At 71.8% G+C, this 56,384-nt stretch carries 53 protein-coding genes and 1 pseudogene (1 of these 54 running past the window's edge); 27 read left to right on the top strand and 27 right to left on the bottom strand.

Going from position 1 to position 56,384, the window contains the following annotated elements; translation table 11 throughout:
* Positions 1-266: the 5' portion of a hypothetical protein gene (locus tag ABFX46_RS30445; protein ID WP_346047363.1), read on the bottom strand. Its footprint begins 7 nt before the window's first position; 266 of the gene's 273 nt are visible here — the first part of the coding sequence; its start codon is at positions 264-266; the stop codon falls past the left edge of the window.
* A 175-nt stretch (positions 267-441) separates the two neighbouring features.
* On the opposite strand from ABFX46_RS30445, the gene ABFX46_RS30440 reads away from it, so the two are divergent.
* Positions 442-696 carry a GntR family transcriptional regulator gene (locus ABFX46_RS30440; protein WP_346047362.1) on the top strand — a complete coding sequence of 85 codons (255 nt, stop codon included), beginning with the start codon at positions 442-444 and terminating at the stop codon, positions 694-696.
* Between the two features lie 163 nt (positions 697-859).
* On the opposite strand, the gene ABFX46_RS30435 is transcribed toward ABFX46_RS30440, so the two are convergent.
* From ABFX46_RS30435 to ABFX46_RS30425, 3 genes are read right to left on the bottom strand one after another with little or no spacing between them, the layout of a single operon-like run.
* Positions 860-1,402, bottom strand: coding sequence for a YdeI/OmpD-associated family protein (locus tag ABFX46_RS30435; RefSeq protein WP_346047361.1), 543 nt, complete (start codon positions 1,400-1,402; stop codon positions 860-862).
* A gap of 44 nt (positions 1,403-1,446) precedes the next feature.
* Positions 1,447-2,202, bottom strand: a complete 756-nt coding sequence (locus tag ABFX46_RS30430; protein ID WP_346047360.1) for a class I SAM-dependent methyltransferase — start codon at positions 2,200-2,202, stop codon at positions 1,447-1,449.
* Positions 2,202-2,849 (bottom strand): GNAT family N-acetyltransferase, encoded by a 648-nt coding sequence (locus ABFX46_RS30425; RefSeq protein ID WP_346047359.1) that lies wholly within the window; start codon positions 2,847-2,849, stop codon positions 2,202-2,204. The genes ABFX46_RS30430 and ABFX46_RS30425 overlap by 1 nt, the downstream gene beginning before the upstream one ends.
* 84 nt (positions 2,850-2,933) lie before the next feature.
* Here ABFX46_RS30425 and ABFX46_RS30420 point away from each other — a divergent pair, with 84 nt between their 5' ends.
* Positions 2,934-3,761, top strand: a complete 828-nt coding sequence (locus ABFX46_RS30420) for an alpha/beta fold hydrolase (RefSeq protein ID WP_346047358.1) — start codon at positions 2,934-2,936, stop codon at positions 3,759-3,761.
* Here the strand turns inward: ABFX46_RS30420 and ABFX46_RS30415 are convergent.
* Entirely contained in the window at positions 3,748-3,945 is a 198-nt protein-coding gene (locus tag ABFX46_RS30415) for a hypothetical protein (protein WP_163060197.1), read from the bottom strand. The genes ABFX46_RS30420 and ABFX46_RS30415 overlap by 14 nt on opposite strands.
* Positions 3,946-4,062: 117 nt before the next feature.
* On the opposite strand from ABFX46_RS30415, the gene ABFX46_RS30410 reads away from it, so the two are divergent.
* Positions 4,063-5,280, top strand: a complete 1,218-nt coding sequence (locus ABFX46_RS30410; RefSeq protein ID WP_346047357.1) for an ROK family transcriptional regulator — start codon at positions 4,063-4,065, stop codon at positions 5,278-5,280.
* A 15-nt stretch (positions 5,281-5,295) separates the two neighbouring features.
* Here the strand turns inward: ABFX46_RS30410 and ABFX46_RS30405 are convergent, their stop codons facing one another.
* A complete protein-coding gene (locus ABFX46_RS30405; protein WP_346047356.1) occupies positions 5,296-5,475 on the bottom strand; it encodes a hypothetical protein in 180 nt (59 codons plus the stop codon).
* A gap of 21 nt (positions 5,476-5,496) precedes the next feature.
* On the opposite strand from ABFX46_RS30405, the gene ABFX46_RS30400 reads away from it, so the two are divergent.
* Entirely contained in the window at positions 5,497-5,946 is a 450-nt protein-coding gene (locus ABFX46_RS30400) for a carboxymuconolactone decarboxylase family protein (protein WP_346047355.1), read from the top strand.
* On the opposite strand, the gene ABFX46_RS30395 is transcribed toward ABFX46_RS30400, so the two are convergent.
* From ABFX46_RS30395 to ABFX46_RS30375, 5 genes are read right to left on the bottom strand one after another with little or no spacing between them, the layout of a single operon-like run.
* On the bottom strand, positions 5,933-6,658 hold the full coding sequence (locus ABFX46_RS30395; RefSeq protein ID WP_346047354.1) for a hypothetical protein: 726 nt from the start codon (positions 6,656-6,658) through the stop codon (positions 5,933-5,935). The two genes, ABFX46_RS30400 and ABFX46_RS30395, sit on opposite strands and share 14 nt — an antisense overlap.
* On the bottom strand, positions 6,642-6,926 hold the full coding sequence (locus ABFX46_RS30390) for a chorismate mutase (protein WP_131938748.1): 285 nt from the start codon (positions 6,924-6,926) through the stop codon (positions 6,642-6,644). The genes ABFX46_RS30395 and ABFX46_RS30390 overlap by 17 nt, the downstream gene beginning before the upstream one ends.
* A 24-nt stretch (positions 6,927-6,950) precedes the next feature.
* Positions 6,951-8,717, bottom strand: a complete 1,767-nt coding sequence (locus ABFX46_RS30385; RefSeq protein WP_346047353.1) for a protein kinase domain-containing protein — start codon at positions 8,715-8,717, stop codon at positions 6,951-6,953.
* 42 nt (positions 8,718-8,759) lie between these two features.
* Entirely contained in the window at positions 8,760-9,182 is a 423-nt protein-coding gene (locus tag ABFX46_RS30380; protein WP_346047352.1) for a MarR family winged helix-turn-helix transcriptional regulator, read from the bottom strand.
* Positions 9,183-9,202: 20 nt separating this feature from the next.
* Positions 9,203-10,498: a GH1 family beta-glucosidase gene (locus tag ABFX46_RS30375; protein ID WP_346047351.1), complete on the bottom strand. Its 1,296-nt coding sequence runs from the start codon at positions 10,496-10,498 to the stop codon at positions 9,203-9,205.
* Between the two features lie 152 nt (positions 10,499-10,650).
* Between ABFX46_RS30375 and ABFX46_RS30370 the strand changes: the two genes are divergently transcribed.
* The 5 genes from ABFX46_RS30370 to ABFX46_RS30350 all read left to right on the top strand — a co-directional run bounded on the left by ABFX46_RS30370 (position 10,651) and on the right by ABFX46_RS30350 (position 15,688).
* On the top strand, positions 10,651-11,274 hold the full coding sequence (locus ABFX46_RS30370) for a TetR/AcrR family transcriptional regulator (RefSeq protein WP_131938744.1): 624 nt from the start codon (positions 10,651-10,653) through the stop codon (positions 11,272-11,274).
* A 121-nt stretch (positions 11,275-11,395) separates the two neighbouring features.
* Positions 11,396-12,004 (top strand): LURP-one-related family protein, encoded by a 609-nt coding sequence (locus ABFX46_RS30365; protein ID WP_346047350.1) that lies wholly within the window; start codon positions 11,396-11,398, stop codon positions 12,002-12,004.
* Positions 12,005-12,201: 197 nt separating this feature from the next.
* A complete protein-coding gene (locus ABFX46_RS30360; protein WP_346047349.1) occupies positions 12,202-13,308 on the top strand; it encodes a ferritin-like domain-containing protein in 1,107 nt (368 codons plus the stop codon).
* 310 nt (positions 13,309-13,618) lie between these two features.
* Positions 13,619-14,593 (top strand): hypothetical protein, encoded by a 975-nt coding sequence (locus tag ABFX46_RS30355; protein WP_346047348.1) that lies wholly within the window; start codon positions 13,619-13,621, stop codon positions 14,591-14,593.
* A 471-nt stretch (positions 14,594-15,064) separates the two neighbouring features.
* The gene (locus ABFX46_RS30350) at positions 15,065-15,688 is read left to right on the top strand and encodes a septal ring lytic transglycosylase RlpA family protein (protein WP_346047347.1); all 624 of its coding nucleotides are present in this window, start codon (positions 15,065-15,067) and stop codon (positions 15,686-15,688) included.
* 67 nt (positions 15,689-15,755) lie between these two features.
* Here the strand turns inward: ABFX46_RS30350 and ABFX46_RS30345 are convergent, their stop codons facing one another.
* The gene (locus ABFX46_RS30345; RefSeq protein ID WP_346047346.1) at positions 15,756-16,709 is read right to left on the bottom strand and encodes an alpha/beta hydrolase family protein; all 954 of its coding nucleotides are present in this window, start codon (positions 16,707-16,709) and stop codon (positions 15,756-15,758) included.
* A 251-nt stretch (positions 16,710-16,960) separates the two neighbouring features.
* On the opposite strand from ABFX46_RS30345, the gene ABFX46_RS30340 reads away from it, so the two are divergent.
* The gene (locus ABFX46_RS30340) at positions 16,961-17,323 is read left to right on the top strand and encodes a YkvA family protein (protein ID WP_346047345.1); all 363 of its coding nucleotides are present in this window, start codon (positions 16,961-16,963) and stop codon (positions 17,321-17,323) included.
* A 290-nt stretch (positions 17,324-17,613) separates the two neighbouring features.
* Here the strand turns inward: ABFX46_RS30340 and ABFX46_RS30335 are convergent, their stop codons facing one another.
* Positions 17,614-18,363 (bottom strand): IclR family transcriptional regulator, encoded by a 750-nt coding sequence (locus ABFX46_RS30335; RefSeq protein WP_346047344.1) that lies wholly within the window; start codon positions 18,361-18,363, stop codon positions 17,614-17,616.
* 1,452 nt (positions 18,364-19,815) lie between these two features.
* Here ABFX46_RS30335 and ABFX46_RS30330 point away from each other — a divergent pair.
* From ABFX46_RS30330 to ABFX46_RS30315, 4 genes are all read left to right on the top strand, one after another.
* Entirely contained in the window at positions 19,816-20,136 is a 321-nt protein-coding gene (locus tag ABFX46_RS30330; RefSeq protein WP_346047343.1) for a hypothetical protein, read from the top strand.
* 171 nt (positions 20,137-20,307) lie between these two features.
* Positions 20,308-20,541 (top strand): zf-TFIIB domain-containing protein, encoded by a 234-nt coding sequence (locus ABFX46_RS30325; protein ID WP_203596329.1) that lies wholly within the window; start codon positions 20,308-20,310, stop codon positions 20,539-20,541.
* 269 nt (positions 20,542-20,810) lie between these two features.
* Positions 20,811-22,595 (top strand): fatty acyl-AMP ligase, encoded by a 1,785-nt coding sequence (locus ABFX46_RS30320; RefSeq protein WP_346047342.1) that lies wholly within the window; start codon positions 20,811-20,813, stop codon positions 22,593-22,595.
* A gap of 55 nt (positions 22,596-22,650) precedes the next feature.
* Entirely contained in the window at positions 22,651-25,317 is a 2,667-nt protein-coding gene (locus tag ABFX46_RS30315; RefSeq protein WP_346047341.1) for an MMPL family transporter, read from the top strand.
* Between the two features lie 16 nt (positions 25,318-25,333).
* On the opposite strand, the gene ABFX46_RS30310 is transcribed toward ABFX46_RS30315, so the two are convergent.
* Positions 25,334-26,578: a glycosyltransferase gene (locus ABFX46_RS30310; RefSeq protein ID WP_346047340.1), complete on the bottom strand. Its 1,245-nt coding sequence runs from the start codon at positions 26,576-26,578 to the stop codon at positions 25,334-25,336.
* Between the two features lie 8 nt (positions 26,579-26,586).
* Positions 26,587-28,866 (bottom strand): DHA2 family efflux MFS transporter permease subunit, encoded by a 2,280-nt coding sequence (locus ABFX46_RS30305; protein ID WP_346047339.1) that lies wholly within the window; start codon positions 28,864-28,866, stop codon positions 26,587-26,589.
* A gap of 292 nt (positions 28,867-29,158) precedes the next feature.
* Between ABFX46_RS30305 and ABFX46_RS30300 the strand changes: the two genes are divergently transcribed.
* Positions 29,159-35,635 (top strand): SDR family NAD(P)-dependent oxidoreductase, encoded by a 6,477-nt coding sequence (locus tag ABFX46_RS30300; protein WP_346047338.1) that lies wholly within the window; start codon positions 29,159-29,161, stop codon positions 35,633-35,635.
* Between the two features lie 39 nt (positions 35,636-35,674).
* Positions 35,675-37,009: a crotonyl-CoA carboxylase/reductase gene (gene ccrA, locus ABFX46_RS30295; RefSeq protein WP_346047337.1), complete on the top strand. Its 1,335-nt coding sequence runs from the start codon at positions 35,675-35,677 to the stop codon at positions 37,007-37,009.
* 64 nt (positions 37,010-37,073) lie between these two features.
* Here ccrA and ABFX46_RS30290 read toward each other — a convergent pair whose 3' ends face one another.
* On the bottom strand, positions 37,074-37,520 hold the full coding sequence (locus ABFX46_RS30290; RefSeq protein WP_346047336.1) for a MarR family winged helix-turn-helix transcriptional regulator: 447 nt from the start codon (positions 37,518-37,520) through the stop codon (positions 37,074-37,076).
* Positions 37,521-37,612: 92 nt separating this feature from the next.
* Between ABFX46_RS30290 and ABFX46_RS30285 the strand changes: the two genes are divergently transcribed.
* Complete coding sequence (locus ABFX46_RS30285; RefSeq protein ID WP_346047335.1) at positions 37,613-38,296, top strand: SgcJ/EcaC family oxidoreductase; 684 nt, start codon at positions 37,613-37,615, stop codon at positions 38,294-38,296.
* Between the two features lie 88 nt (positions 38,297-38,384).
* Here the strand turns inward: ABFX46_RS30285 and ABFX46_RS30280 are convergent, their stop codons facing one another.
* Positions 38,385-38,894, bottom strand: coding sequence for a MarR family winged helix-turn-helix transcriptional regulator (locus tag ABFX46_RS30280; protein ID WP_346047334.1), 510 nt, complete (start codon positions 38,892-38,894; stop codon positions 38,385-38,387).
* Between the two features lie 100 nt (positions 38,895-38,994).
* Here ABFX46_RS30280 and ABFX46_RS30275 point away from each other — a divergent pair, with 100 nt between their 5' ends.
* Positions 38,995-39,384, top strand: a complete 390-nt coding sequence (locus ABFX46_RS30275) for a VOC family protein (RefSeq protein WP_346047333.1) — start codon at positions 38,995-38,997, stop codon at positions 39,382-39,384.
* Positions 39,381-40,595 carry an MFS transporter gene (locus ABFX46_RS30270; protein WP_346047332.1) on the top strand — a complete coding sequence of 405 codons (1,215 nt, stop codon included), beginning with the start codon at positions 39,381-39,383 and terminating at the stop codon, positions 40,593-40,595. The genes ABFX46_RS30275 and ABFX46_RS30270 overlap by 4 nt, the downstream gene beginning before the upstream one ends.
* Positions 40,596-40,679: 84 nt before the next feature.
* Here the strand turns inward: ABFX46_RS30270 and ABFX46_RS30265 are convergent, their stop codons facing one another.
* A complete protein-coding gene (locus tag ABFX46_RS30265; RefSeq protein WP_346047331.1) occupies positions 40,680-41,636 on the bottom strand; it encodes a hypothetical protein in 957 nt (318 codons plus the stop codon).
* 293 nt (positions 41,637-41,929) lie between these two features.
* Here ABFX46_RS30265 and ABFX46_RS30260 point away from each other — a divergent pair, with 293 nt between their 5' ends.
* The gene (locus tag ABFX46_RS30260) at positions 41,930-42,271 is read left to right on the top strand and encodes a hypothetical protein (RefSeq protein WP_346047330.1); all 342 of its coding nucleotides are present in this window, start codon (positions 41,930-41,932) and stop codon (positions 42,269-42,271) included.
* A 476-nt stretch (positions 42,272-42,747) separates the two neighbouring features.
* Here ABFX46_RS30260 and ABFX46_RS30255 read toward each other — a convergent pair whose 3' ends face one another.
* The 3 genes from ABFX46_RS30255 to ABFX46_RS30245 form a co-directional block, all read right to left on the bottom strand.
* Positions 42,748-43,398 (bottom strand): class F sortase, encoded by a 651-nt coding sequence (locus tag ABFX46_RS30255; protein ID WP_346047329.1) that lies wholly within the window; start codon positions 43,396-43,398, stop codon positions 42,748-42,750.
* A gap of 2 nt (positions 43,399-43,400) precedes the next feature.
* Entirely contained in the window at positions 43,401-44,165 is a 765-nt protein-coding gene (locus ABFX46_RS30250; RefSeq protein WP_346047328.1) for a hypothetical protein, read from the bottom strand.
* A gap of 539 nt (positions 44,166-44,704) precedes the next feature.
* Positions 44,705-45,157, bottom strand: coding sequence for an Lrp/AsnC family transcriptional regulator (locus ABFX46_RS30245; RefSeq protein WP_346047327.1), 453 nt, complete (start codon positions 45,155-45,157; stop codon positions 44,705-44,707).
* Between the two features lie 110 nt (positions 45,158-45,267).
* Between ABFX46_RS30245 and ABFX46_RS30240 the strand changes: the two genes are divergently transcribed.
* Entirely contained in the window at positions 45,268-45,879 is a 612-nt protein-coding gene (locus tag ABFX46_RS30240) for a LysE family translocator (RefSeq protein WP_346047326.1), read from the top strand.
* Here the strand turns inward: ABFX46_RS30240 and ABFX46_RS30235 are convergent, their stop codons facing one another.
* Complete coding sequence (locus ABFX46_RS30235) at positions 45,880-46,497, bottom strand: TetR/AcrR family transcriptional regulator (protein ID WP_346047325.1); 618 nt, start codon at positions 46,495-46,497, stop codon at positions 45,880-45,882.
* 111 nt (positions 46,498-46,608) lie between these two features.
* Here ABFX46_RS30235 and ABFX46_RS30230 point away from each other — a divergent pair, with 111 nt between their 5' ends.
* Complete coding sequence (locus ABFX46_RS30230; protein ID WP_346047324.1) at positions 46,609-47,514, top strand: NAD(P)-dependent oxidoreductase; 906 nt, start codon at positions 46,609-46,611, stop codon at positions 47,512-47,514.
* A gap of 187 nt (positions 47,515-47,701) precedes the next feature.
* Here the strand turns inward: ABFX46_RS30230 and ABFX46_RS30225 are convergent, their stop codons facing one another.
* The 3 genes from ABFX46_RS30225 to ABFX46_RS30215 form a co-directional block, all read right to left on the bottom strand.
* A complete protein-coding gene (locus ABFX46_RS30225; protein WP_346047370.1) occupies positions 47,702-48,715 on the bottom strand; it encodes an ABC transporter permease in 1,014 nt (337 codons plus the stop codon).
* 118 nt (positions 48,716-48,833) lie between these two features.
* Positions 48,834-49,142: a winged helix-turn-helix domain-containing protein gene (locus ABFX46_RS30220; RefSeq protein WP_346047323.1), complete on the bottom strand. Its 309-nt coding sequence runs from the start codon at positions 49,140-49,142 to the stop codon at positions 48,834-48,836.
* Positions 49,139-49,600, bottom strand: a complete 462-nt coding sequence (locus tag ABFX46_RS30215) for a hypothetical protein (RefSeq protein ID WP_346047322.1) — start codon at positions 49,598-49,600, stop codon at positions 49,139-49,141. Before ABFX46_RS30215 ends, ABFX46_RS30220 begins: the two co-directional genes overlap by 4 nt.
* A gap of 29 nt (positions 49,601-49,629) precedes the next feature.
* Here ABFX46_RS30215 and ABFX46_RS30210 point away from each other — a divergent pair.
* From ABFX46_RS30210 to ABFX46_RS30200, 3 genes and pseudogenes are all read left to right on the top strand, one after another.
* Positions 49,630-50,379: pseudogene (locus tag ABFX46_RS30210) on the top strand (CocE/NonD family hydrolase); the annotation flags it as partial.
* Between the two features lie 140 nt (positions 50,380-50,519).
* Entirely contained in the window at positions 50,520-50,912 is a 393-nt protein-coding gene (locus tag ABFX46_RS30205) for a hypothetical protein (protein ID WP_346047371.1), read from the top strand.
* Positions 50,913-51,488: 576 nt separating this feature from the next.
* Positions 51,489-52,763, top strand: a complete 1,275-nt coding sequence (locus ABFX46_RS30200; protein ID WP_346047321.1) for a PucR-like N-terminal domain-containing protein — start codon at positions 51,489-51,491, stop codon at positions 52,761-52,763.
* A 71-nt stretch (positions 52,764-52,834) separates the two neighbouring features.
* Here the strand turns inward: ABFX46_RS30200 and ABFX46_RS30195 are convergent, their stop codons facing one another.
* Positions 52,835-53,059 (bottom strand): hypothetical protein, encoded by a 225-nt coding sequence (locus ABFX46_RS30195; RefSeq protein WP_163055224.1) that lies wholly within the window; start codon positions 53,057-53,059, stop codon positions 52,835-52,837.
* 153 nt (positions 53,060-53,212) lie between these two features.
* Between ABFX46_RS30195 and ABFX46_RS30190 the strand changes: the two genes are divergently transcribed.
* Entirely contained in the window at positions 53,213-53,962 is a 750-nt protein-coding gene (locus ABFX46_RS30190; RefSeq protein ID WP_346047320.1) for a GntR family transcriptional regulator, read from the top strand.
* A gap of 5 nt (positions 53,963-53,967) precedes the next feature.
* The gene (locus ABFX46_RS30185) at positions 53,968-54,516 is read left to right on the top strand and encodes an NUDIX domain-containing protein (RefSeq protein ID WP_346047319.1); all 549 of its coding nucleotides are present in this window, start codon (positions 53,968-53,970) and stop codon (positions 54,514-54,516) included.
* Here ABFX46_RS30185 and ABFX46_RS30180 read toward each other — a convergent pair.
* A complete protein-coding gene (locus ABFX46_RS30180) occupies positions 54,497-55,870 on the bottom strand; it encodes a DUF4153 domain-containing protein (protein ID WP_346047318.1) in 1,374 nt (457 codons plus the stop codon). The genes ABFX46_RS30185 and ABFX46_RS30180 overlap by 20 nt on opposite strands.
* Positions 55,871-56,384: the final 514 nt, after the last annotated feature.

Raw genomic sequence — 56,384 nt, 5'->3', positions numbered from 1 at the left:
GCGCCTCCCGCCAGGTAATGCAGCCGCCTGCGCGCCGCGTCGCGGTCCTGCGTCCGCAGCGGGAACTCAGCCCACAGCCGGTCTTGCCGGACGGTCTCCCTGACGCACGCGTCCGCGTCCGGCCCGTACACGGCCGACTCCAGCCCCGCCGCAACTTCTCGGGCCGAGAGCCGCAGCGCCAAGCGGGCCGTCCAGTGTTTGCCGTCCGCGTTGAATTCCAACGCTTCCCACCGCCGCGACGCGCGCGCCGTAGGCTCGGTGTCCATCGGGCATCGACTCCTTCGAAGTCGGTCTCCGTAGGCCCGTCCGGCGGTGCAACGCCGGGCGGGCTGCTGTGCTCCTTGGACTACTTACTGTAACCCCGAGTGTCCCTTAGTGTCTTTAGCTGTCCCTAACAATCCTCTGTCCTGCCATGTTCTGTGCAGTCATAGCGTGTCTTGCGTGGGAGAGATCGACCTTGACGGGCCGGAACCGCTCTTTGAGCAGGTAGCGGGCGTTCTTCGCGGGCGCATCGCGGCCGGGGCGTACCCTGTCGGGCGCCGCATTCCAAGCGTTCGGGACATCGCAGATGAATTCCGGGTGTCGCAGACGACGGCGGAGGCGGCCGTCCGCGTCCTCCGGCGCGAAGGGCTTACGCGCGCGACGCGGGGACGCGGCACCTTCGTCATCGCGGTACCGCCCGCCGGCAACGCGTAGTTGTCGACGGCTGCCCGTGCCTGGTACGGAACGACCGGCGTGGCGAGCAGTGCCTCACACGCGAGCAACCGCAAGAAGACGCGCCGCCTTGTGAGTAACTCGACGTCCGGCGTGTACGTCACGGCGTAGCGCCCGTCGGCGACGCGGGCGCGTGGTGGGTGGGTCAGGGGGTCAGGAGGGTGGCTATTGCCTTGTCTAGGCGGGCCTTGCGGGTGGTGGGGGTGTGGGCCTTCAGGAGCGGGAGGATGAGCAGGTAGCGGTCGGTCTTGCCTAGGGCCTCGAAGCGGGCGGCGGCCTCTGGGTGGGCGGACAGGGCGGCGGCCAGGTCGGGTGGGATGGCGGCGTCGCGCTGGCCGGCGTAGGCGGCGGCCCAGCGGCCGTCCGCGCGGGCGGCGTCGATCTCCGCCATGCCGGACGGACGCATCCGGCCCGCGGCGATCAGCGCCTCCGCGCGCTCGACGTTGATCCGCGACCAGGGCCTGCCCTTGCGGCGCCGCGAGTAGCGCTGCAGGTAGAAGTGCTCGTCGAGGCCCTTGCGCTGGCTGTCGATCCAGCCGTGGCACAGCGCCACCTCGCCCGCGTCGCGGATGGTGATGCACGCGACAGGCGCGCCCTTCTTGGCGATCTTCAGCCAGGCGTCGTCCTCGGTGTCATGGTGCGCGGCCAGCCACGCGTCCCACTCGGCGGCATCCTGGAAGTGCAGCATCAACGGCCCCAATGTTCGGTGAACAAGGCAAGCGTCGCATGGCCTCAGGTCGGTTTGCGGGCCTCGATCAGGGTGCGGGTCGAGTGGGCTAGGAAGGGGCCCTCGTGCTGGATCTGGTCGTGTAGGGCGCGGAGGCGGGCGAGGTACTTCTCGACGGTGAAGTCTGGGACGATCCAGACCACTTTGCGTAGGAAGTAGATGACCGCGCCTATGTCGCGGAACTCCATGCGCAGGCGTTCTGGGCGGAGGTCGGTGATCTGGAGGCCGGCCTTGCGGGCTTCGGCGCTTTCCAGGTCGGGGTGGCGGTGGCGGCGGGCTTCTGGCTGCGGGCCCAGGAAGTACTCCGTCAGCTCGAAGACGCTCGCGGGGCCGACGTGCTGGGCGAGGTAGGTCCCGCCGGGGGCCAGGACGCGGGCGATCTCCGTCCAGCGGACGGTTGCGGGGTGCCGGCTGACCACCAGGTCGAACGCCTCGGAGGCGAAGGGGAGTTCGCCGCCGGTGTCGGCTACCACGACCACGCCTCGGGGGTGGAGCAGGCGTGTGGCTTTTGCGAGGTTCGGTGGCCAGGATTCGGTGGCGGCCATGGTGGGCGGGAATGCCGGGGCGCCCGCCAGTACTTCGCCGCCGCCGGTCTCGATGTCGAGCGCCGCGTCGGCCTTCGCCAGCCGGTCGCTCATCAGGCGTTGGTAGCCCCAGGACGGGCGCTGCTCGGTCGCGCGGCCGTCCAGCCAGGAGAAGTCCCAGCCGTCGACGGATGCGGATTCGGCCTCGTCCACCAGGGACTCGAAGGTGCGTTCCATTAGGTGCTCAATCCGAACATGGGTAGGCATGGGGCCAGACCCTCGATGGTGACCGGTGTGGTGGCGTGCTTCTCCCAGTCGGCGCGGGTGAGGCGCATCCGGCGCTCGACGGTCATGGCGCCTCGGACGACCTGGCGTGCGGTGCCGTTGTCGCGGTATCCGAGCTTGCGCGATACCGCGAGCGAGGCATGGCTGTCGGAGAACGCACGGGAAATGGCCTCGTCGGCGCCGAGGCCGGTGAACGCCAAGTGCAGGACGGCGGCTCTCATCTCGGTGCCGATGCCCTTCCCGTGGTGGCGCCGGCCGAGCCATGAACCCGTCCCCACCTGGCGGAGGACGGCGAGGTCGCGGGCACGAAGGTCCTGCTGGCCGACCACTTCACCGGCGTGGAACACGGTGAAGTTCAGTTGCCAGTCGTCCGGCGTCCATTGGCCGAGTGTCAGCCAGTGGTGCTGGACGACTTCCCGGGCGATCTCGGCGGGCGGGCGGTCCGTCCACGGGACCATGAAGGGCATTGTGTCGGGTGCGTGGACGCCTTGCGCCGCCACGTTCGCCAGAGCGCCGAGTTCGTCGGGTGACGGCAGCCGCAACTCGAGGCGCGGGGTCCGAAGCCGCAGCCCGAGCAGCGGAAAGTGTTCGGTCGGCATTCCCTCAGACTGCCGTGTCGCTCCCTGCCCTGGCATCCCGTTTTCGCGTTGCCGGGAGCGTGTCATGGCCGCGAGGATTCCCCCATGCCTTCGTTCGCCGCCGTTGACGGGACCGAACTCGCCTACCGCGTCGTGGGGGAGGGGGAGCCGCTGATCTGCATCCCGGGCGGGCCGATGCGCGCCTCGTCCTACCTCGGTGACCTCGGCGGGCTGTCGGAGACGCGCCGGCTCGTCCTGCTGGACCTGCGGGGGACGGGCCGTTCCGCCGTGCCGGACGACCCGGCGACCTACCGCTGCGACCGGCAGGTCGCCGACATCGAGGCGCTGCGGGAGCACCTTGGGCTGGAGCGTGCCGACGTCCTCGCGCATTCGGCGGGCGGGGACATCGCTCTGATGTACGCGGCGAGGTTTCCCCAGCGGGTGCGGAGCCTTGTTCTCGTTACGGCTCGTGCTCGCGCGCTGGGGATCGACTTCACCGTGGAGCAACGCTTGGAGGCTGCCGAGCTGAGGCGAGGTGAGCCGTGGTTCAAAGCCGGATTCGACGCCTTCAAGGCCATCTTGGCGGGCACGGCGACCGACGCTGACTGGGATGCCGCCGCGCCCTTCTTCTACGGACGGTGGGACGACGCCGCCCGCGAGCATGCCGCCTCCGAGGTGGAGCAGACGAATGAGGAGGCCGCCGAGTTGTACGCGTCCAGTGGCGCCTTTGAGCCGGTGGCCGCGGCCGATACGCCCGCCTTGATCCTCGCGGGCGAGTTGGACGGTGGGCCGCTCCCGCGCGTGGCCGCCAACATCGCCGGGCTCTTCGCGCATGCCGAACTGGTCGTCCAGCCGGGGGCCGGTCACTACCCGTGGCTCGACGACCCCGACCGCTTCGTCCGGACGGTGGCGGGCTTCCTCAGAAACCGATGATGAGGAAGATGAGCCCCCCGACGACGTGCGCGACGACCGTGATGACCAGGACGGCGATGAAGACGTTCTTCGCCGTCGGATGATCGAAATGCGATCCGGGCCGGCCGCGCTGCGTGGAGCGGGCCTCGGCCTGCCGCTCGAGGTCGTCCAGCGACGGCAGGAAGGACGGTCGTCGCAAGGCCATCGGTCTACATCCGTCCTGGTCGATAGAGGGTTTCATCCTTCTCAACGCCGCAGGAGCGCGGCTGTAATCCGGTCGGCGGCCTCGGCCGGACGACCCCTCTTGGGTAGCTTGGGGACCATGGCGTCCTCTCTCGTCTCCGGCCCTGCGCGGCAGGTTTCGCCGTCGACGCGGCGGCGCAACCTCGGGGCCGTGCTGCGGGAGGTGCACCGGGACGGGGCGGTGCTGCGCACCGAGCTCGCCGACCGGATGGGCGTCAACCGGAGCACGATCCTCACGCTGATCGCCAAGCTCGCCGCAGCGGGGCTGGTCCGGGAGGAGCCGTCGGCCGGGACGGGACGGGCGGGCCGCCCGTCGCTGGTCGTCCGCGCCGAGGGCGGCCGGGTGTACGTGCTGGCGTTCGACGTCGCGGTGGACCGGGTCGCCGCCGCCAGGGTCGGGCTCGGCGGCCGGATCCTGGAGCGCAGGGAGACGACGCGCCGGAGGGGCCGGGACGACCTGGACGAAGTGGTCGACGTCCTCGCCGGGTTCGGCGCCGACCTCGTCGCCGCCGCGCCGCCGGAGGCGCAGTGCGTGGGCGTCGGCGTGTCGTACTGCGGGATGATCAGGGCCGCCGACGGGAAGGTGCGGCTGGCGCCCACCCTGGGCTGGACCGACCTCGACGTCGGGCCGGAGCTCGGCCGGCGGCTCGGCCTGGGCCTGCCCGTGGCCGTCGGCAACGAGGCCCACCTGGGCGCGCTCGCCGAGCACATGCGCGGGGCGGGCGCCGGCAGCCGGAACCTCATCTACCTGCACGGGGACGTCGGAGTCGGCGGCGGCATCATCGTCGGCGGCCGGCTGCTGGACGGCGACGAGGGCTACGCCGCCGAACTCGGCCACATGATCGTCAACCCGTACGACGGGCGTCCCTGCAACTGCGGCTCGCGCGGCTGCCTGGAGGCGGAGGTCGGCGAACCGGCCCTGCTGGAGGCGGCCGGACGCGCCGGCGGCCCGCTCGGACGGGACGGCGTCCGCGCGGTCGTCGCGGCGGCGGAGAGCGGGGACGAGGCCGCCCGCAGGGCCCTGGACCGCGTCGGCGGCTGGCTCGGCCTCGGCGTCGTCAACCTGATCAACCTGTTCAACCCGGGCGTCGTCGTCTTCGGCGGCATGCTGAGCGAGATCTACCGGGGCGCGGCGCCGCAGGTCCGCGAGCGGGTGACGACCAGCGGCCTGCCGGTGTCCCGGGAGCGGGTCGCGCTCCGCACCGCCGCGCTCGGCTACGACGCGACGCTGGCGGGCGCCGCCGAACTCGGCTTCGCCGCGCTGCTCGCCGACCCCGTCGGCGTCCTCGCCGCGTAGCGGGCGCGCGGCGGGTCAGGCGTTGCCGCCCCAGTACGGGCCGCCGTACCGCATGAGCACGCCCTCGATCTCCTTGCGGGAGCCCCGGAGCCGGTGGACGGGCACGACGACGATCCAGCCCGTCTTCCGCTCGAAGCGGCACGCGATGTCACATCGGTTCGGCCGGCCGCGTCTTCCGTGCGTCGGAACGATCACGGGAGAGCCATGGAAGCGCGGATGACCAACCCCGCCTACGTCCTGCCCAGCGCGATGGAGGGCGTCGGCGGGCTGCTCCAGGCCGTCAACGAGGGCGGCCTCGCGCACGAGCTGCAGGAGCTGGTCGCGCTGCGCGCCAGCCAGATCAACGGGTGCGGGGTCGGGGTGCACGGCCACGTCCACAACCTGGCCAGGGCGGGTGAGAGCGCCGAGCGGATCTCGGCCGTCGCGGCCTGGCGGGACGCGCCCTTCTTCACGGCCGCCGAACGCGCCGCGCTCGATCTGACCGAGCACGTCACCCGGCTCGCCGACCGGTCCGCGCCGTCGGTTCCGGACGCGCTGTGGGACGAGGTCGCCGCCCGTTTCGACGAGCGGCGGCTGGCGGCCCTCATCCTCGTGATCTCGCTGGAGAACCTGTTCAACCGCATGAGCACGACCGTCCGGGAGCCCGCCGGGCTCACCCCGGACTGATCAGCGAGTCGATCTCCGCGAGGAGCCGCAGCGCCGCCTCGTCGTCCGTCCGGGCGAAGGCGGCGCCCACCGCGGCGGCGGCCGGCCCGCCGGTCAGCCAGTCGACGACCTGCCGGTACGAGCCCGTCGAGGCGTCCAGGAACGCGTTGCGCAAGCGCGGACGGCCGCGGCGCCACATCAGCTCGCGGGCGGCGAAATCATGCAGATGCCCGATGCATCGCACGGTCTTCAGGCGGCCCCATTCGTCCAGGTACGGGGCCATGTCGGCGCCCGTGACGACGAGTGCGGCGAGGGGCGTCTCCACGGTGAGGGGACGGGCCAGCGCCCGCGTCCAGTAGGCGCCCAGGAACGCGGTGATGGCGTCGCGCTGCGGCCAGTCGCACCATCCGGCCTGGGCGAGCTTGCCGAAGACGATCTCGGGGTCGGGGAACAGGAAGGCGTCGTCGGCGGACAGGTCCAGCAGGCGCGGCGCGAAGTACCGGAACTCCTCCGGGCCGGCCCACGTGTTCAGCGCCTTGGCCGCGTACAGGTGCAGGTCGTCGGGTTCGAGATCGCGCAGCGGGCGCCGGAGCAGCGGCCGTCCCTCGTCCGGGAGGACGCAGCAGGGGCAGCCGGGCAGGTCGGCCGGGCGCGGGACGTCCGCGAACGCCGCGTAGAGGTCCTCGACCGCCCGCGCGAACGCCCGTTCCGCCGCGTCAGGAGGGGCGTCCACCCGCGTGCTCCGCCAGTTCCAGGTCGATGAAGGCGGCGATCATCGACCGCCACACGGCCTCGGCGACCTCGGGCGCCAGGCCGGCGTCCGCCGCGCGCCGGCGCGCCAGCGCGACGACCCGCTCCACCCGGTCCGGGGCGCGGACGGCCTGCTCGTCGGCCTTGAACGCGGCCGCGGCGCGGACCAGCGCCTGCCGCTCGGCGAGCAGCCGGACGAGCTCGCCGTCGATGCGGTCGATCCCGGCGCGTACCTCGTCCAGCGATTCCATGCGTAGATCATCCCACGATGGGAGTCATGCCGCCGAGGTGCTGAACCGGGTGATCGTGATCCGCTGCTTCGGCGGGCCGTCGTCGGCCCCGCCCTCCGTGCCGCCCTTGGCGACCTTGTCGATGATCTCCATACCGGACGTGATCTTCCCGAACACCGGATAGTCGGCCGGGAGCTGCGGTGCGTCCTCGTAGAGGATGAAGAACTGGCTGCCGTTGGTGTTCGGCCCCGCGTTGGCCATCGCCACCGTGCCCCTGGTGTAGGACGCACCGGACGTGTTCTCGTTGGCGAACACGTAGGACGGGCCGCCCTGCCCGGTGCCGGTCGGGTCACCGCATTGCAGCACCTTCAAGGTGGGGTTCGTCGTCAGGCGGTGGCAGGACGTGCCGTCGTAGAAGTCCTTGCTCACGAGGAAGGCCAGCGAGTTCACCGTGCAGGGCGCCGCCGCGGGGTCCAGCGTCAGCTCCAGCGTGCCCAGGTTGGTCTTGATGGCCGCCGTGGTCGGCTGCGCGCCCGATACGCGGGTCGGCGGCGTCCCGACGAACTTGACGTCCTTGCTCGACGCGGGCGGATAGTTGCACGTCGCCGCTGCGGCCTGGGTCCGCGCGACCGGCGTGCGGGCCTTCTCCTCACCGCCGCCGTTCTTCAGCAGGACGGCGGTGGCGAGCCCGCCCACGACCAGCAGGACCCCGGCCGCCGCGGCGGCCACCAGCAGCGGACGGCCGCTCCGCCCGGCCGGTGGGGTGCTCCCCGCATACGGGAACCCGGGAGGCGGCGGCAGCGGCCCACCCGCGGACGCGCCGGCGCCGGGCAGCGTCCCCGCGCCGAACGGCCCGCCTCCGCCGGGCGCCGTCCCGCCACCGGACGGCGTGTCGGCGGCAGGCGAGGCCCAGGGCACGGGTGGAGGCGGCGCCGCGGACGGCTGCGGCGCCGGGGAAGGCTGCGCGGCGGCGGAGGTGCCTTCGGCGAGGAGGTTCGCGTCCGGGCCGATGCCGAGGAGGCGCTGGAGCACCTGCGTGGCGGTCAGGCGGGCCGCCGGGTCCTTGGCCAGGCAGGACGCCACCAGGTCGCGCAGCCGCTCGGTCAGCGCGCCGAGCTCCGGCTCCCCGTACAGGATGCGCTGCATGATCGCAGGGACGGAGTCGTTCCCGAACGGCGGCACCCCGTTGGCGGCGTACGCCATCGTGCAGGCCCAGGCGAACATGTCGACCGGCGCGCCGCCTGGCGTCCCGGCGACCTGCTCGGGCGCCATGTAGGCGGGCGTGCCGACCGCGCCGGTCATGGTGGCGGAGGTGGCGTCGAGCGGCCGGGCGATGCCGAAGTCGATGACCTTCGGGCCGTCCGGGCCGAGCAGCACGTTGGCCGGTTTGAAGTCGCGGTGGACGACGCCCGCCTCGTGGATCGCCGCGAGCGCGGTGGCGGTGCCGATCGCGAGCCTGACCTGCTCGTCGGGGGACGCGGTGCCGTGCTCGGCGATCAGGTCGCGCAGCGACGGCCCGTCGACGTACTCGGTGACGATGTGCGGCAGGTCGTCGTCGGCGGTGGCGGCGAGGATGCGCGCGGTGCAGAACGGCGCCACGCGCTGGGCCGCGGCCAGCTCCCGCTCGAAGGCGGTGCGCGCCCGCGGGTCACGTCCGAAGTCGGCGTGCAGGAGCTTCACCGCGACGCGCCGCCCGGCGTCCGATTCGCCCAGGAAGACGGTGCCCTGGGCGCCTTCGCCGATGCGGGCCGTCAGCCGGAACCCGGCCACCTCGCGCGGATCACTGGCCCGCAGCGGACGAGTCTCCGGCATTCACGACCTCCCCGACGAAACGGAGAGAGAAGACTATCGGGGTCAGCCCGGCCGGCCGATGCGGAGCAGCAGGTCGAGCAGGGTGGCCCGCTCCTCCTCCGGGAGCGGCGCGAAGATCTCGGCGAGGACGTCGTCGGCGACGGCGTGCCCGGCCGCGAGGATCTTCTCGCCGGCGGGCGTGAGGTGGTGCTCGATGCTGCGGCCGCGGCCGGGGCGCCGGTCGATCAGGTTCTGGGCGGCCAGGCGCCCGGCGAGCGTCCCGAACGCCTGCTCGCTCTGGTACGTCTCCGCGGCCAGCGCCCGCGCGGACGCCCCGGGCGAGCGGCTGATCGCCCGCAGCGCGTCCCACTGCGCCAGCGTGGTGCCCACACCGGCGAGCCTGCTGTCGAGCATCCGGTGCTTGCGGTGCTGGGCCTGCTTGACGGCTCTTCCGAGGACTTGGAGATCGACGACATCGACGGGCATGACTCCAGCCTAGAACCGGGCTAGGACGACGCTATGAGGTCCCTGTACCAGTCGTACGACTTCTTGGGCGTGCGCTTCTGCGTCTCGTAGTCGACGTGGACGAGCCCGAAGCGCGGGTGGTAGCCCTCCGCCCACTCGAAGTTGTCCAGGAGCGACCACGCGAAGTAGCCGCGGACGTCGACGCCCTCGTCGATGGCCGTCCGCACGGCCTTGATGTGGGCGTCCATGAACTCGATGCGGGACGAGTCGTCCACCGTGCCGTCGGGGCCGATCTCGTCCGGGAAGGAGCATCCGTTCTCGGTGATGTAGAGCGGCGGCAGGTCGTATCTGGTGTCGAGCGTACGGAGCAGTGACAGGAAGGCGTCCGGGACGATCGGCCAGCCCATCCCGGTGGTCGGGTACTCGGTGATGTCGGCGATGTCGAAGGGCAGCGGCCCCTCGGACGGCGTCGTCAGCCGCGTCGGGTGGTAGTAGTTCACTCCCAGGAAGTCGATGGGCGACGCGATGACCGACATGTCCGCGGAGCGGATGTACGGCGCGTCCCCCATCAACTCGGGGTAGCGGCCGAGCAGCACCGGGTCGGTGAACAGCCGGTTCATGAACGCGTCGAAGGCGTCGGCGGCGGGCCGGTCCGCCGGCGTCGCGGCCCAGGCCGGGGAGTAGTGGTTCGTCAGCCCGACGGCGCGGGCGTTGCGGCTGCGGAGCGCGTTGACGGCGAGGCCGTGGCCGAGGAGCTGGTGGTGCGCGGTGGGGAGCGCGTCCAGCATGAGGGTCCGGCCGGGCGCGTAGACGCCGAACGCGTAGCCGTAGGCCGTGACGACCACGGGCTCGTTCAGGGTTATCCACATGTCGACGCGGTCGGCGAGCCGCTCGGCCGCCAGGTAGGAGAATTCGGCGAACCGGTAGGCGGTGTCGCGTTCCAACCAGCCGCCTGCGTCTTCGAGCGGCTGCGGGAGGTCCCAGTGGTAGAGCGTGGCGGCGGGCGCGATGCCGGCGGCGAGCAGCCCGTCGACGAGCCGGTCGTAGAAGTCCAGGCCCTTGGCGTTGACGGGCCCGCTCCCGGACGGCTGGACGCGCGGCCACGCGATCGAGAACCGGTAGGCGTCCACGCCGAGGCCCGACATCAGCGCGACGTCCTCCGGCCACCGGTGGTAGTGGTCGCAGGCGACGTCGCCGGTGTGCCCGTCCCGGACGCGTCCGGGCGTGTGCGCGAAGGTGTCCCAGGTGGACGGGCCCCGCCCGTCCTCGTCCACCGCGCCCTCGATCTGGTAGGCGGCGGTGGCGACGCCCCATCGGAAGCCCTCTGGAAACCCCATCGCCGTTCCCTTCCCCGCGTGCCCGGCCGAAATGCGAATAGCCTTCGGATATTAGTGCCGGGGTGGTGCGGGCGGAAGACTCAGGTGGCCCCGGGGTGCGCAACGGCAGGCCGCGCATGCCGGGCACCCCCGCGGTCGGGGACAATGGCGGGGTGACCGAGATCCGGACCCCGCTCCGCCGCCGCCCCGCCCAGCGCCGCAGCGCCGAACGCGTCCAGCGGATGCTCGACGCCTGCGCGGACATCCTCGACGAGGACGGCTACGACGGCCTCACCACGACGCGCATCGCGCAGCGCGCCGAGGTGGCGATCGGCTCGGTGTACCAGTTCTTCCCCGACAAGCGCGCGGTCGCGCAGGCGCTCGCGCTGCGCAACCTGGAGGAGTTCGGCGACCGCATCTCGGCGCGGCTCGTCGAGGGCGGCTTCGACGACTGGTCCGACACGGTCGGCGCGATCATCGAGATCTTCGTGGAGATGCACCGCACCGTCCCCGGCTTCCGGGTGCTGCGGTTCGGCGACGTCGCCGACGTCAACCTGCTCGACTCCGACGCCGACAACAACGCGGTCGTCGCCGACCGGCTGCGCACGCTGATCGTCAGCACGTTCGGCGTCCAGGACAGCCCCGGCCTCGCCACCGCGCTCGCCATCGCGGTCGAGGCCGGCGACGCCGTGCTGAAGATGGCGTTCCGCCGCGACCCGGCCGGCGACCCCGAGATCGTCGCCGAGGCCGAGCGCCTCATCCACGGCTACCTCGCGTCCCACATCCGGAAGTCCTGACCCCGCCCGCCGGAGGCCGCGGCCGCGTCGCGACCGGCATCTCGTCCCGCCTTGTCCTGAAAAACAGGGGATGAAAGGGACGTGCTATGGCAGACTCCACCCGCACAACGCGACAGAACGGGTGAGTCCGCTGGACGAAGAGAGACTCCAGGCGCAGAGCAGGCTGCTGATCCGGCAGCGGGTGCGCCTGATGGTGAACCAGTACGAGGTGCACGCCGAGGCGCCCGGCGGCGGGGAGGGCGAGCTGCTCGCCTTCGCGCAGCAGAAGCGGCTCGCGTTCAAGGAGCAGGTCACCCTGTACTCGGACGACTCCAAGACGCGTCCGATCCTCGGCTTCAAGGCGCGCAAGCGCATCGACCTGGCCTCCGCGTACGACATCACGGACGCGCACGGCCAGCCCATCGGGGTCTTCCGCAAGGACTTCAAGAAGTCGCTGCTGGCCTCGACCTGGCATCTGGAGCAGCCGGGCCTCGGGGTGACCACGGGCAGCGAGCGCAACAAGTTCGTGGCGGTGCTCCGCCGCGTCTGGCAGATCATCCCCTACGTGGACAGCCTGCCGTTCGCCTGGCCGTACCACTTCGACTTCTACGCCGGCGACGAGGTCGTCTTCTCGGTGGAGAAGAAGTTCGGCTTCCGCGACCGGTACACCGTCGACATCAAGGACCCGCGCCTCGACCGCCGCCTGGTGATCGCGCAGGCCGTCGGCCTGGACGCCCTCCAGTCCCGCTGACCCGCGCACGCGCCCGCGTCGCCCGCGTCCCCGCCCGGGGGTGCGGGCGACGGCCTTTCCGGGGGCTTTTCCACCGGTTGGTTCTCCCGTGACGCTGGCTTCCCCGCGCTTTACATGTTACGAAGGTATGTAAAGCCGTGGGCGGTGCAACCGGCGTCGCGAAGGCGCGGCGCAACGCCTGGAGGAGGATCCCCCCCGTGAGTTCCTTTGACCTCTACTCCACCCCGGTCCCGACCGAGACGTGGAACGTCCCCATGGCGGGAGACACCCGCTTCACCTGGGAGTACGACGACGGACGCGACCGGCTGCTGAACCTGTACCAGAAGGGCAAGGACAAGCAGTGGGACGCGCAGAAGCGCATCGACTGGGACCTCGAGGTCGACCCGCTGAACGTCGCCGGCCTGCCGGAGAACTTCAACCCCCTCTTCGGGTCCGACATCTGGGAGAAGATGTCGCAGAAGGAGCGGGACGAGTTCGGCCGCCACCAGGGCTCCTGGCTGTTCAGCCAGTTCCTGCACGGCGAGCAGGGCGCGCTGAACGTGTCGGCGCGGATCGTCCAGTCCGTCCCCGACCTGGACTCGAAGTTCTACGCCGCCACCCAGACCATGGACGAGGCGCGGCACGTCGAGCTGTACACGAAGTTCGTGCACGAGAAGATCGGGATGTACTACCCGATCAACCAGGACCTCGCGAAGCTGCTCGCCGAGTCGCTGGAGGACAGCCGCTGGGACCTGCCCTACCTCGGCATGCAGGTCCTCATCGAGGGCCTCGCGCTCGCCGCGTTCGGGCTGTACCGCGACATGTCGACGAACCCGCTGGTCAAGCAGCTGCTCGCGTACGTCATGCAGGACGAGGCGCGGCACGTCGCGTTCGGCCGGCTCGCGCTCAAGGACTACTACGCCGAGCTCACCAGCAAGGAGCGGGCCGAGCGCGAGGAGTTCGTGGTCGAGGGCTGCTACCTCATGCGCGACCGGTTCAAGGGGCGCGAGATCTTCGAGCAGCTCGACATGCCCGTCGACAAATGCATGGAGTTCGTCGACAACTCCGACATGTACACCCTCTATCAGTCGCTGCTGTTCAGCCGGATCGTCCCGTGCGTCCGGGACGTCGGCCTGTGGGGCGACAAGGTGCAGGCCGCCTACCAGGACATGGGCGTGCTCGACAACGCCAAGGCCGACCTCGAGGCGCTGATGAAGCAGGACGAGGAGATCGCCGAGAAGGTCGACGAGGAGAAGTACGCGGCCGAGCTCGCGGCGCGCAAGGACGAGGTCGACCAGGCCATCTCCCTCGGCTCGGCCGAATAGTCCGGCCAGTCCGGCCCGGCCCGGGCGGGCCGATACGGGCATCCGGTCGGAGCGGGGGCGTCCTTTGCCGGGACGCCCCCGCTCCGCCCTTTTTCGGCCCTTGTCGCATTTTGCCGTCCCGGCCGATCTCCCAGCCGATTTCATGGTCGGCTGCGGAGATCTTTCTGCTGTTTACCAAGTGATTCTCGAATTCGCCGTGCGGGCCCCCGGGCTGTACTAATGTCCCCGCTCGACGGTGCGCCGCTCTCACAGCCGCACGGGCGCACACCACACACGTGCAGGGTCATACCGAAAACCCCGGGGGAAAGAAATGAACCGAACAGCCAGGAGCCTGCTGGGCGCCGCCGTCCTCGCTCCGCTGGCCGCGGCGCTCGCCGTCGCGTCCGCGCCCGCGAACGCCGCACCCGGCGCGGAGGCCCGCGCCGACGCCGCGCCCGGCCCGTCCACCGCCCTCCTCTACAACGCGGCCGCCGCGGCCTACCCGGTCACCGAGAAGGTCCCCGACCCCGTCCTGCAGACCGCCGGCCGGACCGCCGAGACGGTGACCGGCACCGTCGACCGCACGCTCGGCGCCGCGCCCACCACGTCCGGGCTCCGCGCCGGAACCGCCCGCTGCAAGCTGAACCCGGGCAAGACCGTCAACAACGAGACCGGGGCCGGCCTCCCGGAGACGCCGCTGCCCGGCGTCGGCGCGGCCGCGCTCGACGGCCTGCCCAAGGGCGACTGCCTGGGCAAGCGCGGCGACGTCCTGCGGACGGGCGCGCTGCCCGGCCCGGACGAGGCCGCCGGGACGCTGCTGCGGGGCGCCGACAAGGTCGGCGGCACGCTGAGCGACGGCGAGCTCGGCCGGCTCGCCGGCGCGCCGCCCGCGCTCCCGGCCGCCCGCCGCGCCGAGATGCCGGTGAGCATGGCGCTGCCCGCCGCCGTGCCGGCCGCCGTGCCCGCCGCTGTGCCGGCCGCCGTGCCCGCCGACCTGCCGAGCGTGCCCGGCGCGCTCGGCTTCGCGCAGACCGGCGACCTGCCGGTCAGCTCGATGCTCTTCCCGGCGCGCGAGCGGCGCGCCACGCCGGTGCCGTCCGACGACGTCCTCGGCCAGGCGAACGACACCGTGAACAAGGCCGGCGCGAACCTCGACCGGACGGAGGAGGGCGTCGGCCAGGTCGTGGACGTCCTGAAGGCGAAGGACCCGGCCGCGCGCCCGGCCGACGGGCCGCTGTCGAACGGTCCGCTGTCGATGCCCGACGCGTCCTCGCTCGGGCTTCCCGCGCTGCCCGGCATCGGGTGATACATCCCTTCCCATCCCACGCTCACGGGGCGTTCCGCAGGTGCAGCCGGCACCCGCGGAACGCCCCGTTTCGTTGCCGAGCAAGCGATTGTTATATGACCGAGATCACATGACCAAGGCCGAGTAAAGACGATCTACAAACGCAGTTACCGCGCGGAGTTGATCGACTTCTCAGCGCAAAGATCAGGGTGACAAACCCCACAAATTAAGGTCCTGCGTCTTGATTCACGCGGGACGCAACGTACGGTCAAGGACTTGTGCGGCGCTTTAGAGATCAAAAGTAAAGATGCTTTCCCAGCCGCACTTACCGGACGCCGGACCGCGAGGACGCGGAGCGCCTGAGAGAGCGGCGCTGGAGGCGGGCGAGCGAGCCCGCGTCGGCGGGGGACCCGGGGACGAGCGAGAGCGCCCGGGCACGCCGTGAGTTGAGCCGGACGTCCGGGGCCCTGTCCCCTAACAAAGGACTCCTCTGTGGGTAGCCCTGTCCGGCGTCTTCTTCGAGCACGCCTGCGCACCGTCCTGATCATCTCCGGAGCCGCCGTCGCCGTCCTGGCGGCGGGCGCGTTCGCCCTCGTCAACGGCGACGGGTCCGCGCGATCCGCACGCGCCGCGCAGGCCGGGCCGCCGGGCGACCCGCTCGCCGGCCGGCCGAACGCCGACGCGCCGCGGGCGAGCCGCGGCGGGACGCGCGCTCCGGAACCGTCGCCGACGACATCCCAGAAGAAGAAGCGGCCCAAGTCCGACACCGAAGCCGCGCACCTGGCGAAACCGAAGAAGAAGACCGACACGAAGGACCGCAAGGTGCTCTCGTCGGGCTCCTGCGAAGCCTCGTACTACTGGCAGGGCCAGATGACCGCGAGCGGTGAGGCGTTCGACCCGAGCGAGCTGACGGCCGCGCACAAGACGCTGCCGATGGGCTCCAAGGTCCGGGTGACGAACAAGAACAACGGCCGCTCGGTCGTCGTCCGCATCAACGACCGGGGCCCGTACGCGGGCGGCCGCTGCCTGGACCTGTCCAGGGCGGCGATGAAGAAGGTCGGCGGCACCGGCGCGGGCGTCATCCCCGTCCGCTACGAGGTCCTGTCGCGCGGCTGACCCGCACGTTCATCGATGATCCACCCGCCCGGCGGGCGCTCGACCGCGCCCGCCGGGCGGGCGTCGCTCACCGACGGTGCCCGGCCACGGCGCCGGGCAGCCCTTCCGAATCGTCGTGCCCGGCCGCTGACCAGGCCCCGTGCCGCCCGTCCTCCGAGGACGCCGCGCCGGCCGCCTGCGACTCCGACTCGGCGGGGTCGGCGAGATGGTCGCGGAACCAGTCGGTGAGGGCGGTGTCCACCTGGACGGCCTCGGTGATCGGCGGGCGCGGCTCGGTGCCGGGTTCGGCGGCCAGCGCGTGCCCCATGCGGAACGTGGTGGACTCGACCGGCCCCTCGCCGTGCCGGCGCAGCAGGTCGCGCAGGGACGCGACCTCCCGCGCGGGGACGACGCGGTCCCTGGCGCCGCCGACGAGCAGCATCGGGACGTCCCGTCCGGCGAGACCGGGGGCCAGCGCGCCGAGGTCGAGGCGGTCGGCGAGGTCGGCGGCGCGGGCCGTCCAGTCGCGGTCGCGGCCGGACCGCTTCTCCACCGCCCGCGCGGCCCGCGCCGGGGCGACGACGGGCGCCACGAGCGCGGCGGTGCGCACCGGCACGGCGCCGCGCAGCACGGCCAGCAGCGCGGCGGCGGCGCCGGCGCTGAAGCCGGCCAGGGCCACCGGGCCGTCCGGGATCGCGAGGTCGCGGCGGATGTCGGCGAGCGCGGCGGGCAGCCGCTCGGCGGCGCCGTCCACCGCCGCGCAGTACGCCTCGATCGCCTCGGTCTCCAGGATCGCGCCGGAGCCGAGCCCGCCGGGCGAGCGTCCCGGCAGGTCGAGGAACACCCGCCACACCGGCACGCCGGTCATCGGGACCGCCGCCGCGAGCGCGGCCGCCGTGCGGGGCGGGTCGAAGCCGGGCCAGGCCACGATCAGCCGAGCCGGGCCCGACGCGGTCGCGTCCACCGCGGTCGGAGGCAGCGCGACGTAGGGGTCGCCCGCCGCGGTGCCGTGGACGGGACGGTGCGTATGGTCGCCGCTCATATCCGTTCGTCAGCTCCTGCGATGCTCGACGGGTCGTGCCGGTCGTGCTGGGGGAGGCGCCCGTGGGGGACATGTTCGCAGCGGACGCCAGGCAACACGCCGTGAAACGCCGCAGGTCGACCGCGAGAGTGAGGAAGAACTCACCTGAGGTCACCCCGACGCGGGGGAACATTTCCGGCGGTCGTCACGTCCTAGATATGCGTGGGCGCCGCGGGGGCGCGCCCTCTTGACCGTTCCGACGAGGAGTGCTCGTGGACAGGAAGCGGAGTGCGGCCGCCGCCGGGCAGGCCTGGCAGATCTACAGCGAGACCCTTCAGCCGGACGCGCCGGGGCTCTGGACGCGGATCCGAGCCGTCCCGCGCATGCTCAAGTCGGTCCTGCGCGGGCAGTACAAGGGCATGTCGTTCGGGACGCTCGGCCTGCTCGCGCTGGGCCTCGTCTACATCGTCTCCCCGATCGACGCCATTCCCGACATGATCCCCATCGTGGGCATCGCCGACGACACCGGCCTGGCCCTGTGGCTGGCCGCCGTCCTCGTCAGGTCGGCGGGCGACTTCGTCACCTGGGAGCGCGGTGGACGCCCCACCGTCATCGTCGGCGAACCCGTCGACTGACGAACCAAGACCGACGCACCCCGGCGCCCTCGCCTCCAGCGAGGGCGCCGCACGCATTCGGTGCGACCGGATGTCAGGGCTAGTCGAGGCGCACCGCCACGGTGACGGTCCCGGTGACGCGGTCGCCCGCGGGCGGCCCGCCGGTTTCGGCCGGGACGTATCGCGGACGGCGGCCCGCGCAGGTAGCCGCGGTGTTTCGCGGCGTCGAAGGCCCCCGGTACCGCTCGACGTGCGCTTTCACGGCGCTCTAACGCGGCGGGGGGGGGCGGAAGGCTGACAGCCGGCGCGCGTCAGGACGCCGAGGGGCTCAGCTCCTTCGCGAACCGTTCGGCGGCGTCCCGCATGATGGGCACGACGTCCGGGACGGCCTCGCGCGTCATGCGCCCGGACGGGCCGGACACCGAGATCGCCGTCAGCGCGGGCGCGCCCGGCAGCGGCACCGCGACGCAGCGGACGCCGATCTCCTGCTCCTCGTCGTCCAGCGCGAAGCCCTGCTCGCGGATCCGCCGCAGCTCCGCCAGCAGCGCGTCCGGATCGGTGAACGTCTTCGGGGTGTGCGCGTCCATGCCCGTCCGGGCCAGGATCTCGCGCACCTTCTGGTCGGACAGCTGCGACAGCAGCGCCTTGCCCACACCGGTGCAGTGCGGCTGGACGCGCCGCCCCACCTCGGTGAACATGCGCATCGAGTGCTTGGACGGGACCTGCGCGACGTAGACGGCCTCGTCGCCCTCCAGCACCGCCATGTTGGCCGTCTCGCCGACCTCGTCCACCAGGCGGGCCAGCACCGGCCGCGCCCACGTGCCGAGCAGCCGGCTCGCGCCCTCGCCCAACCGGACCAGCCGCGGGCCGAGCGCGTACCGCTTGGACGGCTCCTGCCGGACGTACCCCTTGTTCACCAGCGTGCGCATCAGCCGGTAGATCGTGGGCATCGGCAGCCCGGAGACCTCCGTCAGCTCCGACAGCGCCATCTCGCCCCCCGCGTCCGCCAGATGCTCCAGCAGGTCGAACGCGCGCTCCAGCGACCGAACGGCCTCCGCCACCCCGGGTCTCCTCTCCCTCGCAACCCACCAGATTCTACGGAGAACCGATTTCACTCTACGAAAGAGGGGCGGTTGCCGGAGTGATGCACGTTACTCCCGGCGATCACCTGGCAATAACTACCTGTGCCCGGCGCCGCGGCGCCGCCCCCCTGGCAGCCATGCAGGAGACCGCTGGGGGGAACGGTGCGCCGAGGGACCCGCTGGGCCGCGATCGCGGCCGGCGCCGCACTGGCCGTACCGCTGACGCTGGCGAGCCCCGCCGCCGAGGCCGTCCAGGACGGGCGCCGCCCCGCCGTCCGGCTGCTGCTCGACCTGACGACCTCCCAGGGCACCGCCACCGGACGTGACTACGCGCTGAGGTACACCGTCCGTGTCCACGCCGAAGACGGCGTCGCGCACGGCACCACCTTGCACCTCACCGCCGACCGCCCCTTTTCCTGGACGCGGCACGCCCCCGGCTGCACCCGCTCCGCTTCCGGTGACCGACTCCGCTGCGCCGTAGGCGATGTGGGCGAGCGACCGGCCGCACGTACGGCCACCCTCCAGATCCCGTCGTCGGCGATGTCGACGCCGTCCGCAAAGCCCTTGAGCGTCGTCGCCACAGCGGACGCCTCCAACGCCCCCCGCCGTACGGTCCGCGCGGTCTTCGCCTTCTCCAACACGACCCTGACCCCAACGAAGACACCAACTTCAAGCGACGCCCCCACCCCCTCTGACCCCAGCACGAGCAGCGAACCCACAGCGACCCTGTCCGGCCCGAAACCGACCCCGAGCGACCACCCAGTCCCCACGCCAACCCCGTCCGGCCCCAAACCGACCGCGAGTGGTCACTCCGCCCCCACGGCGACGTCTACTCACCCCTCCGCCCCGTCCAGCGGTGGACACGCGCCGACGGCGAGCGGTCATCCCGCCCCCGCGCCGACCCCGTCCGGCCCGAAGCCGACCGCGAGTGGTCACTCTGCCCCCACGTCGACGTCCACTCACCCCTCCGCCCCGTCCAGCGGCGGGCATCCGCCGACGGCGAGTGGTCACCCTGCCCCCACATCGACGTCCACTCACCCCTCCGCCCCGTCCAGCGGCGGGCACGCGCCGACCGCGAGTGGTCATCCCAGCCACACGTCGCACGGGCATTGCATGCGTGGTCAGGCGAGGCCGTGTCCGTCTACGCACTCCTCCAGCCCGAGTGGTCACTCCAGTTCGCATTGTGCGGTCAGTAAGGCGAGTGCTGCCGGGCGGCCGTGTCCGTCTGGGCAGGCGCTGGGGCCGAAGTCGAGTGCGAGCGGTGGTCACTCGCCGGCGGCCGGGCCGTGCAAGGGCGGACGGCCGGGTGCCGGGGGTGCGCCTTGCGTCGCGCCGCCGCCGTCTGCGGCGACGCCGACTCCGCGTGATTCGGCGAGTTCGGCTGCTGTGATTCCGCCCGGCGTCGCGCCCAGCCCCAGCGGTCGGCCCAGCTTGAGCGGGCAGTCCGGGGAGGCGGGCGCGCAGCCGTCGGTGGCGCCCACGCCGTTCTCCGTGCCGGACCTGCCGACCGTGGCGCCGCCCGGGTCGGTCGTCCTGCCGCCGGTGATGGCGCCGGCGGGGCCGGTGGTGGCGCCCGGCGAGACCCGGATGACGCTGATGGCCCCGGCCGGGATGGAGCAGGCGGACGAGGCGGACTGGGCGGTCGTCGTCGGCATCGCGCTCGTGGCCGAGATCGGCCTTCTCTGGGGCGTCGCGTGCGTCGGGCTGCTGCGGCGGCGGCTGGCGTTGCAGCGGGCCGTGTCCGGCGGGTGAGGCCGGGCCCGGACGACGGGAACGGGCGGTCCGCCCGGTCCGGATAGACGTATCGAAGGACGGGCCATCCCAAATCGGGTCCGGTGTCAGTAAGCTGACCGCCTGGCAGTAAACGCTGTCGTGACGGACAGGGGATCCGGTATGTCAGACGCGACGATGCAATGTCCGACGATGCAATGTCCCAAGTGCGAGTCGAAGCTCGACACCCACGAGCGGCACGGGGTCGTGATCGAGGAATGCCCGGGGTGCAAGGGCGTCTTCCTCGACCGCGGCGAGCTGGAGCAGCTGATCGACGCCGAGAGCCGCTACCTGGCCGAGCTTCCGGACGACGCGAACCCCGAGACCACCTACCAGGGGCGGCACCGCCGCGGCATCGTGGAGCAGATCTTCGCCGGTGACCAGTAGGCTCCGGCACGGTCGGTGACCGCGCGGACGCCCCCCTGTGAAAGGGGTTTTCCCTCTTGTCACGGGGGTGACAAACCGCGCGCCGCCGAATGTGTCCGGGAACCAATATCGCTCACTCGCTACCATCCGGTAGCTTGACGATCATCGCCGGTCGCCGGGGGCGTCCAGGACACAGCCGTCCGGCCGACGCGGTCCGCATCCGCCGATGGCGCCCGCCCGCACGCTCCGTACCGGGCCCCGTCCGGCCCGTCCCCTCGGGAGAATGATCAATGGCATTGGGCTCGCTGCTTCCCGAACTCCTGCCCGGCGGCTCCGGCCGCACCCCGCTGATCGAACGGGTCGCGAGGTGGGCGCGGGAGAAGCCGGACGCCCCGGCCTACACCTTCGTCGACTACTCGGCCGACCCGGCGGGCGCGCACGTCACGGTGAGCTGGGCGGAGACGGACCGCCGCGCGCGGGCGGTCGCGGCGACGCTGCGGCGGGTCAGCGGGCCGGGCGAGCGGGCCGCGCTGCTGCTGCCGCAGACCCTCGAGTACATGATGACGATGCTCGGCGCCATGTACGCGCACGTCATCGCGGTGCCGCTGTTCTCCCCGGACCTGCCGGGGCACGCCGACCGGCTGATCGGCGCCTACGCCGACGCCGAGCCCGCGGTGATCGTCACGACGCGGAACGCGCTGCCGCACGTGGAGATGTTCCTCGCCGACCACGACGTCCCGCAGCCCAAGGAGATCGTGTTCGCCGAGGAGATCGACCCGGCGCTGGCCGACCGGTGGGAGGACGAGCCCATCGGTTTCGACGACCTCGCGTACCTGCAGTACACGTCGGGGTCCACCCGCCGTCCCGCGGGCGTGGAGATCACGCACGGGAACGTGACGGCGAACGCGGCGCAGCTGTGGGCGGGGTGGGCGCCCGAGAAGCCGAACCCCGAGCTGGTCAGCTGGCTGCCCCTGTTCCACGACATGGGGCTGATCTCGACGATGGCGCTGCCGCTGGTGAACGGCGACCACGCCATCTACACCGACCCGGTGTCGTTCATCATGAACCCGATGCGCTGGCTGCAGCTCATCGCGTCGCGGCCGGGCAGGAACGTCTACACGGCGGGCCCGAACTTCGCGTTCGAGTACGTCGCGTCGACGGCGACGCCGGAGAAGCTCGCCGGCCTGGACCTGTCCGGGCTGACGACCTGCCTGAACGGCGCCGAGCCGATCCGCACCTCGACGCTGGCGATGTTCGCCGAGGCGCTCGCGCCGGCCGGGCTGCGGCCGGGCGCGCAGGCGCCGGGCTACGGGCTGGCGGAGGCGACGGTGTTCGTCACCGCGGCCGCCGAGGACGTCCCGCCGAAGGTCATCTCCGTCGACCGGGAGGCGCTCACCCAGGGCGAGCTGGTGCTCCGCGAGGGCGGGTCCGAGCTGGTGTCGTGCGGCGGCCCGTGCGGGCAGCTCGTCGCGATCGTCGACCCGGAGACCCGCATCGAGCAGCCGGACGGGCGGGTCGGCGAGATCTGGGTCCACGGCCCCAACACGGCCCCCGGCTACTGGCGCAACTCCGAGCGGAGCCAGGACACCTTCGGCGGCGAGCTGAACGACCCCGGCGAACTCCCCGTCGGGCCCTGGATGAAGACCGGAGACTACGGCGTCGTCCACGAGGGCGAGCTGTACGTCACCGGCCGCATCAAGGACCTCATCATCGTGGACGGCCGCAACCACTACCCGCAGGACATCGAGGTCACGACGCAGGAGGCGCACCCCGCGATCCGTCCGGACCACGTGGCCGCGTTCGCCATCACCGGGGCGGAGACCGAGCGGCTGGTGGTCGTCGCCGAGCGCAACCGCCGGGTCCCGCTCGGACGGCTGGACGCGGACGAGGTCGAGGCGGCGGTGCGCGGCGCCGTCAACATCGAGCACGAGATGAGCGTCCACGACTTCGTGTTGATCGAACCGGGTGGCGTGTCGCGTACGTCCAGCGGAAAGATCGCACGTGCGGCGACGCGGCAGCGCTACCTTGACGGCGAGTTGCCGACGACCGCGGCGCGCCTCGCGTCCCGCAAGTAGCACCACGGCGCTCGAACCACGGCGGCCCGCCCGGCCGCGGCGAAACAGGAGGACCATGCTCTCGGGGCTGGGGCGTCTGATCCACCGGCGGCGCTGGACCAGCCTGGTGCTGATCCTGGTGACGACCGTCGTCGCGGGCGCCTGGGGCCTCGGCGTGCTCGGCAAGTTCAAGGAGGGCGGCTTCGAGGACCCGGACGCGTCCTCGACGCTCGTCGCCAAGCTCGGCGCCACCTACTTCGGCAGCACCAACCCCGACGTCCTCGTCCTGTACTCCAGCGACACGATGACGGTGGACGACCCGCGCTACGAGGCGAGCGTCATCACCACCGTCTCGCGGCTGCCGAAGGCCCAGGTCGAGGAGATCATCTCCTACTGGTCGTTCGACGGTAAGGCGGCGGAGACGTTCGCCTCGCACGACCGGCACAAGACGTTCGTCGCGGTGAAGCTGCGCGGCCAGGACGGCGCGACCAAGACCGAGAACTACCACCTCGTCAAGGACCGGCTGGCGGCGCCGGGGCTGACCGTCCAGTACGGCGGCAGCGTCCCGCTGGGCGAGGAGTTCGGCCAGCAGGTCGTCACCGACATCGTCCGTGCCGAGATGATCACGTCGCCGCTGCTGATGATCCTGATGGTGATGCTCTTCGGCGCCCTCGTCGCGGCCCTCCAGCCGCTCGTCATCGCGATGTTCTCGACCATCGGCGGCCTGGCGGTCCTCCACGTTGTGACGTACGCGGCGGACGTGACGTCGTTCGCCTTGGAAGTCGTCACGATGATGGGCGTCGGCCTGTCGATCGACTACTCGCTGTTCATCATCAGCCGGTTCCGTGAGGAACTGGCGCGCGGCATGGCCGCGCAAGGGCTGCCCCAGGGCAAACCCTGGAGGTGGGAGCGCGACAAGGCTTCGCGCAAGGCCGCGAAGAAGGCGTACAAGACGGCCTTGAAGCCGATCCGTGAGTCGGCTTTGGCCGCCACCATGGCGACGGCGGGCCGCACCATCATGGTCAGCGGCGTCACCGTGTCCGCGGCTCTCGCGGGCCTCCTGCTCTTCCCGCAGATGTTCCTCCGGACGATCGGGCTCGCCGGCATAGCCACCGTCATGGTCGCCGTGTTCGGCGCCACGGTCCTCCTGCCGACGCTCCTGGCACTCCTGGGGACGCGGGTCGAGGCAGGGCGCATGCCATGGCGGCGGCCCACGTCCAAGCGCGCGCAGCGCGACCCCGAGAGCGGCTTCTGGTACCGCCTCGGCCACAGCGTGATGAAGCATCCGCTGCCGTACTTCGCGGTGGTGCTCGTCATCCTCGGTGTGATGTTCGTGCCGTTCCTGAACGTCCAGTTCGGCAGCGTGGACGCCCGAGTCCTGCCCAAGAGCAGCCCCACCCGCCACGTGGTGGAGACCGTCAAGAAGGAGTTCCCCAACGGCTCGGCCGAGCCGATCGACGTGGTCGTCTCCGGCGACCTCATCCCGCGCGACTGGAAGCCCGCCAAGAAGGACGACCCCATCCCGCCCTACCTGGAGGACTTCCGGCAGCGCCTGGCGAAGCTCCCCGGTGTCGCGGACGCCCAGTTCACCGGCTACTCGGGCACGTACGGCGGTGTGCGCATCTCCGTCACGCACAAGTACGAGCCGATGGACGAGCGCGCCCAGGACCTCGTCACCGACATCCGCGGGATGAGCCTGTCCAAGGACGGCTACCCGATGCACATCGACGTCGGCGGCAGCACGGCCTCGCAGATGGACCTGATGTCCAGCCTGATGCGCACCCTGCCGAAGATGGCGGTCTTCGTCGGGATCGCCACGTTCATCCTGCTGTTCATGTTCTTCGGGTCGATCGCGCTGCCGCTGAAGGCGATCGTGATGAACGTCCTGTCGATAGGCGCCTCGTTCGGCGCGATCGTGTGGGGCTTCCAGTACGGGCATCTCGCCGGCGTCCTGGACTTCACCCCGACCGGCGGCGTCGAGGCGACCAGCATGATCCTCATCCTCGCGGTCGTGTTCGGCCTGTCGATGGACTACGAGGTCTTCCTGCTCAGCCGCATCCGGGAGGAATGGGACCTCACGCACGACAACCGGGTGGCGGTCGCGTCCGGCATGCAGCACACCGGCGGCATCATCACCAGCGCCGCCTTGCTGTTCCTCGTGGTCGTCGCCGCGTTCAGCATGGCGAGCATCACCATCGTCAAGCTGATCGGCGTCGGCATGTTCGTCGCGGTCGTGGTGGACGCCGCGCTCGTCCGGTCGCTGCTCGTCCCGGCGACGATGCGGTTCATGGGCTCGGCGAACTGGTGGCTGCCGCCCTTCCTCGCCGGCCTGCACGCCCGCATGGACCTGCGCGAGCGCAGCGCCCTGGCCCCGGCGGGCGCGACCGTCGCCCCGCCCCGCCTCCCGGACGAGCAGCCGTTCCCGTACGCGCTGCACTGGGAGGACGCCGGCGAGGCGCCCGCACCGGAACCGCCGCCGCCACCGCGCGTGCCGCCCGCCCCGGGGGACGCCCGCGAGGCCTTCCGCCCGCCCGCGCCTTCACCGGCGCCGGAACCGCCGCAGCTCGTCTTCCGGAGCGCCGCGGGCACCGAGCCCAACGGGCAGGCCCCCGCCGAGCCGTGGCGCCCCTGGGCGGACGGCCCGCCGCAGCCGAGGCCGCGCCACGACCCGCGCGTCCGCCGGGCGATCGCCCCCGCCCCGGACGGCTCCGGCTGGCGCTGGAGCGACGACGACCCACGCTGACGCTCCGGAAGCCTGCTCAGGGACGCGGGCGGGCGAGCAGCGAGTCGATGACCTCCAGGGCGCGGCCGGTGCCGTTCTCGGTGCGTATCCGCTCGCCCAGTTCGCCGGCTCGCGCTGTGACGGCTTCGTTCTGGACGGCTTCGCGGATGCGGCCGGCGAGGAGCGGCGCGGTCAGGGAGCGGAACGGCAGGGGCGCCGTGCCCGCGCCCAGGGCGGCGATCTGCTCGCCCCAGAAGGGCTGGTCGCCGAAGAAGGGGCAGACGACCGTGGGGACGCCGGCGCGCAGCCCCGCAGCGGTGGTGCCCGCGCCGCCGTGATGGACGACGGCCGCCATCCGGGGGAAGAGCCACGCGTGCGGGACGTCCCGGACGGCGAGGACGTGCTCGTCCGACGTCTCGGGGTCTCCCTGCACGATGCCGCGCATTCCTGCCAGTTTCAGCGCGGCGCGGATCGTGAGCGCCGTCTTCTCCTCGTCCTTGGCCACCATGCTGCCGAAGCCGACATAGACCGGCGCCGGTCCGGCGTCCAGGAAGTCGGCCAGTTCCTTGGGCGGGGTCCATTCGTCCTCGTCCAGGAACCAGTAGCCGGTCATGGCGACGTTCGGCGGCCAGTCCTTCGGGCGGGGCACGACGAGCGGGCTGAAGCACGCGAGCACGGGGGCGCGGGTCGGCAGCTTTCCGCGCAGCGGCAGCCGGTCGAGCCCCAGAGTCTCGGCCCGCCAGGGGTTGATGAAGGGCCGCGAGAGCTGCCAGGCGATCTGCTCGACCGCCATGAAGCTCCCCCGGTTGCCCCAGCGGCCGAGCCGCCGGGCCTGCGGCACGAACGGATGCGGGAACGCTCCGGTGGCCTGGCTCGGCTGGAAATGAATCAGCCCCCAAGGAACACCGAAATGCTCACCGAGATGCATGGGAAGGTAACAGAAAGTGGGCCCCAGGATGAGGTCCGCGCCTTTACAGGCGTCCGAACACTCGGCCAGCAGCCGTTCGGCCATCGGCCCGAGGATGCGCCGGAAACCGCCGAGGAATGTGATCGGATTCCGGCCGCCGGCGAGCAACTCCTGACCGGCGTCCGATTCGAGGATCTCGGTCGGATCGGCGGTCAGCGGCGCCAGCTCCAGCCCGGCGGCGACGGCCATCGGCGCGTACCGCGCGCTCGCCACGAGCCGCACCTCGTCCCCGCGCGCCCGCAGCGCCCGCCCGAGCGCCGCGCACGGCTGGATGTCCCCCCGCGACCCCGCCGCGAAGATCACGATTCTGCTCACGGTGCCTCCTACCAGGCGTCGCTGCGCGGGACGGCCTGCGATTCCTCGCCCGGGTCCTCCTCGGGGACATAGGGCTCGTACCAGCCGTGCGGCGGCGCCGGCCGCTCCCCGTCCTCCGCGACGGGGGGTGGCCGCTCCTCGCCGCCGTCGTCCTCCCGCTCCGCGTCGGCGGGGTTCCACGACGCCCTCAGCACGGCCGCCTTCCCGGCCTCGTCCCGCGCAGGAGCCGACCCGGCGTCGCCCTTGCCCGGAGGCGCGCTCGCGTCCTCGGAGAGACGCTCGGCGGCGGAGGCGGCGGCCTGTGCTGTGCCGCTCTGAGCGGGCGGCTGTGCGGGGACGCTGCCGCTTTCGGGCGGAGGCAGGTCGGTGGTGCTCGGCGGGACGGCCTGGTCCGTGCGGGGAAGCGCGGCGTCCGGAGCCTCGGCGAGTGCTGGGATCGGGGCCGTCGGGCGTGCCGACTCGGAGGTGGGCCAGTCCTCCCACGCGTTCGCCCGCACCGAGGGCGCGGGCGTGGCGGGTGGTGGTGCGGGGGACGACGGCGGCGGCGGAGGCTCGGACGGCGGCGCAGGCCACGGCGTCGGCGGCCCGGGGCGCTCGTCGTCCTGCCAACTGTAGGTGTCGTCCGGCGGCTTGAGGCTGTCGTCGTCGGTCCACCAGTGCGGACCCGGGGTCGGGGTGGGGACGGGGTCGTCCGGCATGGGGTCGTCCTCCCAGGTGGCGGGAAGCGGGAGGGGCACGTTGGGCGGCGCGGCGGCCGCCACCGCGACCGGGGCCGCGAGGGGCGCGGACCCGGGCGCGACCAGAGCCGGGATCGGGTCGCGCGGGGTCATCGCCGGGTCGAGCTCCGGAAGGCCCGGGGCGTCCGGGACGTCCGGGATGACGGGGGAGGTCTTGCCGTGCTTCGGCCCGAGCCAGCCGCGCCGGCTCGGCAGCGTCAGCCCGCTGATCAGCCCGCCGACGAGGACGAGGACGGCGCCGAGGATCAGCCCCGAGGAGGTCCCGGCGCGGAAGGTCTCCAGCTCGGCGGCGCCCGCGCCCTCGTCCGGGACGTGGTGGACGAGGAGCCCGACGATGGCGATGCCGAACGCGCCGGACGCCTCCCGGATCACGTTGATGACGCCGCTCGCGACCCCGGCCCGCTTCTCCGGGACGGCCTTGAGCACGTACATCACCAGCGGCATGCCGAGGGCCGCGCCGACGCCGACCAGCATGACCCCGGGCATCAGGTCGGCGTAGCCGTCGCCGACCTTGAGCATGGAGAACAGCACCATGCCGAGGCCCATCAGCGCCATGCCCGCGCCGATCGCCGGGCGCGGGCCGATCTTGGCGGCCATCAGGAACGCCAGCGGGGTCAGCACGATGATCGCGATGGCGGGGGGCAGCATGACCAGGCCCGCCTCCGACGGCGAGAAGCCCAGGAAGCGCTGCAGGAACGGCTGCGAGTAGAACATCATGCCGTTGAAGCCGATGCCGTACAGCATCTGCGACAGCAGCCCGCCGGTGAACACCCGGTTGCGGAAGAACCGCAGGTCGATCATGGGGTCGGGGGCCCAGTTCTCCACCACGATGAAGCAGACCAGCGCGATCGCGCCGAGGGCGAAGACGCTGAGCACGGACGGGTCGGACCAGCCGAGCTTGTTGCCGGCCTCCAGCCCGTAGATGAACGCGAACAGCATCGTCGCGGAGATCAGCACGCCGGGCAGGTCGATGCGGGCGTGCTTGTTCTCGCCGGTCGGGGTGAGGACGAACAGTCCCAGCACGATCACCAGGATGCCGGGCACGATGTTGATCAGGAAGATCCAGCCCCAGTGCCAGTGCTCGACGATGAACCCGCCGATCGCGGGGCCGAGCGCGGTCGCGGCGGACGCGGCGCCGATGAAGGCGATGTTGCCGATCGAGCGCTGCTTGTCGTTGCGCCCGACGGTGACCATCACCTGCGTGGCGGGCAGCACGAGCGCGGCCCCGGCGCCCTGGACGATGCGGGAGACGATCAGCACCTCGGAGCTGTCCGCGAGCCCGCAGACGGCGGACGCGGCCGTGAACACGACCATGCCGGTGGTGAAGGTGAGGCGGCAGCCGAAGACGTCGCTGAGCCGCCCGCCCGTGATCATCAGGCAGGAGAACATCAGGATGTAGCCGGTGGCGACCCAGTCCTTGGCCGAGGACGACATGTCGAGGTCGGCCATGATCGTGGGCAGCGCCGTGAAGACCACCGTGTTGTCCATGGTGGTCATGAACGCGCTGACGGCCACCACCGCCAGCGCCCATCGGTATCGGCCCCGGGTCAAGAGTCCGTACGGCGAGGGTCCGGCACCGCCGGGAAATCCGCCGCTTCCCCCTAAAAGCAGTCGTCGCTATTGTTACTATTGGTTGGCGTCTCGTTACTCAGCCCTGACTCTGTGCCGGGCTGCCTCAACTATCCCATCAGGCCACATTGGTTACTCCCGAGTCTTGTCATCACCGTGACAAGACGTCGCTGAGAAAAGTGGTCTGGATGCGCATCGTGAGCCGGTCAGCGTGGGACAAAGTGGTCCCTCCGCTTCGATGAACGATCCCGGTTTCATGGGGGGAACCCAGCGCATGCAGAGCAACGATCGTTCGGTGGCCGCGCGGGACGCCTCGCAGGAGGAGACCCGGATCGGCGAGGACGCGATCCGCCGGCACCTGATCGAGCAGATCGCGCGCCGCTCCCGGACCGCCGTCGCCGACATCGACCCCGACCGGCCGCTGGAGGAGTTCGGGCTGGCGTCCCGCGACGCCGTCGCGATCGCCGGCGAGCTGGAGCAGATGCTGGGCCGCTCCCTGCCGGCCACCCTCGTCTGGGAACACCCCACGATCAACAAGCTCTCCGTCGCGCTGGCGGGCGGCGGCGTCCGGGAGGCCGAGCCCGAGCCGCAGCCGGTCCGGGCGGCGGGCGCGAGCGACGAGCCGATCGCCGTCGTCGGCATCGGCTGCCGCTTCCCCGGCGGCGACCGCGACCTGACCGGCCCCGCCGACTACTGGCGCTTCCTGACCGGGCGCGGCGACGCGATCCGCGAGGTGCCGGACGGCCGCTGGGACGCGTTCGACGACGGCTCCCCCGAGGTCGGCGACCTGCTGGAGAAGACCACCCGGCTCGGCGGCTTCCTCGGCGACGTCGCCGGGTTCGACGCGCAGTTCTTCGGCATCACGCCGCGCGAGGCCGCCGTCATGGACCCGCAGCAGCGGCTCGTCCTGGAGGTGGCGTGGGAGGCGTTCGAGCACGCGGGCATCGGCCCGGCGTCGCTGCGCGGCAGCCGCACCGGCGTGTTCGTCGGCGTGTCGGCGCCGGAGTACGCCGCGTTCACCGCCTCCGACCTGGCGTCCCTCGAACCGTTCACGGCGACCGGCGCCGCGCTCAGCATCATCGCGAACCGGCTGTCGTACCTGCTCGACCTGCGCGGCCCCAGCATGATCGTCGACACGGCGTGCTCGTCGTCGCTGGTGTCCACGCACCTCGCCGTGCAGGCGCTGCGCAGCGGCGAGGCCGACGTGGCGCTCGCGGGCGGCGTGAACCTGCTGCTGTCGCCGACCGTCACGATGACGTTCGACCTCGCGGGCGGCACGGCGGCGGACGGGCACTGCAAGGCGTTCGACGCGTCCGCCGACGGCATGGTCCGCGCGGAGGGCTGCGGCGCGGTCGTCCTGAAGCGCCTCTCGGACGCGCAGCGGGACGGCGACCGCATCCTGGCCGTCGTGAAGGGCTCCGGCGTCAACTCCGACGGCCGCTCCAACGGCCTCGTCGCCCCGAACTCCGACGCGCAGCGCGCCCTGCTCCGCCACGTCTACGCGGCGGCGGGCGTCGACACGCGCGAGGTCGACTACATCGAGGCCCACGGGACGGGGACGTTCCTGGGCGACCCGATCGAGGCGAAGTCGGTCGGCGAGGTCCTCGGCGCCGGACGCGACGACGACACGCCCCTGCTGCTGGGCTCCGCGAAGTCGAACCTCGGGCACATGGAGTCGGCGGCGGGCATCGCCGGGCTCATCAAGGCCGTCCTCGCGCTGCACCACCGGGTCATCCCGCCCAGCGCGCACTACAAGGAACCCAACCCGCACATCCCGTTCGATGAACTGCACCTCGCGGTCGTCAGCGAGGAGACGCCGTGGCCTGACCGGAACCACCCCGCACGTGCGGGCGTGTCCGGGTTCGGCTTCGGCGGGACGAACGCGCACGTCATCCTCGAAGAGGCACCCGCGCAGGAGACGACCGTCCACCCGGCCGTCGTCCGGACGTTCCCGCTGTCGGACACCAGCGACGACCGCGTCCGCGACCACGCGGCCCTCCTCGCCGAGTGGCTCCCCGCCCGGGACGGTGTGAAGCTCGCCGACGTCGCCCGCACCCTGCACCGGCGCGCCGGCCGCGGACGAGCCCGCGCCGCCGTCGCCGCCCGCGACCGCGCGGGGCTCATCGAAGGGCTGACCGCCCTCGCCGAGGGCCGTCCCCATGCCGGTGTGGTGACGGGTTCCGCGCTCGGTATGCCGGGCCGTCCCGTGTGGGTCTTCTCCGGGTACGGGGCGCAGCGTCCGGGAATGGCGCAGCGCCTCCTGGAGGAGGAGCCCGCGTTCGCCGAGGCCATCGACGACCTGGACGGGCTGTTCGCCGAGGAGGGCGGCCCCGACCTGTGGTCGCTGCTCGAAGAGGGCCGCAAGCCCGACGGGCCGGCCGACACCATGCCGGTGCTGTTCGCCGTCCAGATCGGCCTGGCCCGCATGTGGAAGGCGTACGGCGTCACGCCCGGCGCGGTCGTCGGCCACTCGATGGGCGAGGTCGCGGCGGCCGTCGTCGCGGGCGCGCTCACGCCGGAGGACGGCGTCCGCGTCATCTGCCGCCGGTCGCGCCTGCTGACGCGGCTCGTCGGCGGCGGCGCGATGGCGGTGCTCGGCGCGTCCGCCGATGAGGTCGCGCGCCTCGCGGACGGCCTCCCCGAGGTCTACGCGGCCGTCCACTCGTCCCCGAAGCAGACCGTCGTCACCGGCGACGCCGACCAGGTCGCCGAGGTCGTGAAGCGCGCCGAGGCCGAGGGGCGGCTCGCCCGGATGGTCCAGGCCGAGGGCGCCGGGCACTCCCCGCAGGTCGACCCGCTGCTCCCCGAGCTGCGCGAACAGCTCGCCGAGGTCGGCACCGAGCGCGGCACTCCGCTCGCCGATGGCATCAAGCTCTACACGACCGCGCTCGACGACCCCCGCACCTACCTCGCCTCAGATGAGGCGCTGGGAGTCGACCACTGGGCCGCGAACCTGCGCAACGCGGTGCGGCTCACCGATGCCGTTTCGGCCGCCGCCGAGGACGGCTACCGGACGTTCGTCGAGGTCAACGCCCATCCGATCCTCGCCCACGCGGTCGGCGAGACCCTCGACGGGACGGGCGCGCTCGTCACCCACACGCTCAAGCGGGCGCGCAAGGGCGAGGAGACCGACGACACGCTCACCTTCCATGCGCAGCTCGCGACCCTCGCCGCCCACGGCCTCAAGGTCGCGGCGCCGTCGGACGGCCGCATCGTCGACGTCCCGCAGTCGCCGTGGCGGCATGAGCGGCACTGGGTCGACCTGTCGTCCCGCACGTCCGGCAAGAGCGACGAGCACCCGCTGCTCGGCGCGCACGTGGAGATGCCCGGCGAGGAGCGCCACGCCTGGCGCGCCGACGTCGGCTTGGCCGCGCAGCCGTGGCTTTCCGGCGCGACCGTCCACGGCCTGCACGCGCTGCCCGTCGCCGCGTACGCCGAGATGGCGCTCGCCGCCGGCGCGACCGCGCTCGGCACCGACGACGTCCGCGTCAACAGCCTGTGGATGGAGCGTCCGCTCGCGCTCGCCGAGCACACCACCGTGACCACGACGTTCACCGAGGCGGAGCAGCGGGTCGAGATCCACGCGCTGACGCCGGCGGGCACGTGGGCGCGGCTGGCCAGCGCGGACGTCGGCGAGGACCACCGCGACCCCGCCGCGCCCGAGCCCGGCGCGGCCACCGAGGTCGGCGCCGCCGAGCGCGGCAGCCGCCACTACCGGCTGCATCCCGAGGTCTTCGACCGCTGCCTGTCGGTGCTGTCGGACGAGGCGGCCGGTGAGGAGGGCGGCGTCTGGCTGGCCGAGACGATCGGCAGCCTCCGCGTCCACGGCCCGACCCACCGCGGCGGCCACGTCCAGGCGCGCGTCGTCCGGGACGACGAGGGCGTGACCGGCTCGATCACCCTCCTGTCGCCGGAGGGCGACCTCCTCGCCGAGGCGACGGGCATCACCCTGCGCAAGGTCGACCGTCCCGACGTCCCGGTCCCCCTGGAAGACAAACTGGTCGAACTCCTCTGGGATGAATCCCCCCTCCCGGACACGGAGGCGTCCGGCGGCGGGACGTGGCTGGTCCTGTCCGACGAGGACGACGCGCTGGCCGCGGCGGCCGGCGCGGGGCTGGAGGAGCGCGGGAAGCGCGTCATCCGGCACCGGGTGACGAACCGGCCGCCGGACGACCACCCGGCCATGGAGGAGCCGGTCGAAGGCGTCGTGCTCGTCCCCTCGGCCGATCTGGTCGACGAGGAACTCGTGCTCGCCCTCGTCGGCGTGAGCCGTTCACTGCCGGACGGGCCGCGCCTCTACGTCGCCACCCGCAGCGCACTCCCGCTGAACGGCGAGGAGGGGCTGCCCGGTCACGCGTTCGTCAGCGCGCTCACCCGCGTGCTGGCGTTCGAGCGGACCGTCCAGCGGGCCACCCACGTGGACGTCGACCGCCCGGCCGACCTGGTCGCGGAGCTGCTCGCCGGCGGCGACGCCCGCGAGGTCGCCTGGCGCGCGGGCACCCGGTACACGGCACGCCTCGGCCAGGCCGCCCTCCCGGACGCCGCGCCCAAGCGGAAGCGGGTCGTCCGCCGCGGCGGCGCGTACATCATCACCGGCGGGTACGGCGGGATCGGCCTGGTCACCGCGCGGCTGCTGGCCGAGCGCGGCGCGGGACGCGTCGTCCTGTCCGGGCGCGGCGGCCCCGACGCCGACGCCGAGAAGGTGATCGCGCGCCTCCGCGAGGACGGCGTGGACGTCGGCGTCGTCCTCGGCGACATCGCGCGGCCCGGCACCGCCGAGCGCCTGATCGAGGTCGCCCGGGAGGGCGGCAAGCGGCTGTGCGGCATCGTGCACGGCGCGGGCGCGATCGACGACCGGCTCATCGCCGACCTCGGCCCGGACGATCTCCACAGGGTGTGGACGGCGAAGGTCGAGGGCGCCCGCCGGCTCAGCGAGGCCGCCTGGGACCTCGACCTCGACTGGTTCGTCGTGCACTCCTCGGCCGCCGCGCTGCTCGGCTCGCCCGGCCAGGGCGCCTACGCCGCCGCGAACGCCGCGATCGACGCGCTGACGGCCCACCGCCGCGCGAACGGACGCCCCGGAACTACCATCAACTGGGGCACCTGGGCGCAGGTCGGCGGCGCCGCCGACACGTCCGTCACGGTCATCGACCCGATCAGCCCGGCCGAGGGCGCGGAGGCCCTCGAAGCGCTGCTCGTCCACGACCTGCCGGCGACCGGCGTGCTGCGCTTCGATCCGATCACGGCGGTGAGCCTGTTCCCCGAGATCCGGACCATGCCCTACTTCGCCGCGCTGACCGAGGCGGCGGACGAGGCGGGCGCGGACGACGCCGGCGACTGGCCCGGCGTGGAGGCCCTCAAGGACCTCGACCCCGCCGCCGCGCGCGCGCTGATCGCCGCGCAGGTCAAGCACCGGATCGCGGCCGTCCTCGGGTTCGACCCGCAGCGCCTCGACCCGGCCGTCCCGCTCACCGACCTCGGCCTCGACTCGCTCGTCGCCGTCCGGATCAAGAGCGGCGTCGAGCACGACCTCGGGCTGACCGTCCCCGCGTCGGTGCTGCTCCAGGGCGCCAGCGTGAACGTGTTCGAGGAGTGGGCGGCGGGCGAGCTCGGCCTCGCGGACGCCCCGGCGCCGACGGCCGTCTCGAACGCCGAATCCGGCTACGTCATGCCGCGCGACGCCGCCGAGCGGCTCGCGGTCCGCATCTTCGAGGACGTCCTCGGCCTCGACCGCGTCGGCGTCACCGCCGACTTCTTCGCCGACCTCGGCGGGCAGGAGCACCAGGCCGACCGGATCGTGGCGCTGGTCTCCACCGAACTCGGCGCCGCCGTCACCCGCGGCGAGCTGTTCGAGGTCCCGACGGCGGAGAACGTCGCCGAGTACATCCGGGCGGCGGACGAGGAGGCGGCGCGGCAGACCGTCCGGCCGCTGAAGCCGTCCGGCGACCGGCGGCCGATCTTCATCGCGCACCCGGCGGGCGGCACCACCGCCTGCTACCGGCAGCTCATCGACCTGCTCGGCGCCGACCAGCCGGTGTACGGGCTGGAGCGGTTCGAGGACGCGCCGTCCGTCGAGGAGCGCGCCGCCCGCTACGTGCGGCACCTGCGGGAGGCGCAGCCCGAGGGCGCGTTCCGGCTCGGCGGCTGGTCGTTCGGCGGCGTCCTCGCCTACGAGACCGCCCGCCAGTTGAAGGCGGCCGGGCGCGAGGTCGAGTTCGTCGCGCTGTTCGACGCGGGCCTGCCGCTGCCGGTGGACGACGAGTCCGACACCCTCGCCCGCCGCTTCTCCGCGTTCGCCGACTACATCAACGAGACGTACGGTCTGGACGTCACCCTCACCTACGAAGAGCTGTCCGGGCTGGACGAGGAAGCGCAGTTCGCGCTCGTCATGGAGCGCGCCGCCCCGCTCGTGGACTACATCCCCCCGGCGGCCCTCACCCACCAGCTCACCTCGCACCAGGACACCCGTTCCCTGGAGGCGTACCGGCCCGAGCCGTACGACGGTCGGGTCATCCTGTACTACGCGCCCGAGGAGACCCCCTGGGCCGTCCGGGATGCCCGCTACGTGCTCGACGGGACCAACGGTTTCGGCGGGCTCTGCTCCGACCTGGAGATCGTCACGATCCCCGGGGTGCACCACCTCAACCTGCTCGACCCGCCCGGTGTGGAGGTTCTCGCCGCGCACCTGGAGGGCCGGCTGGCCGGACGGCGGGAGCGCGACGCCGTCCTCACGTCCACAACGGCCCGCTGAGGGCCCCACCCCGAACCCCGTCGTCCACGGAGGACACCCATGGCCAACTCCGGCTCGTCCCACGCCCTGCTCGAGGCCGTACGCGGCGGCGCGAGCGGCCCCGAGCTGCAGGAGATCGACCTGCCGACCCGCTTCCGCGCCGCGCACACCCGCAAGGACGAGGTCGGCATCTTCGAGGGCCAGACCGACAAGGACGTCCGCCGCTCGCTGCACGTCGGCGAGGTCGAGATGCCCGAGCTGGCGCCCGACGAGTGCGTGGTCGCGGTGATGTCCGCCGCGATCAACTTCAACACCGTCTGGTCGGCGATCTTCGAGCCGGTGCCGACGTTCGCTTTCCTGGAGAAGTTCGGCCGGCAGGGCTGGTACGGCGCGCGGCACGACCTGCCGTACCACATCCTCGGCTCGGACGGCTCCGGTGTCGTCGTCCGCACGGGCGCGGGCGTGAAGCACTGGAAGGTGGGCGACAAGGTCGTGCTGTCCCCGTCCTACGTGGACGAGGAGGACCACGGCTCCTACGACGACGGCATGATGTCGGAGACCCAGCTCGCGTGGGGCTTCGAGACGAACTTCGGCTCGCTCGGCGAGTACTGCATCGTCAAGGCGAACCAGCTGATCCGCAAGCCCGCGCACCTCACCTGGGAGGAGGCCGGCTCCAACACCCTGTGCGCCGCGACCGCCTACCGGATGCTCGTCGGGACGCACGGCGCCCGCATGAAGCAGGGCGACGTCGTGCTGATCTGGGGCGCGACCGGCGGGCTCGGCTCGTTTGCGACGCAGCTCGTCAAGAACGGCGGCGGCATCCCGGTCGGCGTCGTGTCGTCGGAGGAGAAGGCCGAGATCGTCCGGTCGCAGGGCTGCGAGCACGTCATCAACCGCAACGAGCTGAACCTCGGCGAGCAGGGCCTGCGGCACCCGAAGGCCGGCCGCATCCTCGGCGAGGCCATCCGCGGCCTCGTCGGCGAGGACCCCGGCATCGTGTTCGAGTACCTCGGCCGCGAGACGTTCGGCGCGTCCGTCTACGTCGCCAAGCGCGGCGGCAAGATCGTCACGTGCGGCTCGTCCACCGGCTACAAGCACGAGTACGACAACCGGTTCCTGTGGATGCGGCTGAAGAGCATCATCGGCTCGCACGGCTTCAACTACCACGAGGCCGCCGAGGTGAACCGGCTGTTCAGCCTCGGCATGATCCACCCGACGCTGTCGAAGGTGTTCCCGCTGGACGAGGCCGGTGAGGCGACCCGCGCCGTCCAGACCAACCAGCACATCGGCAAGGTCGCCGTCCTGTGCGCCGCCGAGAAGGAGGGCCAGGGCGTGGACGACCCGATCCTCCGCGAGCGCATCGGCGAGGAGAAGATGAACCTCTACCGCCGCTGACGTACCCACCCCGAGGGACGGGCCCGGTCGCCGGGGCCGTCCCTTTCGCGTTCCCGCGGCGAGGTCACGACGGCGTGCCGAGCTCCTCGGCGGCCTCCTGGTAGGCGCGGGCGGCGCGGGCGAAGTAGTCGAACAGCACCTCGCGCTGCTCGGGCGGGTAGCCGGCGATGATCTCGCCGATCCTCCGCCGCGCGGGGGCGAGGACCTCGTCGAGCCCGGCGGGCTGGGCGATCGGCTCGACGATGACCTTGCGGCGGTCGTCCGGGGAGGGCAGCCGGCGGACGTACCCGGTCTTCTCCAGGCGGTCGATCAGGCGGGTGGTGGGCCCGGTGGTCAGCCCGGTGCGCGCGCCCAGCTCCCCCGGGGTCATGGCGCCCGACAGCTCCAGCACGTTCAGGGCGTACAGGTCGGTCGCCCCCATGTCGCAGGCCCTGGCGCCCGCCTGCCCGTGCAGCATGACCGCGCTCAGGTAGCGGCGGTAGATCCGGCTCGCGTCCTCGGGTGTTGACACGGGATCCTCCCTTCCCTAATCTCTTCCTTAACGAAGAGAAATCTTCAACGAAGAAACTTCGTCTACGAAGTTATCATGGGAAGGGCATCGCCGTGGGCACCAACACCATCACCAGTTCCACCAGCACCATCGCCGCAGAGGAGGCCATCGACGTCCCGGCCGCGCCCCGGCGGTCCAGGAGGCGGCTGGTCAAGCGGATCCTGGGCATCGGCGCGCTGTCGGCCGGGCTGGCCGCGGGCGGCGCCTACCTGTGGCTGGACGGCACCGCGGACGTGCGCCAGGCCGGCAACCCCGACTGCGCCGCCGTCACCCCGACCGGCGCGCCCGCCGCCGACGCGCACCGGCAGGTCTGCGCGACGCTCGGCGCGATGGCCGACGCCTGGGGCCGCGGTGACGCCGACGCCTACGGCGCCGCCTTCACCGAGGACGCCACCTACACCACGTTCGTGGGCAGCCACTACCAGGGCCGCCGCGACATCGTCGAAGGCCACCGCGCCCTGTTCGACGGATTCCTCAAGGGCACCCGCCTGTCCGACTCCTACCTCGGAATCCGTTTCTACGGGCCCGCCACCGCGATCGTCACCACCCGCGGCGACACCTACAAGGGCGAGCCGAAGAAGCCCGGCGAGCTGTCCAAGGTGCAGACCTACACGCTGATCCGCCAGGACGACGGCCAGTGGCGCATCGCCGCCTTCCACAACACCAAGCGGCAGCGGGTCATGGAACGCATCTCGTTCCTGTTCGACGCCGACACCCAGCCCGCCGCCGAGAAGTGATCCGAGCAGGGACCTCACCGATCAACGCGCACGACACCGCCGCGACCCGGGTGGCCGGCCGCGTCGCGGCTTCGGCGGTGCCCGCCGCTCAGTCCTCCTCCAGCGGGATGTCGCCGAGGCCGAGCAGCAGGGCCCGCAGCAGCCCGGCGAGGGCCTCCTGCTCGTCCCGGCCGAGCGAGGCGAGGATGCGCCGCTCGTTCTCCAGGTGGGCGGTGACGGCCCGGTCGATCAGCTCACGGCCTTCGGGGGTGAGCGCGACCACGACCGTGCGCCGGTTCGCGGGATCGACGTCGCGCGTGACGTAGCCCTTCGCCACGAGCCGGTCGAGCCGGTTGGTGACGGCCCCGGAGGTCACCATCGAGGAGCGGGCCAGCGCGCCGGCGGTCATGCCGCCGGGCGCGCCCGCGCGCCGCAGCGTGGCGAGGACGTCGAACTCGCCGCGCTCCAGGCCGAACTCGGCGAACAGCTCCTTGAGCCGGCGTTCGGCGATCCGCGTCACCCGGGACAGGCGGCCGAGCACGCCCATCGGGGACGCGTCCAGGTCCGGGCGGGCGCCGGCCCACTGCTCCAGGACGAGGTCGAGCGCGTCACGCGTCACCGCGAACTCCTCAACGTTGAAGTGTTTGACGCCAAGCTATCACTCGGCCTACAGTCCTTAGCGTTGAAGATTTCAACGTTAAGAGGTTCTGGAGGAGGCCATGGTGCGCGTCAAGGCCCTGGACCACGTGGTGCTCAACGTGGCGGACGTCGAGCAGGCGCTGGAGTTCTACACGGGCCCGCTCGGGCTCCGAGCCGAGCGCGTCGACGAGTGGCGGGCCGGGAAGGCGGGCTTCCCGACCCTCCGGATCAACGAGTCCACGATCATCGACCTGCTGGACGCCCCGCGCGACGGGGTGAACGTCCACCACTTCTGCCTCGCCGTCGAACCCCTGGACTGGCAGGAGCTGATCGAGTCGGGCGAGTTCACCGTCCTCAAGGGCCCGGTCGACCGGTTCGGCGCCCGCGGCATGGCGCGTTCGGTCTACGTCGAGGACCCGGACGGCAACGTCATCGAGCTGCGCTGGTACCCCGAGGACGCCGACCGATGAGCGCCACGACCGAGCAGAGCCCCGCGCGGGCCTGGCTGGGCGTCGCCGCCATCACGGCGAGCCTCTTCGTCTTCCTCACCACGGAACTGATGCCCGTCGGGCTGCTCACCCCGCTGAGCGAGAGCCTGGACATCTCCGTCGGCGTCGCCGGACTCATGGTGACCCTCTACGGCGTCTCCGCCGGCCTCGCCGTGACGTTCATCGTGGCGTGGACGCGGCGCGTCAACCGGCGCGTCCTGCTGTCCGCGCTGCTGGTCGTGCTCGCGCTGGGCAACCTGATCACGGCCGTCGCGCCGAACTACCCGGCGGTGCTGGCGACACGGCTCATCATGGGCTTCGCGAGCGGGGTGTTCTGGGCGATCGGCGTGAGCATGGCGATGCGCCTCGTCCCGGAACGGCACGCGAGCCGCGCGGCCGCCGTCGTGATGTCCGGCATCTCGATCGCCACGGTCGTCGGCGTCCCGCTCGGGACGATCCTGGAAGACCTCACGAGCTGGCGGACCACGTTCCTCATCTGGGCGGGGCTCAGCCTGCTCGTCCTGCTCGCCGTGGCCGCCGTCCTGCCGTCGCTGCCGTCGGCGAACGCGGTGTCGGTCCGGGAGGTCTTCGGCCTGCCGCGCCACAACGCGCGGCTGCGCCTCGTCCTCACCGCCGTCGTGCTGTTCGTCCTCGGCCACTTCGGCGCCTACACGTTCGTGCGCCCGTACCTTGAGGACACCGCGTCCGCCTCGGCCGTCTTCATCACCGTCGTGCTGATGCTCTTCGGCCTCGGCGGCGCGGTCGGCAACTTCATCGCCGGCTACACGGTGAACAAGAGCCTGCGGGGCAGCTTCATCGTCGGCTCCGTGGGCCTGGTGTCGTCCCTTCTCCTCCTGCCGGCGATCGGCGGAGGCAAGACGGGCGCCGTCATCGCGCTGATCCTCTGGGGCGTCTCGTTCGGCGTCGTGCAGCTCTCCCAGGTCAACATGACCCTGGCCGCCGCACCGGAGACGTTCGAGGCGGCGATGTCGCTCAACACGATGGCCTACAACACGTCCATCGCCCTGGGCGCCCTCTTCGGCGGCCTGTTCGCCGACCACCTGGGCGTCACGAACATCGCGTGGTTCGGCGTGATCCTCACAGGCGCGGCCCTACTCCTCATGGCGACCACAGGAGGCCGGACCTCCAACCCGTCCCCGGTGGAACCCACCCCCGAACTGGTCAAGAAGTAACTCGCCCAAGCCCCTGACCGCCGGGCCCGTCCCGGTGGTCAGGGCTTTCTGCCTGCAAGCGCCTGAACGGCGGCGCCAGGGCGCTCAGCCCGCCGTCCTGTAGACGAACCCCTCGATCGAGGTCACTGTCTCGGCGCGGTTGTAGCGGTGCCGCATGCAGTACCGCGTGGGGTACCAGCCCGAGCGCTCGTACGCCTGCGGCAGCTTGATCGGAACGCAGTGGTCGTCGATGGTGCCGTCGCGCAGTCCGTTGTACTGCGCGAGGTTCACCATCGGCTCGTAGAAGGTGACCTTGCCGTTCCAGATGCCGTAGATGAACGAGGACGTGAATTTTCCCCCATGGAATTCGGGGGCGGTCGTGTCGACCAGATGGTTGCCCATTCCGGGCTCGACGGCGTCGGTGTCCTCGTAGTCGGGGTGCCGGTACTTCGCGGCCGGGAGGATCTTGCCCTTGGGGTAGTCATCGCAGTTGGTGAGCTGCGGGCACGGCCCGGGGCGGATCGCCAGCCGCTCCGCTTCGGGATTCATGTAGAAATGGACGTCGAAATGCGGTACGTCCCATATGTGGGGAGGCATGTGCCCCATCGGGTTCCAGTTCGCCAGGACGTAGGTGAACGGCGAGTCGACCCTCTTCTTGAACTTCGGGCTCAGATGGAGGGCCCTCTCGTGCCCGCCCGTGCATTCATGGTGCTGGTCGACGGTGCCGTCGCCGTTCTTGTCGTAGCACCAGATCCCGCTGGTGGGCGGTTCGTACGGAAGACCGTCGTAAGTACCGTCCTCGGCGAGGAGCCCGATGACCAGCGGTTTCTTCCCTCTCGTCTGCGAGAACGCGGTGAGCCTCCCGTTCCCGAGGGGCGCGCTCTGCCCGTACTGCGCACACGGCCCGGGGTAGGAGAGGGAACGGGCGAGCAGCTTGCCGACAGCCCGCTTCGGCACCTGCACGGTCTTCTCGGTATGCGGGGCGCTCTTCGGTACCACGCAGACCGTGACATGCGGGCCGGCGGCCCCCATGGCGGGTTCCGCGCCGAATGCGACCGGCATTCCCGCGATCAACAGAAGCCCGGTCGCGCTCCGTGCGACCATCTGCCGACTCCAGAAAGACATACCCGCCCCCGGTGATCGCCGTGGAGATTCGTCAGCCGGATTCAAGAATGAGAAGTGCTGATCACCCCGTCAAGTGCACGGGAGGGGACAAGGCCCTGTCAACGAAAGACCTTTACCCGAGTCGCCGGGTGGGGCGGGGGCCGTTGAAGAGGATCGCAGGCATTGACGGGCGGCCACAGGGCCATGGTCCCGGCCGCGAAGCAGCTGTAGGACGCCGTCATCAGCGCAGGATGCTGGCGGATAATCTGCGCCCCGCGGACGAAGCCGACTTCGAGGCCGATCAGGCGCATCTGTCGCGCCGGGCCCGCCTGCGCGCCCTCGACGTGCTCCTGGCGGTCGTGCTCGTCGCCGGGAACATGCTCAGGGATCGGCCGGACTTCACGCTGCCCTTCGTGGCGTCCTGCCTGGTGGGGGTCGCGCTGGGGGTGCTGGTCGCGCTGCGGCGGCTGTGGCCCCGGCGCGTGCTCACGGCCGCCGTGGCGCTCTCGTGCGTCGCGATCGTGAGCGGTGTGCTGTGGGATCCGTCGCGTCCATCGAGCATCCGAGGCGGTCGGCCCGCGCCCTCGCCGTGACCGTCGCCGCGGTGATCGCCGAGGTCGTCCATTCCCGACACGGCCGGCGGTCGGCGTCGCCTGGACGGCGGCGGCCTGGCTGCTGCTCGCCTGCGGCTGGCTCGCCGGCCACCTGCTGCGGCGCCGCAGGTGGAACGCGGCGTGGCTGGCCGAGATGCGGCGCCTGCTCGACATGCTCCGCCACGACCCCGCGCCGGGCGTCGACCTCACCCAGCCGGGCATCGACGGGCTCCATGACCTGGCCCGGCAGGTCAGGGCCGCCGGAGTCGACGTCGACCTCGCGGTGTCCGGCGAACAGCCGCTCCCCGAAGCGGTCCAGCTCACCGTCTACCGGATCGTCCAGGAGGCCCTCACCAACGTCGTCAAGCACGCGGCCCCGACCCGCTGCCGGGCCACCCGCCTCCAGCCGCGACAGAGCGGGCGAGACGGGAACGCCCGCCGGTGCGTCCACCGGCGGGCGTCCTTCGTGCTTCGGGTCAGGAACCGATCAGCTTGGCGTAGACGATCAGGTTGTCCTTGTAGTGGCCGATCTTCGGGTCGAAGGCGCCGCCGCACGTCACCAGCCGCAGGGACGCGTGGTCGAGCGCCTCACCGAACACCTTCTTGTGCGGGAAGGCGTCCTTGTCGACGCGCTGGGCCTGCTGGACGGCGAACGTCGCGGTGGACCCGTCCTTGCGGGACACCGCGATCTTGTCGCCGGGCTTCAGGTCCTTCAGCCGGTAGAACACCGCGGGCTTGCCGTTGGCGTCGACGTGGCCGAGGATCACCGACGGGCCGACCTCGCCCGGAGTGACGCCCTCGTCGTACCAGCCGGCCAGGTTCGGCTTGCTCAGCGGCGGCTCCTCGACGCGTCCGTCGGGCAGCAGCCCGACCGCGCCGACCGGAGCCGACACGCCGATCCGCGGGATGGCGATCTTCGTCGGCGGCGACTGCGACAGCGGATGGACGTTCGACGCGGGCGCGGTCGCGCCGGCCGTCGCCGTCGCCGCGGGCGTGGGCGCGCCGGAGGCGGCGGCGGTCCCGCCGTCGTCCCCGCCGCAGCCGCCGAGCAGCAGTCCGATGAGCAGCGCACCGGCCGCCGCGCTCGCGGCGCGGCGACCGGCGGCGGATGCGGGAAGTTCCGGCAACGTTACGACCGCTCCGCAGCCGAGCGGCGGCGCAGCACGATCGCGCCGAGGCCGACCGCCATCAGCGCGCCCCAGCCGGCGGCCAGCAGCGGCGCCGGGGAGTTCTGGTCGCGCATGTACATGCTGCCGTCACCGGTGTCGATGCGGCCGGTCGGGATCTTCGGCGTCTTCGGCGTCAGCGTGCCGCCGCCCTTGTTCCCGCCCTTGTCGCCCTTGTTGCCGTCGGCCTTGTCGGGCTGCGTGGTGAACTTGACCGAGCCGTAGTCCTTGCAGACCACCGTGGCGGTCGTCGGGTTCGGCAGGTTCTTGCGGAACGTGCCGGTGGCGGTCCAGGTGTTCTCACCGGCCTTCTTCACCGGCAGCGGGTTCTGCGTGTAGCCGTTGCTGGTGATGGACACCGACGTCGGGCAGGTCACCGTGAAGGTCGTCTTGTAGCCGGGCGCGACGCGGAGGCTGGACAGCTTCACCTTGTCGGGACCGAACTTGAACGCCGGCTCGTTGGGCGTGCCGGGGTCCTCGCCACCCGGGTTCTCGCCGCCGGGGTTCTCGTTGCCCGGGGTGACCTTGACCCACTTGGGCTGGTCGTCGCCGGGCTGCAGCTCGCACTTCAGAAGCGTGCCGTCCGCGGCCTTGCCCGTCTGGCCGATCATGTCCTTCTGGCAGAACTGGCCGTTCACGGGCGTGGTGTCCGCGAGCGCGGGGGCCGCCATTCCGAGCATCATGGATCCCGCAGCGATCCCCACCGCGGCCAGCCGACTTGCGCGCATTGCGTGCTCCTCTGTTCGGGGGCTTTCCGCGTCCCAGGCGAAGCGAGATGTGCCCATGCGATGGCGGGGGATGTGCCGCGGGCCGGCGGCTGGCATGCAGGGCTTCGTTGAACTACGAGCGCCACGGGAGACGGAAGAGAATGATGAGTCGGCAGCTTAGCGGGGTTTCACCGGCCTGCGAAGCGAAAAATGCCTGGTCGGGGGCTAATGGCCGGACCAGGTCATCTGCGGGGGTTGCGTAAACCCCTCCCGTCCCTGCGCGACTTCGCTATCCGCTCGCATCCGCTGATCAGCGGAAATAACGCAGAGTAAAAGCTCGACCTCGCTTGCCGCCACTAGGAAAATGCGCTCAAGTGAGAGGCTGTGGATGTTCACTCAGAGCGAAACCGCACGTCAACGAGGGGACGAGAACCGCCGACGACGGACGGGAAGGTCGTTGAAAAGTGAATCACCGATGGCTTCGGGATTGCGCTCGGTGATCGCCCCGATCGTGTGAATCGCGCCACATTCGACATTCGCTTCTCCGTCGGAAATGGTCGTCAGGTGGGCAGCGGCCGTTCATTGACTACATGCTTCATCACGAGGGTGGAGTTCAGCCGCTGTACACCTGGCAGTGCGCTCAGCACATCGTCCTCCAGCTCCTGATAGGCGGTCAGATCGGCGGTCACGATCCGCAGCAGGTAATCGGGATCGCCGAAGAGCCGCTGCGCCTGCACCACTTCGGGTACGCGCGCGACCGCCTCCTCGAAACCGAGCAGCGTTTCCCGGTCCTCCTGGCGCATGGTGACGAAAACGAGGGCCTGGAACGTCAGTCCGAGCGCCGCGGCGTCCACGACCGCCCGGTAGCCGCGGATGGTGCCGCTGCGTTCCAGTTCCCGCAGCCGCCGATGGCAGGGTGAGACGCTCAGCCCGACCCGGGCCGCCAGGTCGGTGATGGTCAGCCGCCCGTCCTCTTGGAGGACAGCAAGGATCTTCCGGTCGATCGCGTCCATGTAGAAGATCCTTCCACTTGCATGCCGGTTCAGAGGCAAAGTCAGGAACACCTTCTCGCCACCCGAGAATACGCTTCCCTCACGTGGCGGCCGGATAGGGAGGGGAAGCCATGGCGACCGGCTCCGTCCTCGCCTTCTGGGCGGTCGCGTTCCTGCTCATCGTCATGCCGGGCCCGGACTGGGCGTTCACCATCGGCGCCGGCCTGACCGGCCGCTCCGTCGTCCCCGCCGTGAGCGGACTGGTCGTCGGCTACGCCGCCGTCACCGCCATCGTCGCGGCCGGTGTCGGCGCGCTGGTCGCCGGCTCGGCGTCCGCGCTGACCGCCCTGACCCTGGTCGGCGGCGCCTACCTGGTCTGGCAGGGCGCCGCGACCCTCACCCACCCGGCCGCGGCCAGCACCGAACCCCAGGCCGGCACCGGCTGGCGCACCTTCCTGCGCGGCATAGGGGTCAGCGGCCTGAACCCCAAGGGCCTTCTGCTCTTCGTCGCCCTCCTGCCGCAGTTCACCGACCCCGACGACAGTTGGCCCATCGCGAGCCAGATCGGCGTCCTCGGCCTGACGTTCATGGCCACGTGTGCGGTCTGGTACCTCTGCCTGGGCGTCCTCACCAGAACCGTGCTGAACGGCCGTCCAGGCAAGACCCGCCTGATCAGCCGCCTCTCCGGCACCGCCATGACGGCCTTGGGCATCTACCTTCTCCTAGATCACTTCCTGACCTGATCAGCGTCCCGGCGCATCAGGTGCCGGGTCGATGCAGGAGTCCAGGTAGGGGCCCAGTTCCCGGGCGACGACCGTCAGCGGACGCACCGACTGCTCGGCCTTGGCCATCAGGATCGCGCCCTCCAGAGCGCCGACCATCAGCGTCGCGAGCGCGGCGGCCTTGCGGGACGGGACGCCCATGGCGGTCAGTTCCCGGGCGATCGGACGGCGCCAGGCGGCGAACGCGTCCGCGGCGGCGGCCCGGGTGGAGGCGACGGAGTCCGCGCAGTCGACCGTCGCCGCGGCGACCGGGCAGCCGCCCGCGAAGCCCTCCGTCCGGAACTCGTCCGTCCATTGCCGCACCATCGCCGCGAAGAGCCCGCTGGGGGAGGGACGGGACATGGAGGCCATGAAGCGGTCGATCCGTCCGGCCGCGTAGCGCCCGGCCCACGCCACGGCCTCGTTCACCACCTGCTCCTTGCCGCCGGGGAAGTAGTGCTGGAGCGACCCGCGCGGCGCGCCCGCGTGGGCGGCGACTTCGCGCAGGCCCGTGGCGGTGACGCCGTCCCGGCGGATGAGCTGCGCGGCGCTGAAGACCATCCGCTCGCGGGGGTCGCGATCCTCTGTTTCCGGCTTCACCTGGACCATTATCATGACCGCTGTCATAATCGGCAAGGTCGGTACGTCCCCACGAGCGCTCCGCCGCCACCCCTGTGCGGAGCGCCGTCCAGCCCGCGACCGGAGGCGACGGTGGACACGAACGTCGGATTCATCGGACTCGGCGTCATGGGACGCCCCATGGCGCTCAACCTGGCCCGCGCCGGCACCCGCCTGATCGTCTGGAACCGCACGCCCGCCCGAGCCGAGGCGCTGCGCACGGCCGGAGCAGTGGTGGCGTCCACCCCCACCGAGGTGTTCGGGCGCGCGGAGATCGTGCTCCTCATGCTGGCTCACGGCCCCGCGATCGACGCCACCCTGGGCCGCGGCACGCCGGATTTCGCCGCGAACGTCGCGGGACGCGTGATCGTCCACATGGGGACGACGTCCCCGGGCTACTCGCGCGACCTGGAGGCCGACGTCCGTGCGGCAGGCGGACGCTACGTCGAGGCGCCGGTATCCGGCTCACGGGGCCCAGCCGAAACGGGCGAACTCGTCGCAATGCTGGCGGGTGAGCCCGTCGTCGTCGACCTGGTCCGACCGCTGATCACGCCGATGTGCCACCAGACGTTCGTCTGCGGCCCCGTCCCGCAGGCGCTGCGGATGAAGCTGGCGGTCAACCTGTTCCTGATCACGATGGTCACCGGCCTGGCCGAGTCGTTCCACTTCGCCGACCGGCACGGCCTGGACCAGCGGCGGTTGCTGGACGTCCTGGACGCCGGCCCGATGGCGAGCACCGTCTCCCGCGCCAAGGCGCACAAACTCCTCAACCGCGACTTCTCCGTCCAGGCGTCCATCACCAACGTCCTGGACAACAACCGCCTCATCGCCGAAGCCGCACGCCAGGCGGGCATCGCCTCACCCGTCCTGGACGCCTGCCACGCCCTGTACCGCGAAACCCAGGAATTGGGCCACGGCCCGTCCGACATGGCCGCGGTAATCCACGCAATTCAGAACCACGACGCAATCCCGGAGGGCGGCCGCCACCGAAACCACTGACGTCGATAACCGCACTCACTGTCGTATTCCACGGCACCGCGGACCCGATGTTCCCGCCGTGACGTGCACCCGATCATGGTGGGGTTCTGCTGCCCTGACCGCCGCGCGAGCAGCGCGGCCGTGGATTTCGGCGGTGGTCGATCCACGACGCCGGCGTTTCCCTGCGTCTCCGATGCTGAGTGGAGGGTCAGGTTAGGCGGACTCGGGGGTCTATCACCGCGTAGAGGACGTCGACTATCAGGTTGAGGCCGACTATCGCGGCTGAGGTTATGAGGGTTACGCCCAGGACCATGGGGAGGTCGCCGCTCTTTACCGACGTCAGGGCCAGTTGGCCGAGACCGGGGATGCTGAAGGTGTTCTCTGTCAGTACAGCACCGCCCAATAAGAGGCCCAGGTCCAGGCCGAGGACGGTGATGATCGGGGTCAGCGTCGCGCGTAACGCGTGCTTGGTGACGACCGTCCGCTCGCGTAAGCCCTTGGCTCGGGCCGTGCGGATGTAGTCCTCGTTCATTGTCTCCAACATGCCCGCTCGGGTGAGGCGCGCGTACATCGCCGCGTAGAGGAACGCGAGCGTCACCCAGGGGAGGACGAGGGCCTGGAACCAGGTCACCGGGTCGTCGGTGAAGGGCCGGTAGCTCCCGCCGCCCGGGAAGATCTTCACGGTGTAGGAGAACAGGGCCATGGAGACCAGGCCGGTGAAGTAGATCGGCAGGGACACGCCGCTCAGCGCCATGATCATCGCCGTCCGGTCCCAGAGCGAGCCGCGGCGGAGGGCCGAGACGATGCCGGTGGCGATGCCGCCGGCCAGCCAGAGGATCGCGGCGCCGACCGCCAGGGACGCGGTGGCCGGGGCCCGGTCCAGGAGGGTGTCGAGCACCGGGCTGCTGCTGCGGTAGGAGTAGCCGAGGCACGGCGCCGGGCAGTGGTCGGTGACCGGGCCGGCGTCGTAGTCGGCCCCGGCGGCGATCGTCTTCACGTAGGTCGCGTACTGGACGATGATCGGCTCGTCCAGGCCGAGCCGTTCCTTGGTGGCCTCGACGGCCACGGGGTCCGCGGCCCGGCCGACGTAGGCGCGGGCGATCTGGTCGGTGGTCTGGCCCGCGAGCTTCGGGAGCCCGAAGAAGATCCCGAAGGTCACCAGGGTGACCAGCAGCAGCATGACGACGGCGCCGATCAGCCGCCGGACGAGGTAAGTGAGCATACGCACGGCCCCGGCCGCCGCCCGTGCGGGCCGGGGGCGGCTCGCCTCGGCGCGGCGGCATGATCATGTCGGATCAATCATGGTAGGCGCTCGTCCGGCGCGGCGCACGGGGCCGAGGTCAGCGGTCGGTCGGCGCGGTGTCGGTGAGGGGGCGGCCGACGATCTGCTGGAGGGTGGTGACGTACTCGTCGAAGGCGCGGCGGCCCTCCTTGGTGAGCTTGAACCAGGTGCGGGGGCGCTTGCCGACGTAGCCCTTGCGGATCTCGATGTAGCCGGCCTTCTCCAGGGCACTGGCGTGCTTCGACACGACCGAGTCGCTCATGTCGAGGCTGTCGCGGACGAAGGCGAACTCGGCTTCGGTCGCGGTCGCCAGCAGGGAGACGATCTGCAGCCGCGCCGGCGTGTGGATGACCGGGTCGAGGTTCATCGGGCGACCTTCCCGGCCAGCCGCGCCAGCACCAGGTTCTCGGCCGGACGGGTGGTCGCCGCCGCGTAGACGACGGTGACGGCGCCCGCGAGCGCCTTCTGCCAGACGGCCGAGTCGGTGAACGCGCCGGCGATCAGCGGGACCACGCCCCAGACGGCGAAGAGCGAGGCGATCCACAGGGCCATGAGGGTGCCGGCCTTCGGCGTCCACGTGCGCGGCCGGAACCTGATGCGCATCCGGGCGGAGAGCGTGGCGACCAGGGCGAGGAGGCCCGCGACGGCCCCGGCGGTGAGGACGATCTGGGCCGTCCCGTCCACCTCGGAGGCGACCGCGGCGGTGGTGCCCAGAGTGACTACGCCCGGGATGTACCACATCGGCAGCCGCTGCTCGGCGTAGGCCTGCTGCTGGGTCTGCTCGATCGCGGCGAGGGCCTCGGCTGCGTTGGTGAAGTCGTTCATGGGGGGATGCCTGCTTCCTTGAGAAGTACTTGCCAAATAGGAAAGTACTTTCTACTTTCCGATCCGTCAAGTACTTTCCCGGGAGTTGGCCGCCGCGGCCGGGCTCCGCCGCAGGTCTAGGCAAGGCGGGCCGCGCAAGGTATTACTTACTCGTCGGTAGTGGATCTTGGCCCCGGAGCCGCGCATGTCCCCGGCCCGGACGGGCCGAGACCGATCCGGCGCGCGGCACGCTCGGGTCGCTGCTCGGCGCCGGGTACAACGTCGTCACGTGGAACGCCCGCGGCTTCGGCTCCGGCGGCGAGGCCAACGTCGACGACCCGCGCGTCGAGGGCCGGGACGCGCAGGCGATCATCGACTGGATCGCCCGGCAGCCGGAGGTCCGGCTCGACCGGGCCGGGGACCCGCGGCTCGGCATGGCGGGCGGCAGCTACGGCGGCGGCATCCAGCTGGTCACCGCCGGGCTGGACCGGCGGGTGGACGCCATCGCGCCGACGATCGCCTTCAACAGCCTGCTCAACAGCCTCTACCCCGACCAGATCTTCCGCTCCGGCTGGGGGCTGCTGCTGTGCTCGGGCGGGCTCCAGTCCGGCAACCGGCTGTCCTGGCAGGTGACCAAGGGCTGCGTGACCGGCATGGCCAGCGGCACCGTCCCGAATGACGTCGCCGACTGGTTCGGCGCCCACGGCCCCGACTACCTGGTCGAGCGCATCACCGCGCCGACGCTGCTCCTGCAGGGCACGGTCGACACCCTGTTCCCCCTGCGCGAGGCCATCGCCAACTACAAGACGCTCGCGGCCAACGGCGTGCCGGTCAAGATGGTGTGGTTCTGCGGCGGGCACGGCGTCTGCTCCACCAACCCGGGCCCGGCCGACCACGTCACCAACGCCACCCTCGCCTGGTTCGACAAGCGCTGCCCGCCGTGGCCGCCCAGCCCGCGGCCAAGGCCGTCAACGTGCACCTCCCGGCTCCCGCCGGTTCCGCCCAGGCCGTCGGGACGCCGCAGGTCACGCTCCGCTACCGCGGCCTGGCCACCAAGCCGCGCACCTTCCTGTTCGCCCAGCTCGTGGACCGCAAGACCGGCGTCGTCATCGGCAACCAGGCCACGCCGATCCCGGTCGTCCTGGACGGCAGGCCGCGCACCGTCACCCGCGCCATCGAGGCGGTCTCCTGGGCCGTGGATCGCGGCAGCGACATCGATCTCCAGATCGTCCCCATCACCGGCCTGTTCGACTACCAGCGCGCGGCCGGTGCCGTGACGCTGACCGCCGACGTCACCGTCCCCCTCGCGTCGGGCCGGACCGCGACCGCCTAGCCCGCCCCCTCGTTGATCTGCGGCGTGTTGTTGTTTTCGACGCGCTCGTAACAACAACACGCCGCAGATCAACGTGACTCCGGGGGCGGGGGGCGGGGGGGGGCGGGAGCTGTCGGCGGTCGTCCGGTGATCGGCGACTTGCGCCGACGCCGCGTCCGCCGCCAGGTGCTGACCTGCTGGCGGTACAGGGGCGCCGACCTCGTCTCCACGAACTCGCGGAAATGTCGCTCTTCCGCGTCATCCATCGTCACCTCCGAATTGCCGTCCCCTTCAAGACGCTCGTTGCCTCGTTCCGCTATGCCTCGGTGCATGGTGCTTTCTGCGGTGCTTTCCCCGGGGCCCTTTTCCACGGCGGCGACGTTTGGTGAACGGTGTCGGACGCTCTGTGACGTCCGCGAAAGTTCCCGGACGTGTGGTGTTTTTGCCATCGGGTAGGCCGAAGCTGGTCGAAAGTCGACCTAGACTTTGCGCCCGGGGTCGCCACGGGTCATGATTTGCCTCACACAGGTCCCATAAGTAAGTAATTACCCCCTGTGTACGGCGCGCAACGCTGGGGGACGAGCAGGGGAGGTTTGTGTGGCGAACGAAGGTTCGACCACCAGTGGGCGCCCGTGGGCGGATCTGCCCAGGGAACTGGCAGATCACATGCGCCCCCACCTCGACGAGGTGGCGGACGACATGATCCAGGAGATCCAGACGCGCGTCAGGGAGTACGACCGGCCCGGGGACGGCTCCTACTCGGGGACCCTGCGCCTCGCCGTCGAGCGCGTCCTCCACTACTTCGTCGACCGGGTCGCCGACCCGGCGCACGACCCCGCCCCGGTGACCGACTTCTTCCGCGCCATCGGCCGCGGCGAGGCCGGCGAGGGCCGCAGCCTCGACGCGATGCAGACCGCGATGCGCGTCGGCGGCATGGTGGCGTGGCGCCGGATGACCGAGGGCGCCGAGGCGCTCCAGGTGTCGCCGCGCACGCTCGGCGCCGTCGGCGAGGTGCTGATGGAGTTCCAGGACGACCTGGCGCACGCCGCCGCCGAGGGGTTCTCCCAGGCCAAGGCCGCCGTCGCGGGCGAGATGCAGCGCCGCCGCAAGCGCCTGCTGGACCTGCTGTTCGCCGACCCGCCCGCCGCGCAGGAGGCCATCGCCGACCTCGCCGCCGCCGCGCACTGGCCGATCCCGCGGACGATCGCCGCGGTCGCGCTCGGCCGGCACCAGGACGCGAGGCAGCCGGCCTTCCCGCCGGACGTCCTCGCCGACCTGACCCGCCGCACCCCCAGCCTGATCATCCCCGACCCGGACGGCCCCGGCCGCGCCAAACTCGTCGACCGGGCCCTGTCCGGGACGCTCGCCGTCGTCGGCCCGACCGTCCCGCTGATGGAGGCGGCACGGTCCATACAGTGGGCGCGCAAGACGCTGTCGCTCGTCCAGCGCGGCGTGATCGAGGCGGACAGCGGCGTGATCCGCAGCGTGGAGCACATGTCCACGCTGATCCTCTTCCAGGACGAGGGCCTCATCACCTCGCTCGCCGACCTGCGCCTCGCCCCGCTCGCGCACCTGCGGCCGAGCCAGCAGGACCGGCTCGCCGAGACGCTGCTGGCCTGGCTCCAGTCGGGACGCAACGCCAACGAGGTCGCGATGCGGCTGCACGTCCACCCGCAGACCGTCCGGTACCGGCTGCGCCAGCTGGAGGAGCTGTTCGGTGACCAGCTGCTCGACCCGGACCTGCGCTTCGACCTGGAGATCGTGCTGCGCGCCCGCGCGCTGCTCGCCGACAACGCGGGCGAGCGGATCATCCCGCCGTCCCGCGAGGCGGTCGGCGACTCCGGCGAGGTCGTCAGCTTCCGCCGCACCTGAGCGGGCCCGCCCACCGGACCCGCCGCGCATCCGGCGCGGCGGGCTCTTCGCGGTCGCGGGCTGGTCGCGGGCTAGTTGCGGCGGGACGAGCGGAGCCGCTCGGCGGTGGCGACGCGTTCGGCGAGCCGTGTCTGGGCGTCGCAGAGCAGCCACAGCTCGCCCTCGTCCGCCGCGACGATCTGCTCGAGGCAGCCGTTGAGGAGCTGGTAGTCCGACAACTGGGTGACCCTCGTGGCGCGCAGGCCGTCGCCCGAGCGCTCGCTGTGCCAGCCGGGCATGCACATGATCACCGACATCGTCCGGGGCTCCCTCGGTCGGTCTATGGTAGGTCTACCATAGGACTACCAAGCATCGCCCACAACGCGTTCGGCAGAACCCCAAGAGGACGCCGGACCGGGTGGGATCTGTACGGTGTGAGATCAGTGCAATGACCCGGAGCAGGATCTGGTATGCCGCGACCCCCCACGAAGGCACAGGTGATCTCCAACGCGCTCGCCGCCCGCATCGTCGAGGGCGAGCTGGATCCGGGCGCGTGGCTGCCGTCCGAGCGGCGGCTGGCGAGCGAGTACGGCGCCGACCGCTCCACCGTCCGGCGGGCCCTGCGGATGCTGGCCGAGGCCGACCTCGTCCAGCTGCGGCACGGCGCGGGCGCGCAGGTCCGGACGGCGCCGAAGGTGCGGCGCGCGGCGGCCGACATCACCCGGCAGGTCGGCGAGTGGCGCGGTTTCCACGTGTCGGCGCAGAAGGGCGGGCGACGCCCGTTCACCCGCACCACCGTGACCGAGGTCGAGGCCGATGAGCGGCTCGCGCCCCGCCTGGACGTCCCCGTCGGGACGCGGGTCCTGGAGCGGGCGCGCGTCCAGGGCGTGGAGGGGGAGCCGCCCGTCCAGACGGCGACGACGTGGATCATCCCGGAGATCGTCGCCGAGATCCCCGTGCTGCGGGAGGTCAACACCGGCCCCGGCGGCCTCTACTCGCGGCTGGAGGAAACGGGCCGCCGGATCACGTTCGAGGAGTCGGTGACGTGCCGGCTTCCGCGCGCGGACGAGCAGGAGACGCTGCGGATCGGCCCGGAGCAGCCCGTCCTCACCCTGTGGCGCCGCGCCTACGACCAGGAGGACCGCGTCATCGAGGTCACCCACCGGGTGGTCGTCGGCGACCGGCACGAACTCGTCTACCGCTACGGGTCGGGAGCGTGAGCGACATGACCGAGGAGCCCGCCGTCCGCCAGGTCGGCACGCGGATCGTCTACGAGAACCCGTGGATGGTCGTCCGCGAGGACGAGGTCGAGCGGCTGGACGGCTCGCGCGGCATCTACGGCGTCATCGACAAACCCGACTTCGTGCTGGTCATCCCGCTGGAGGGCGACGGGTTCCACCTCGTCGAGGAGTACCGGTACCCGATCGGCAGGCGCACGTGGAGCTTCCCGCAGGGCTCGCTCCCCGGCCGCCGGGACGCCGACCCCGAGGAGCTGGCCCGCCTCGAACTCGCCCAGGAGACGGGCCTGCGCGCCGGGACGCTGACGCACCTCGGCCGCCTGAACTGCTCGCACGGGACGAGCGGGCAGGGCTTCAACATCTTCGTCGCGTCCGACCTGGAGGCCGGGGAGACCGACCGGGAGCCCGAGGAGCAGGACATGCGGCAGAAGTGGTTCTCCCGCGCCGAGTTCAAGGCGCTGATCCGGGAGGGCCGCATCACCGACGACTCGACCATCGCCGCCTACGCCCTGCTCATCATGGACGAGACGGGCTGAAGCAGTCCGCCGACCGGTCGATGGGCCGCCGTTCGAGGATCTCCCGGGCCCGGGCCCGGGCGAGGTTGGCGCTCATCGCCGGCTCGTTCTCGGTCGTCTCGAAGGCGATCTGGCGCAGCGCGCACGTCCGCGCCGGCTCGGGGAGCCGGTCCAGGGCGGGCACGGCGTCGGCGGACAGGTCCCGCAGGTACGGGACGTCGATCTTGCCGGTGTCCTTGTAGCGGGCGACGTTGTGCTCGGCGATGAACCCGTCCGGGTTGAGCAGCGCCAGGAGCAGCATCGCGACCGCGCCGCTCGCCGCGACCGCCCGCGGCAGCCACGCGACGCGCCCCTTGACCACCCCGGCGGCGGCGACGAGGACCACGACGAAGCCGAGCCACAGCTCGAACGCGTGCACCCACAGCCGCAGCCTCGTCCAGCCGAACGTCTGCTCGTACAGGTAGAGGCGCCGCAGCGCGACCGCGACGACGACGAGCGTCAGCGCGCACAGCAGCCCCAGCAGGACGCGGACGGTCGCGCGATCGCCCCCGTTCCCGGACGGCGCGTACCGCTTGGCGATGGCGACGACCACGAGTACGAGCACGGTCACGACGACGAGCTGGAAGAACCCCTGCCGCGCGTACTCGGCATAGGTGAGCCCGGTCGAGCGCAGCAGCTCGTCCTTGTCGTCGGCGAGGAACACCCCGGCCTGGATCGCGCAGAACACCAGGAACAGCAGGTCGAGCGCCGCGATCGGCACCGCCCACGACCAGCGCCCGGCGGGCTTGCCGGGCTCGGGGGCCAGCATGCGGAGCGGCGGCGGCGACTGCCCGAGGTACGCCCCTGCGGACGCCAGCACCAGCGTCGCGGCGCCCGTGAACCCGTACACGATCACCGACACCGGCGACACCTCGGGGACGAGCCCGGAGGCGATGCTGCCGAACGCCGCGTCCGCCCCGACGAACAGCGCCCCGAACACCGCGAGCAGCCCGCCCGCGATCAGGGCCGTCCGGATGGCGGGCCACCAGTTGCTCTTCTCGGACGTCACCGCCCCGTACGCACCGCGTCCCGCCCACGGCAGCATGGCCCCCGCCGCCGGCACGACCGCGAGCCCACCGAACAGGACCTCCGGCCAAGACCGTCCCCCGGACACCGCGTACGACCCGACCGCGAAGGCGAGCAGCAGCGCCGGAACAACGACCCACTCGGCCTCCCGGAACGCCGCGATGCCCGACAGCCCCACAGCGAGCAGCCCGAACACGACCGCAGTCCGATTGACCCGCCCCTTCCGCACGAGCCGCCCCGCCGACCAGGCGGACGCCGCCGCCACGTAAGCGACGGCCGCGGCCGCGATGACGACCCCGACCCCGAGCAACCCCTCCCGAAGCTGAGGCCCGACCGCAACGGCCCCGATGACCCCCGCGATCAGAACACCGGCGACGAGCGCCGGCGACATGGGCCGGGCAGGCCGCCGCCAAGCCTTGAGCGCCCTCTCGAACTTTGTGGGCTGGTAGACGAACTGAGGCGGCGGCACATACCCGGCGCGAGCCCCATACGGCACCACCCCCCGCACAGGCTCCAGACGAGCCCCCGCATAACCCGCACCGGCGAGAGGCGACCCCTCGGGCGGCACGAACCCACCTCCACCGACCGGCACACCACCGGCCCCGGACGGTGCTGCCGCTGCTGCGAGCGGCTGCCCGCCACTCGCACCGGCTGACGCGGTGGCCGCCTCGCCCTTCCCTGTGGTGCTCTCGCCGGCCGGTGCCGCGGCCGCTCCCGGCGTCCCGGGGCTCTGGCCGGCTGGAGCGGCGCCTGCGCCATCCGGCGTTCCGGCGCTCTCGCCAGTTGACGCGGCGGAGGCTCCATCCGGCTTCTCGACCGGCTTT

The organism is Actinomadura chokoriensis (genome assembly GCF_039529475.1).
Taxonomy (GTDB): Bacteria; Actinomycetota; Actinomycetes; order Streptosporangiales; family Streptosporangiaceae; genus Spirillospora; species Spirillospora bangladeshensis.
Note: the sequence above shows the minus strand (reverse complement) of the source record. Positions and strands in the feature narration are given on the sequence as shown.

Excerpts from the sequence above, each read along its gene's own strand:
- ABFX46_RS30435 (WP_346047361.1), bottom strand. The coding sequence starts at position 1,402 with ATGCTGCACTTCCAGGATGCCGCCGAGTGGGACGCGTGGCTGGCCGCG.
- ABFX46_RS30430 (WP_346047360.1), bottom strand. The coding sequence starts at position 2,202 with ATGGAACGCACCTTCGAGTCCCTGGTGGACGAGGCCGAATCCGCATCC.
- ABFX46_RS30425 (WP_346047359.1), bottom strand. The coding sequence starts at position 2,849 with ATGCCGACCGAACACTTTCCGCTGCTCGGGCTGCGGCTTCGGACCCCG.
- ABFX46_RS30420 (WP_346047358.1), top strand. The coding sequence starts at position 2,934 with ATGCCTTCGTTCGCCGCCGTTGACGGGACCGAACTCGCCTACCGCGTC.
- ABFX46_RS30415 (WP_163060197.1), bottom strand. The coding sequence starts at position 3,945 with ATGGCCTTGCGACGACCGTCCTTCCTGCCGTCGCTGGACGACCTCGAG.
- ABFX46_RS30410 (WP_346047357.1), top strand. The coding sequence starts at position 4,063 with ATGGCGTCCTCTCTCGTCTCCGGCCCTGCGCGGCAGGTTTCGCCGTCG.
- ABFX46_RS30400 (WP_346047355.1), top strand. The coding sequence starts at position 5,497 with ATGACCAACCCCGCCTACGTCCTGCCCAGCGCGATGGAGGGCGTCGGC.
- ABFX46_RS30390 (WP_131938748.1), bottom strand. The coding sequence starts at position 6,926 with ATGGAATCGCTGGACGAGGTACGCGCCGGGATCGACCGCATCGACGGC.
- ABFX46_RS30385 (WP_346047353.1), bottom strand. The coding sequence starts at position 8,717 with ATGCCGGAGACTCGTCCGCTGCGGGCCAGTGATCCGCGCGAGGTGGCC.
- ABFX46_RS30380 (WP_346047352.1), bottom strand. The coding sequence starts at position 9,182 with ATGCCCGTCGATGTCGTCGATCTCCAAGTCCTCGGAAGAGCCGTCAAG.
- ABFX46_RS30375 (WP_346047351.1), bottom strand. The coding sequence starts at position 10,498 with ATGGGGTTTCCAGAGGGCTTCCGATGGGGCGTCGCCACCGCCGCCTAC.
- ABFX46_RS30355 (WP_346047348.1), top strand. The coding sequence starts at position 13,619 with ATGAACCGAACAGCCAGGAGCCTGCTGGGCGCCGCCGTCCTCGCTCCG.
- ABFX46_RS30345 (WP_346047346.1), bottom strand. The coding sequence starts at position 16,709 with ATGAGCGGCGACCATACGCACCGTCCCGTCCACGGCACCGCGGCGGGC.
- ABFX46_RS30325 (WP_203596329.1), top strand. The coding sequence starts at position 20,308 with ATGCAATGTCCCAAGTGCGAGTCGAAGCTCGACACCCACGAGCGGCAC.
- ABFX46_RS30320 (WP_346047342.1), top strand. The coding sequence starts at position 20,811 with ATGGCATTGGGCTCGCTGCTTCCCGAACTCCTGCCCGGCGGCTCCGGC.
- ABFX46_RS30315 (WP_346047341.1), top strand. The coding sequence starts at position 22,651 with ATGCTCTCGGGGCTGGGGCGTCTGATCCACCGGCGGCGCTGGACCAGC.
- ABFX46_RS30300 (WP_346047338.1), top strand. The coding sequence starts at position 29,159 with ATGCAGAGCAACGATCGTTCGGTGGCCGCGCGGGACGCCTCGCAGGAG.
- ccrA (WP_346047337.1), top strand. The coding sequence starts at position 35,675 with ATGGCCAACTCCGGCTCGTCCCACGCCCTGCTCGAGGCCGTACGCGGC.
- ABFX46_RS30275 (WP_346047333.1), top strand. The coding sequence starts at position 38,995 with ATGGTGCGCGTCAAGGCCCTGGACCACGTGGTGCTCAACGTGGCGGAC.
- ABFX46_RS30270 (WP_346047332.1), top strand. The coding sequence starts at position 39,381 with ATGAGCGCCACGACCGAGCAGAGCCCCGCGCGGGCCTGGCTGGGCGTC.
- ABFX46_RS30265 (WP_346047331.1), bottom strand. The coding sequence starts at position 41,636 with ATGCCGGTCGCATTCGGCGCGGAACCCGCCATGGGGGCCGCCGGCCCG.
- ABFX46_RS30260 (WP_346047330.1), top strand. The coding sequence starts at position 41,930 with ATGCTGGCGGATAATCTGCGCCCCGCGGACGAAGCCGACTTCGAGGCC.
- ABFX46_RS30250 (WP_346047328.1), bottom strand. The coding sequence starts at position 44,165 with ATGCGCGCAAGTCGGCTGGCCGCGGTGGGGATCGCTGCGGGATCCATG.
- ABFX46_RS30245 (WP_346047327.1), bottom strand. The coding sequence starts at position 45,157 with ATGGACGCGATCGACCGGAAGATCCTTGCTGTCCTCCAAGAGGACGGG.
- ABFX46_RS30240 (WP_346047326.1), top strand. The coding sequence starts at position 45,268 with ATGGCGACCGGCTCCGTCCTCGCCTTCTGGGCGGTCGCGTTCCTGCTC.
- ABFX46_RS30225 (WP_346047370.1), bottom strand. The coding sequence starts at position 48,715 with ATGCTCACTTACCTCGTCCGGCGGCTGATCGGCGCCGTCGTCATGCTG.
- ABFX46_RS30220 (WP_346047323.1), bottom strand. The coding sequence starts at position 49,142 with ATGAACCTCGACCCGGTCATCCACACGCCGGCGCGGCTGCAGATCGTC.
- ABFX46_RS30215 (WP_346047322.1), bottom strand. The coding sequence starts at position 49,600 with ATGAACGACTTCACCAACGCAGCCGAGGCCCTCGCCGCGATCGAGCAG.
- ABFX46_RS30195 (WP_163055224.1), bottom strand. The coding sequence starts at position 53,059 with ATGTCGGTGATCATGTGCATGCCCGGCTGGCACAGCGAGCGCTCGGGC.
- ABFX46_RS30190 (WP_346047320.1), top strand. The coding sequence starts at position 53,213 with ATGCCGCGACCCCCCACGAAGGCACAGGTGATCTCCAACGCGCTCGCC.
- ABFX46_RS30185 (WP_346047319.1), top strand. The coding sequence starts at position 53,968 with ATGACCGAGGAGCCCGCCGTCCGCCAGGTCGGCACGCGGATCGTCTAC.